Annotated in this window: 51 protein-coding genes and 2 tRNA genes (2 of these 53 running past the window's edge); 27 read left to right on the top strand and 26 right to left on the bottom strand. The window is 41.0% G+C overall.

Annotated features, from left to right (window positions below; translation table 11 throughout):
• Nucleotides 1-2,842 carry the 5' portion of a histidine kinase N-terminal 7TM domain-containing protein gene (locus MMU05_RS02260; RefSeq protein WP_241140029.1) on the bottom strand. The gene continues 332 nt to the left of window position 1, outside the view, so the window shows 2,842 of its 3,174 coding nt (coding positions 1-2,842); the start codon lies at nucleotides 2,840-2,842; the stop codon falls past the left edge of the window.
• Between the two features lie 666 nt (nucleotides 2,843-3,508).
• Between MMU05_RS02260 and clpB the strand changes: the two genes are divergently transcribed.
• From clpB to MMU05_RS02240, 4 genes are all read left to right on the top strand, one after another.
• On the top strand, nucleotides 3,509-6,124 hold the full coding sequence (gene clpB / locus MMU05_RS02255; RefSeq protein WP_241140028.1) for an ATP-dependent chaperone ClpB: 2,616 nt from the start codon (nucleotides 3,509-3,511) through the stop codon (nucleotides 6,122-6,124).
• Between the two features lie 129 nt (nucleotides 6,125-6,253).
• Nucleotides 6,254-6,826 (top strand): pyridoxamine 5'-phosphate oxidase family protein, encoded by a 573-nt coding sequence (locus MMU05_RS02250; protein WP_241140027.1) that lies wholly within the window; start codon nucleotides 6,254-6,256, stop codon nucleotides 6,824-6,826.
• A gap of 76 nt (nucleotides 6,827-6,902) precedes the next feature.
• On the top strand, nucleotides 6,903-7,478 hold the full coding sequence (locus MMU05_RS02245; RefSeq protein ID WP_241140026.1) for a Pycsar system effector family protein: 576 nt from the start codon (nucleotides 6,903-6,905) through the stop codon (nucleotides 7,476-7,478).
• Nucleotides 7,479-7,539: 61 nt separating this feature from the next.
• Entirely contained in the window at nucleotides 7,540-8,667 is a 1,128-nt protein-coding gene (locus MMU05_RS02240; protein WP_241140025.1) for a hypothetical protein, read from the top strand.
• A 78-nt stretch (nucleotides 8,668-8,745) separates the two neighbouring features.
• On the opposite strand, the gene MMU05_RS02235 is transcribed toward MMU05_RS02240, so the two are convergent.
• From MMU05_RS02235 to MMU05_RS02225, 3 genes are all read right to left on the bottom strand, one after another.
• A tRNA-Ala gene (locus MMU05_RS02235) sits at nucleotides 8,746-8,822 on the bottom strand.
• A 127-nt stretch (nucleotides 8,823-8,949) separates the two neighbouring features.
• A complete protein-coding gene (gene recR / locus MMU05_RS02230) occupies nucleotides 8,950-9,570 on the bottom strand; it encodes a recombination mediator RecR (RefSeq protein ID WP_241140024.1) in 621 nt (206 codons plus the stop codon).
• Nucleotides 9,571-9,583: 13 nt separating this feature from the next.
• Complete coding sequence (locus MMU05_RS02225; protein WP_113923905.1) at nucleotides 9,584-9,877, bottom strand: ATP-dependent Clp protease adaptor ClpS; 294 nt, start codon at nucleotides 9,875-9,877, stop codon at nucleotides 9,584-9,586.
• A gap of 53 nt (nucleotides 9,878-9,930) precedes the next feature.
• Between MMU05_RS02225 and MMU05_RS02220 the strand changes: the two genes are divergently transcribed.
• The gene (locus MMU05_RS02220; RefSeq protein ID WP_241140023.1) at nucleotides 9,931-11,373 is read left to right on the top strand and encodes a sodium:solute symporter; all 1,443 of its coding nucleotides are present in this window, start codon (nucleotides 9,931-9,933) and stop codon (nucleotides 11,371-11,373) included.
• Here MMU05_RS02220 and MMU05_RS02215 read toward each other — a convergent pair whose 3' ends face one another.
• From MMU05_RS02215 to MMU05_RS02205, 3 genes are all read right to left on the bottom strand, one after another.
• On the bottom strand, nucleotides 11,374-11,739 hold the full coding sequence (locus MMU05_RS02215) for a helix-turn-helix domain-containing protein (protein ID WP_241140022.1): 366 nt from the start codon (nucleotides 11,737-11,739) through the stop codon (nucleotides 11,374-11,376).
• Between the two features lie 111 nt (nucleotides 11,740-11,850).
• Nucleotides 11,851-12,192: an MGMT family protein gene (locus tag MMU05_RS02210; RefSeq protein WP_241140021.1), complete on the bottom strand. Its 342-nt coding sequence runs from the start codon at nucleotides 12,190-12,192 to the stop codon at nucleotides 11,851-11,853.
• Nucleotides 12,182-13,057: a mechanosensitive ion channel family protein gene (locus MMU05_RS02205; protein ID WP_241140020.1), complete on the bottom strand. Its 876-nt coding sequence runs from the start codon at nucleotides 13,055-13,057 to the stop codon at nucleotides 12,182-12,184. The genes MMU05_RS02210 and MMU05_RS02205 overlap by 11 nt, the downstream gene beginning before the upstream one ends.
• Before the next feature lie 61 nt (nucleotides 13,058-13,118).
• Here MMU05_RS02205 and MMU05_RS02200 point away from each other — a divergent pair, with 61 nt between their 5' ends.
• Genes MMU05_RS02200 through MMU05_RS02190 form a run of 3 tightly spaced genes read left to right on the top strand, consistent with a single transcriptional unit; the run spans nucleotide 13,119 to nucleotide 14,949 of the window.
• Nucleotides 13,119-13,796, top strand: a complete 678-nt coding sequence (locus MMU05_RS02200; RefSeq protein WP_241140019.1) for an SDR family NAD(P)-dependent oxidoreductase — start codon at nucleotides 13,119-13,121, stop codon at nucleotides 13,794-13,796.
• 14 nt (nucleotides 13,797-13,810) lie between these two features.
• Entirely contained in the window at nucleotides 13,811-14,497 is a 687-nt protein-coding gene (locus MMU05_RS02195) for a head GIN domain-containing protein (protein WP_241140018.1), read from the top strand.
• The gene (locus MMU05_RS02190) at nucleotides 14,494-14,949 is read left to right on the top strand and encodes a nuclear transport factor 2 family protein (protein WP_241140017.1); all 456 of its coding nucleotides are present in this window, start codon (nucleotides 14,494-14,496) and stop codon (nucleotides 14,947-14,949) included. The genes MMU05_RS02195 and MMU05_RS02190 overlap by 4 nt, the downstream gene beginning before the upstream one ends.
• Before the next feature lie 123 nt (nucleotides 14,950-15,072).
• Here the strand turns inward: MMU05_RS02190 and MMU05_RS02185 are convergent, their stop codons facing one another.
• The 4 genes from MMU05_RS02185 to MMU05_RS02170 all read right to left on the bottom strand — a co-directional run bounded on the left by MMU05_RS02185 (nucleotide 15,073) and on the right by MMU05_RS02170 (nucleotide 20,054).
• Nucleotides 15,073-16,998, bottom strand: a complete 1,926-nt coding sequence (locus MMU05_RS02185) for a CHU_0125 family OmpA-like outer membrane integrity protein (protein WP_241140016.1) — start codon at nucleotides 16,996-16,998, stop codon at nucleotides 15,073-15,075.
• A gap of 52 nt (nucleotides 16,999-17,050) precedes the next feature.
• Nucleotides 17,051-17,542, bottom strand: coding sequence for a hypothetical protein (locus tag MMU05_RS02180; RefSeq protein ID WP_241140015.1), 492 nt, complete (start codon nucleotides 17,540-17,542; stop codon nucleotides 17,051-17,053).
• 159 nt (nucleotides 17,543-17,701) lie between these two features.
• On the bottom strand, nucleotides 17,702-18,493 hold the full coding sequence (locus MMU05_RS02175; protein ID WP_241140014.1) for a (Fe-S)-binding protein: 792 nt from the start codon (nucleotides 18,491-18,493) through the stop codon (nucleotides 17,702-17,704).
• A 220-nt stretch (nucleotides 18,494-18,713) separates the two neighbouring features.
• Nucleotides 18,714-20,054: a 4Fe-4S dicluster domain-containing protein gene (locus MMU05_RS02170; RefSeq protein ID WP_241140013.1), complete on the bottom strand. Its 1,341-nt coding sequence runs from the start codon at nucleotides 20,052-20,054 to the stop codon at nucleotides 18,714-18,716.
• Nucleotides 20,055-20,159: 105 nt separating this feature from the next.
• Between MMU05_RS02170 and MMU05_RS02165 the strand changes: the two genes are divergently transcribed.
• The 6 genes from MMU05_RS02165 (at nucleotide 20,160) to MMU05_RS02140 (ending at nucleotide 23,402) form a co-directional block, all read left to right on the top strand.
• Nucleotides 20,160-20,232 (top strand) — tRNA-Phe (locus MMU05_RS02165).
• Nucleotides 20,233-20,439: 207 nt separating this feature from the next.
• Nucleotides 20,440-20,928 carry an RNA polymerase sigma factor gene (locus tag MMU05_RS02160; RefSeq protein ID WP_241140012.1) on the top strand — a complete coding sequence of 163 codons (489 nt, stop codon included), beginning with the start codon at nucleotides 20,440-20,442 and terminating at the stop codon, nucleotides 20,926-20,928.
• Nucleotides 20,918-21,349 carry a hypothetical protein gene (locus MMU05_RS02155; RefSeq protein ID WP_241140011.1) on the top strand — a complete coding sequence of 144 codons (432 nt, stop codon included), beginning with the start codon at nucleotides 20,918-20,920 and terminating at the stop codon, nucleotides 21,347-21,349. The genes MMU05_RS02160 and MMU05_RS02155 overlap by 11 nt, the downstream gene beginning before the upstream one ends.
• Complete coding sequence (locus MMU05_RS02150; protein ID WP_241140010.1) at nucleotides 21,346-21,882, top strand: DUF4252 domain-containing protein; 537 nt, start codon at nucleotides 21,346-21,348, stop codon at nucleotides 21,880-21,882. The genes MMU05_RS02155 and MMU05_RS02150 overlap by 4 nt, the downstream gene beginning before the upstream one ends.
• 15 nt (nucleotides 21,883-21,897) lie before the next feature.
• Complete coding sequence (locus MMU05_RS02145) at nucleotides 21,898-22,377, top strand: DUF4252 domain-containing protein (protein WP_241140009.1); 480 nt, start codon at nucleotides 21,898-21,900, stop codon at nucleotides 22,375-22,377.
• 431 nt (nucleotides 22,378-22,808) lie between these two features.
• Nucleotides 22,809-23,402 (top strand): hypothetical protein, encoded by a 594-nt coding sequence (locus MMU05_RS02140; RefSeq protein ID WP_241140008.1) that lies wholly within the window; start codon nucleotides 22,809-22,811, stop codon nucleotides 23,400-23,402.
• A 228-nt stretch (nucleotides 23,403-23,630) separates the two neighbouring features.
• Here the strand turns inward: MMU05_RS02140 and MMU05_RS23135 are convergent, their stop codons facing one another.
• The 7 genes from MMU05_RS23135 to accD form a co-directional block, all read right to left on the bottom strand.
• Nucleotides 23,631-25,622 carry a pseudouridine synthase gene (locus tag MMU05_RS23135; RefSeq protein WP_418884453.1) on the bottom strand — a complete coding sequence of 664 codons (1,992 nt, stop codon included), beginning with the start codon at nucleotides 25,620-25,622 and terminating at the stop codon, nucleotides 23,631-23,633.
• 103 nt (nucleotides 25,623-25,725) lie between these two features.
• The gene (gene murQ / locus MMU05_RS02130; RefSeq protein ID WP_241140007.1) at nucleotides 25,726-26,547 is read right to left on the bottom strand and encodes an N-acetylmuramic acid 6-phosphate etherase; all 822 of its coding nucleotides are present in this window, start codon (nucleotides 26,545-26,547) and stop codon (nucleotides 25,726-25,728) included.
• Complete coding sequence (locus MMU05_RS02125) at nucleotides 26,544-27,386, bottom strand: N-acetylglucosamine kinase (RefSeq protein ID WP_241140006.1); 843 nt, start codon at nucleotides 27,384-27,386, stop codon at nucleotides 26,544-26,546. Before MMU05_RS02125 ends, murQ begins: the two co-directional genes overlap by 4 nt.
• A gap of 1 nt (nucleotide 27,387) precedes the next feature.
• Nucleotides 27,388-27,618, bottom strand: a complete 231-nt coding sequence (locus MMU05_RS02120; RefSeq protein WP_113923925.1) for a cytochrome b5 domain-containing protein — start codon at nucleotides 27,616-27,618, stop codon at nucleotides 27,388-27,390.
• The gene (locus tag MMU05_RS02115; protein WP_241140005.1) at nucleotides 27,618-28,769 is read right to left on the bottom strand and encodes a formimidoylglutamase; all 1,152 of its coding nucleotides are present in this window, start codon (nucleotides 28,767-28,769) and stop codon (nucleotides 27,618-27,620) included. Before MMU05_RS02115 ends, MMU05_RS02120 begins: the two co-directional genes overlap by 1 nt.
• Before the next feature lie 89 nt (nucleotides 28,770-28,858).
• Nucleotides 28,859-30,163, bottom strand: coding sequence for an NADH:ubiquinone reductase (Na(+)-transporting) subunit F (nqrF, locus tag MMU05_RS02110; RefSeq protein WP_241140004.1), 1,305 nt, complete (start codon nucleotides 30,161-30,163; stop codon nucleotides 28,859-28,861).
• Nucleotides 30,164-30,300: 137 nt separating this feature from the next.
• On the bottom strand, nucleotides 30,301-31,143 hold the full coding sequence (accD, locus tag MMU05_RS02105; RefSeq protein ID WP_241140003.1) for an acetyl-CoA carboxylase, carboxyltransferase subunit beta: 843 nt from the start codon (nucleotides 31,141-31,143) through the stop codon (nucleotides 30,301-30,303).
• Nucleotides 31,144-31,371: 228 nt separating this feature from the next.
• Here accD and MMU05_RS02100 point away from each other — a divergent pair, with 228 nt between their 5' ends.
• Nucleotides 31,372-33,006, top strand: a complete 1,635-nt coding sequence (locus MMU05_RS02100; RefSeq protein WP_241140002.1) for a carbon starvation CstA family protein — start codon at nucleotides 31,372-31,374, stop codon at nucleotides 33,004-33,006.
• A gap of 61 nt (nucleotides 33,007-33,067) precedes the next feature.
• Here MMU05_RS02100 and MMU05_RS02095 read toward each other — a convergent pair whose 3' ends face one another.
• From MMU05_RS02095 to MMU05_RS02070, 6 genes are all read right to left on the bottom strand, one after another.
• Nucleotides 33,068-34,609, bottom strand: coding sequence for a vanadium-dependent haloperoxidase (locus MMU05_RS02095; protein ID WP_241140001.1), 1,542 nt, complete (start codon nucleotides 34,607-34,609; stop codon nucleotides 33,068-33,070).
• 12 nt (nucleotides 34,610-34,621) lie between these two features.
• Entirely contained in the window at nucleotides 34,622-35,542 is a 921-nt protein-coding gene (locus tag MMU05_RS02090) for a transporter (RefSeq protein WP_241140000.1), read from the bottom strand.
• Between the two features lie 198 nt (nucleotides 35,543-35,740).
• Nucleotides 35,741-36,184 carry a hypothetical protein gene (locus MMU05_RS02085; RefSeq protein ID WP_241139999.1) on the bottom strand — a complete coding sequence of 148 codons (444 nt, stop codon included), beginning with the start codon at nucleotides 36,182-36,184 and terminating at the stop codon, nucleotides 35,741-35,743.
• 459 nt (nucleotides 36,185-36,643) lie between these two features.
• Nucleotides 36,644-39,604, bottom strand: a complete 2,961-nt coding sequence (infB, locus tag MMU05_RS02080; protein WP_241139998.1) for a translation initiation factor IF-2 — start codon at nucleotides 39,602-39,604, stop codon at nucleotides 36,644-36,646.
• Nucleotides 39,605-39,669: 65 nt separating this feature from the next.
• Entirely contained in the window at nucleotides 39,670-40,914 is a 1,245-nt protein-coding gene (nusA, locus tag MMU05_RS02075; protein ID WP_241139997.1) for a transcription termination factor NusA, read from the bottom strand.
• Between the two features lie 5 nt (nucleotides 40,915-40,919).
• Complete coding sequence (locus MMU05_RS02070; protein ID WP_241139996.1) at nucleotides 40,920-41,390, bottom strand: ribosome maturation factor RimP; 471 nt, start codon at nucleotides 41,388-41,390, stop codon at nucleotides 40,920-40,922.
• 212 nt (nucleotides 41,391-41,602) lie between these two features.
• On the opposite strand from MMU05_RS02070, the gene MMU05_RS02065 reads away from it, so the two are divergent.
• Genes MMU05_RS02065 through rodA form a run of 5 tightly spaced genes read left to right on the top strand, consistent with a single transcriptional unit; the run spans nucleotide 41,603 to nucleotide 47,061 of the window.
• The gene (locus MMU05_RS02065) at nucleotides 41,603-42,631 is read left to right on the top strand and encodes a rod shape-determining protein (protein WP_241139995.1); all 1,029 of its coding nucleotides are present in this window, start codon (nucleotides 41,603-41,605) and stop codon (nucleotides 42,629-42,631) included.
• Between the two features lie 7 nt (nucleotides 42,632-42,638).
• Nucleotides 42,639-43,472, top strand: coding sequence for a rod shape-determining protein MreC (gene mreC, locus MMU05_RS02060; RefSeq protein ID WP_241139994.1), 834 nt, complete (start codon nucleotides 42,639-42,641; stop codon nucleotides 43,470-43,472).
• Nucleotides 43,465-43,986, top strand: coding sequence for a rod shape-determining protein MreD (locus MMU05_RS02055; RefSeq protein ID WP_241139993.1), 522 nt, complete (start codon nucleotides 43,465-43,467; stop codon nucleotides 43,984-43,986). Before mreC ends, MMU05_RS02055 begins: the two co-directional genes overlap by 8 nt.
• Nucleotides 43,986-45,785 carry a penicillin-binding protein 2 gene (gene mrdA, locus MMU05_RS02050; RefSeq protein ID WP_241139992.1) on the top strand — a complete coding sequence of 600 codons (1,800 nt, stop codon included), beginning with the start codon at nucleotides 43,986-43,988 and terminating at the stop codon, nucleotides 45,783-45,785. The genes MMU05_RS02055 and mrdA overlap by 1 nt, the downstream gene beginning before the upstream one ends.
• Before the next feature lies 1 nt (nucleotide 45,786).
• Nucleotides 45,787-47,061 carry a rod shape-determining protein RodA gene (gene rodA / locus MMU05_RS02045; protein WP_241139991.1) on the top strand — a complete coding sequence of 425 codons (1,275 nt, stop codon included), beginning with the start codon at nucleotides 45,787-45,789 and terminating at the stop codon, nucleotides 47,059-47,061.
• Here the strand turns inward: rodA and MMU05_RS02040 are convergent.
• Both MMU05_RS02040 and MMU05_RS02035 read right to left on the bottom strand, forming a co-directional pair.
• The gene (locus MMU05_RS02040; RefSeq protein ID WP_241139990.1) at nucleotides 47,058-47,642 is read right to left on the bottom strand and encodes an HD domain-containing protein; all 585 of its coding nucleotides are present in this window, start codon (nucleotides 47,640-47,642) and stop codon (nucleotides 47,058-47,060) included. The genes rodA and MMU05_RS02040 overlap by 4 nt on opposite strands.
• 231 nt (nucleotides 47,643-47,873) lie before the next feature.
• On the bottom strand, nucleotides 47,874-49,019 hold the full coding sequence (locus MMU05_RS02035) for a hypothetical protein (RefSeq protein ID WP_241139989.1): 1,146 nt from the start codon (nucleotides 49,017-49,019) through the stop codon (nucleotides 47,874-47,876).
• Between the two features lie 39 nt (nucleotides 49,020-49,058).
• Here MMU05_RS02035 and MMU05_RS02030 point away from each other — a divergent pair, with 39 nt between their 5' ends.
• From MMU05_RS02030 to MMU05_RS02000, 7 genes are all read left to right on the top strand, one after another.
• Complete coding sequence (locus MMU05_RS02030) at nucleotides 49,059-49,385, top strand: 2Fe-2S iron-sulfur cluster-binding protein (protein WP_241139988.1); 327 nt, start codon at nucleotides 49,059-49,061, stop codon at nucleotides 49,383-49,385.
• Between the two features lie 6 nt (nucleotides 49,386-49,391).
• Nucleotides 49,392-49,973 (top strand): thymidine kinase, encoded by a 582-nt coding sequence (locus MMU05_RS02025; protein ID WP_241139987.1) that lies wholly within the window; start codon nucleotides 49,392-49,394, stop codon nucleotides 49,971-49,973.
• Between the two features lie 103 nt (nucleotides 49,974-50,076).
• Entirely contained in the window at nucleotides 50,077-50,769 is a 693-nt protein-coding gene (gene recO / locus MMU05_RS02020; protein ID WP_241139986.1) for a DNA repair protein RecO, read from the top strand.
• Between the two features lie 193 nt (nucleotides 50,770-50,962).
• Nucleotides 50,963-52,819, top strand: coding sequence for a transcription termination factor Rho (gene rho, locus MMU05_RS02015; RefSeq protein WP_241139985.1), 1,857 nt, complete (start codon nucleotides 50,963-50,965; stop codon nucleotides 52,817-52,819).
• A 210-nt stretch (nucleotides 52,820-53,029) separates the two neighbouring features.
• Nucleotides 53,030-55,147 (top strand): T9SS type A sorting domain-containing protein, encoded by a 2,118-nt coding sequence (locus tag MMU05_RS02010; protein WP_241139984.1) that lies wholly within the window; start codon nucleotides 53,030-53,032, stop codon nucleotides 55,145-55,147.
• A gap of 94 nt (nucleotides 55,148-55,241) precedes the next feature.
• Nucleotides 55,242-56,873, top strand: coding sequence for an LVIVD repeat-containing protein (locus tag MMU05_RS02005; RefSeq protein ID WP_241139983.1), 1,632 nt, complete (start codon nucleotides 55,242-55,244; stop codon nucleotides 56,871-56,873).
• A gap of 533 nt (nucleotides 56,874-57,406) precedes the next feature.
• Nucleotides 57,407-57,671 carry the beginning of a T9SS type A sorting domain-containing protein gene (locus MMU05_RS02000; protein ID WP_241140067.1) on the top strand. The gene runs 1,910 nt beyond the window's last position, so 265 of the gene's 2,175 nt are visible here — the first part of the coding sequence; it begins with the start codon at nucleotides 57,407-57,409; its stop codon lies beyond the right edge, outside the window.

Genomic DNA, 57,671 nt, shown 5'->3' with positions numbered 1-57,671 from the left:
TGACTTGAGAAGTGTTTGTGGTGGAATCCAGGTGTTTTTCGATCATTCCTGAGATATCCGACACCAATACAGGTTTACTAAGGTAGTCATCCATTCCGGCCTCCAAGCATCTTTGATACTCTCCTTTTACGGTACCGGCAGTCAGCGCAACAATAGGTGTATGGACATCCGTTTCAATTTTCCTGATTTCCCTTGTAGCCTCATAGCCGCTCATCTCGGGCATTTGGATATCCATAAAAATCAAGTCGGGTTTTTCCTTTTTGTATTCCTCCAATGCTTCAAGACCATTGAATGCCTCAAAAACCACCGAGTTTGGCAAGAGTTTTTTCACAATGGCTTTGGCAAGAAGCATGTTGACCGGGTTGTCATCCACAAGCAAAATCTTGAAAACCGTGTTGGAACCTTTCTGCTTGTTTGAATGAGAAGGATGACTACTTCCATTCATTTTCTGTTCGGTTTTTTGAATCACCACTTCTTCAGATACGGGCAGGTCTAGTTTAAAGAAGAACTTGCTTCCTTTTCCCAAAGTAGTCTGAAGCTCAAGTTTGCTTTCCATCAGCTCCAATAATTTGCTGCATATGGTCAGGCCAAGTCCGGTTCCACCATATTTCCTGGTAGTGGAATTGTCTTCTTGGGCAAAAGCTTCGAAAATGGTTCGTTCCTTTTCTTTTGAAATCCCTATACCGGTATCTTCAACCGAAAATACCAATGGCATCAATCCATTTTGGGATACCGGCCCTTCCACTTTGACAGCCAAGTCAATATGGCCCTGATGGGTAAACTTCCCGGCATTGCTCAGCAGGTTAATCAGTATCTGCTTGATTCTGGTGGAGTCTACATAAACGGATTTTGGAAGTTTGTCATCCAGTTTGAGGTTGAGCTTGAGGTTTTTTTCATTGGTGGTAGGCTGAATAATCTTTAATGTATCAGTCAGTAGGTCATTGATATCGACCCACTCGGGACTCATTTCAAGTTTACCGGCTTCAATTTTTGAAAAATCCAGAATGTCATTGATCAAATCCAGAAGGAGGGTTCCCGACTGGAGGATGGATTGCAAAAACCCTTTTTGGTTTTCGTCTAGATTGGTTTTCATCAATAAATCCGAAAATCCAATGACGCCATTTAAAGGAGTACGGATCTCATGGCTCATATTGGCCAAGAATTCAGATTTGGCGATACTCGCCTCATTTGCGGCTTCCATGGATTTGACCAGGTTTTTCTCCATGTTTTTCCTTTCGATGGCATTGGAGATACTGTCTGCAAAGCTTATGAGCAAGGCAGTTTCCGCCTCACTCCATTTTCTTTCGTTGGTACAATCATCAAATCCCACAAATCCCCAAAAATAATCTTCAACATAAATAGGAATGAGAAGGATGGATTTGATGTCCTGACTCTGCAAAAGTTCTTTCAATTCGGGGTCATCTTCCATTTGATCCACGATCGACTGATAAAGGTTGTTTTGGGCCATTACCCTCGATCCTTCCCCAAAAAGCCCAATAGGCAAACCCTGTAGATTTGGGTTGTCGATTTCGGCCGGTACACCCAGCGCACTCCACTCAAATCTCTGTGAACTTAAAATATTCCCGTTTTCGTCCAGACTGTTTTCAAAAAGATAAGCCCTGTCCACGCCTGCACCGTCACCAAGCAGTGTGATGGCCTTCTGGGTAGCAGTAGCAAAATCATGGTTGGAAAGTAATTCTTTAGTAGCAAATGCGATCGAAGTCAGCATTTTCTCATTTCTGACCAAGTTGCTGTTGACATTTTGCAGCTTCAGTTCATTGGCCTTGATGAATTCCTCTGTGGATTTCTGTTCGGTGATATCGCGGAAAAACAGGTATTGAAAATTTGGTGTTTCAAGGTCAAGAGAATCTTTGTCTATATTTTTAAGAAAAATCTCAAAGATTTTTTTGTCTAAAGGATTAACCATTTCAATCCTCGTATTTGGAGAATTTGAAAGGAAGAGGGTTTCAAATTCCTGAGAAATTCCGATCAACTGGTCCTTTTTATAGATTTTCTGGGGACTCAACTTCGAGAAAAACTTTCTCGCGGTATAGTTCATCGCCACCACATCCCCCATCCTGTCGAGGATTAAGATTCCATCAGAAATGTTTTCAAAGATTGTTTTGAAGGCAATCGGATTGGCACGGAACAATTGGTATTGGAACAAGGCCCAAAACAAAGTAACACCACTTATAGCGAGGCAAAAAGGGACAGGGTCGAGGCCAAAAGGATAGAAACCAAAAACCACAAACAAATAAGCAATCCATGGAATCAACGTCCCAAATAGCATAATCAGTACCTGACCCCTGTATATCTCAGGAATCGAAAAAAGCATTCTGAAAAGCAATAGGTTGGAGAATATGATCAAAATCGAATTGTAACTCGCATACATCCAATGCAATATCCCCCGGTCGAGGGAAACAGCCATAAAATACGAATTATCAGAAGCCGAAATTTCTTTGTAAAAAAGGTGGTGGAAATCATTGGTAAATACCATCAAGAGAAAAAATGCTGAAATCCCAAAGATCAATACGAGCCAGTTTTTATTGATGAATTTGGCGCGGTCACTATACTTCAAAACAAAGAGAAACAAAAATGGAGTAACGAACGCACCCCCAATATATTCCAGAATATAGAACAGTTTGATTCCTTCAGGAGTGACAGAAAGCAACTCAATTCCATAGAAAAAAGTGTATAAAAAGCAGCTCAAAAGAAAGTAAGAAAAATACCGCTCTCCGTGCTGGTTGTTTTTGTTAAAGGAAAAAAATGCCAATACAACAAACAGCAAACTTGTCAGAAATATGGGAGTGGCAAAGGGATTAAATGAAAATTGAAGGTTCATAAAATGCTTAAGTTCAAAAGGGAGCGTTTATAGATTTATTGCGTTTCAATCAATTAAACATAGTAAAAATAATTCTTTTACCATCTTAAAAAAACGATATTCGGTGAAATTAAAATTTGTAAAATTATTGTGTTGTATAACTTAAAATTTGATTTTAAAATTCAAGTAAAAGGGGATTTGTAATAGTCTTAATTTTGAACTTGTTTTTTTAAATCCTTGGGGAATAGGGTAACATTTTATGCAGAGATACCGATTTCGATTTGATCGGCATTTCTTCTTCTCAAAATAGGATTTTTTTTCCTTAAAATCATCGATTTCATGACAAAAAGTCCTTATTTGACCAAATTGGGATAGGAATTTAAAGACATATTTTCCGATTTTTCACTCTTTTCTGCTTTGGATAAAGATTTGATTCATTACAAATGATTACAAATCAGGGAAATTAGAAAGAATAAATGTATGCACACAATTATGATAGTAGATTGGATATCCATTTAAATACTTGTCTTCGGACTGAAAGGCCCTGTACATCCCTGCCCGACGGCAGGCGGGGGTCTTCCGTCTTCGTCCCGATAGCGGGCCCTACTGAAGAAGAATATAAGGTTACTGTCAAAGAAGCGTAAATCCATAAAAGAAAAGAATAGAACCAACCTAACCAACTGTAAAATGGACTTTAAACAATACACCATAAAATCCCAGGAAGCTATCCAAAAGGCTGCCGAGCTTGCCATGGCCGAACAGCAGCAAGCCATCGAGCCTGCGCATATCCTGAAAGGGATATTTTCGGAAGACGAAAATGTCACTGACTTTTTGTTTAAAAAACTGAATGTCAACAAAGGATTAATCGCACAAAAAACAGATGACATTATCAGGTCATTTCCCAAAGTAAGCGGGCAACAGCCTTATCTTTCCAATGCTTCCAATCAGGTTTTGGCCAAAGCGAAAGATTTTCTCAAAAACTTCGGGGATGAGTTCGTGGCCATCGAACACTTGCTGTTGGCGATCTTGGCCGGATCAGATAAAACCTCCCAGCTGCTAAAAGACAATGGCTTATCAGAAAAACCGCTCATCGAATCAATCAAGGAACTTAGAAAAGGAAATAAAGTGACTGACCAAAACGCAGAATCTAAATATCGGGCTTTGGAGAAATACTCCAAAAACCTGAATGAACTTGCCAAAAAGGGAAAGATTGATCCGGTCATCGGCAGGGATGAAGAGATCAGAAGGGTCTTGCAGATTTTGGCAAGAAGGACAAAAAACAATCCGATTCTCCTCGGAGAACCCGGTGTGGGAAAAACTGCCATCGTGGAAGGTTTGGCACAAAGGATCGTCAGCGGAGACGTTCCGGAAAATCTCAAATCCAAGACATTGATCTCCCTAGACATGGGATTACTTGTGGCGGGAGCGAAGTACAAAGGTGAATTTGAGGAAAGACTGAAGGCAGTCATCAAAGAAGTCACAGACTCCGAAGGTGAAATCCTCCTTTTTATCGATGAGATTCATACCCTCATCGGAGCAGGTGGAGGCGGAGAAGGTGCGATGGACGCAGCTAACCTATTGAAACCGGCTTTGGCTAGAGGAGAATTGCATGCCATTGGCGCAACTACCTTGAAGGAATATCAAAAATACATAGAGAAAGACAAAGCTCTTGAAAGAAGATTCCAAGCTGTGATGGTGGACGAACCTGATGCTGCTGATGCGATTTCCATCCTGAGGGGTATCAAGGATAAATATGAACTTCACCACGGTGTCAGGATCAAAGACGATGCGGTAATCGCTGCAGTTGAGCTTTCCCAAAGGTATATTTCTGACAGGTTTCTTCCTGACAAAGCAATTGACTTGATGGATGAGGCTGCGGCAAAACTGAGAATGGAAATAGATTCCCTTCCACAGGAACTCGACGAACTCAATCGGAGAATCATGCAGCTTGAGATCGAAAGAGAAGCTATCCGAAGGGAGAATAACAAAGACAAAGAAACTGTTCTGAGCAAAGAAATAGCGGAGCTTTCGGAAAAAAGACAAAATGTCAAAGCCAAGTGGGAAAGTGAAAAGGCGGTGATCGTCGGTATCAGAAATGAAAAAGAGAACATTGACAAACTGAAACTCGAAGCTGAACAGGCGGAAAGAGCAGGGGATTTCGGAAAAGTCGCCGAAATCAGGTATGGGAAAATCGTTGAATCTGAAAAGAAACTGAATGGCTTTAAATTTCAGCTCGAGGAAATGCAACAAGGTTCCCCACTCTTGAAAGAAGAAGTCGACAATGAAGATATTGCTGCAGTGGTCTCCAAATGGACCGGGATTCCTTTGTCCAAAATGATCCAAAGTGAAAGAGAGAAATTGCTTCATTTAGAAGATGAGCTCGGAAAAAGAGTGGCAGGTCAAAAGGAAGCCATCGTTGCTTTGTCTGACGCGGTCAGAAGGAGTAGGGCAGGTTTGCAGGATCCTAGAAGGCCGATTGGTTCCTTTATCTTTATGGGGACTACAGGTGTCGGAAAAACCGAATTGGCGAAAGCCTTAGCAGAATACCTCTTCAATGATGACAATGCCATGGTCAGAATTGACATGTCTGAATACCAGGAAAGACACTCCGTCAGCCGCTTGGTGGGAGCACCTCCTGGATATGTTGGCTACGATGAAGGCGGTCAATTGACCGAAGCGGTAAGAAGAAAGCCCTATTCTGTGGTGCTTTTGGACGAAATCGAAAAAGCACACCCTGATGTTTTCAATATCCTTCTTCAGGTTTTGGATGATGGGCGATTGACTGACAACAAAGGAAGGATTGCCAACTTCAAGAATACGATTATCATCCTGACTACCAATATCGGTTCACACCTGATTCAGGAGCGTTTTGCCGAAATGGAAGAATGGAACAAGGAGGAGATCATGGAAAAAACCAAATCGGATGTGTATGATTTGCTCAAAAAATCTGTGAGACCCGAATTTCTCAATAGGATCGATGAGACGATCATGTTTGAACCACTAACCCGAAAAGTGATACGTAAAATCGTGGATATCCAATGGAGAGAAATCCAGAAACGCTTGGCTGAGTCCAATATTGAAATTGACGCCACCCAAGAAGTTTTGGATCATTTGGGAGAAGTTGGTTTTGATCCCAATTTTGGTGCAAGACCTCTGAAGAGAACAATTCAAAAACTGATCTTGAACGAACTCTCCAAACAGATTTTGTCAGGATATATCAAAAACGATTCTGCAGTTTTGGTGGATTTGGATGCTGAGCATCAGGTCTATTTCAAAAATGTAGAGCATGCCGAAATGGTGTAACATAGCTGATCATGAACGACTAACAATACTAAAACCTGCACGGAATCATATTCTGTGCAGGTTTTTTGTTTGGTCACCAAACCAATACCTTTGAGGGGTGTTAACTTGTAGATCCAATTTCTAAAACTCATGCTTTTCCGCCAAAACAATTCATTGGAAGAAATTTTTCAATCTGTCAAGCATGAACTCCACCGGGGAGCGTTGGACGCCAAACATCCTTTTCGGTTTGTCACACTTGCGACCAAATCTGAAAATGGAGTAGATGCCCGGTATGTGGTCCTGAGGTCCGTCGATGATGCACTGAATTTTTATTTGTTTACCGATGCCCGCACTTCCAAGGTTGGGCAGTTGATTTCCTTTCCTGAAGCGGTCTTGTTGTTTTACCATCCTGCCAAAAGGATTCAGGTAAAGGTTTTAGGTAAGGCTGAAATCAAAAGAAACGATGAGCTGACGGCTACATTTTGGTCCAAAATCCAGGGAGATGCACGAAAAGCATATAATCAGGTCCTTGCCCCAGGTGCTACCATTCAGGATCCCGGTGAGGCTTTTGTTTGGAATGAACCTTTGACGGATTCCAATTTTACCCTTATCCAAATCAGGCCGATAGAAATAGAAGCACTGCAGCTGAATGGGTTGGAGCATCTCCGTGTGATTATGAAATCAAAAGATTTGAGTTGGGATGTTTCCTGGATAGCGCCCTGAAAAAAGGAAATTGAAGCCAATGCTGGATTTGTTGAAAAATAATTTTGTAAATTCAGGATTGACAAAACAACAAGCAATGGAAGACATAATACCGGTAAAGAAAGTGAAGGATAAAACCGAAAGGGAAAGACAGACTTTTTATAGAGTAACTTTCAAAAACAACTGTAACCTGCTTCAAATCGCCGATAACAAGGCAAACATGATCATCAGCATCAACGCCCTCGTGATCTCCTCCATTATTGCCATCACAGGTTATGGGACCATTTCCAACCAGATGGATATGAAGGGACCTTTGACCCTCATCCCGATTTTGATGTTGCTTTCCACTTGCCTTTTTTCTACCGTATTAGCGGTGCGGGCTGCCAAGCCAAAAATCATAGGCAAAAATCAAAAAACACAGGAAAAAGGAAAATCAAGCATGCTGTTTTTTGGAGAAAGCGCCACATACAACCTTGAAGAATACCTAGTAGAAATCGACCGGATACTTCCTTCAAAGGAGGAAATAAACCAACAAATGTCCATTGCACTTTTTTATCAGGGCAAGGTATTGAATAGAAAATATAATCTCCTCGGGCATGCCTATAATGTTTTCATCATGGGATTGGGAATAGGTGTCCTGACGTTTTTGATTCATTTGATAGTGTCCGCCTGATTTGATAAAGAGTTGAAAGTGCTTTTTGATTTTCACCTTATTTTATAAAAATTAAAGACTTATGGAAAAATCATTTTCAGTACCCGCATTGTCACCTGCCAAAATTCCTGCCCACTTTTCGGGCAGAAAGGCTTCAAAAAGTCAGACGTATAGACCTTGGTATTTCCTTACTTTTTTGATTTTCGTATTCCATGTGCCCATTTTTGATTCCTTTTCACAGGAGGAGAAGAAAGAAGATGTTTCCAAGCTTTTCAGAGATGAAGCGCCCTTGGACCTCAAGTTGGGTTTTTCATTCAAAGACATCAAAAAGTCGGACAAAGAAACGGCAGTGTCCCAGGAGTGGTTACATTTTAAAGACGAATCCGGCAATTGGGATTCGCTGAAGGTTGACCTGTTTGCAAGGGGAAACTTCAGAAAAGACCATTGCTTCTTTACCCCACTAAAAATCAAGATAGACAAAAAGGAAAGGGAAGGGACTATTTTTAAAGGAAACAAAACCCTGAAACTGGTAATGCCTTGCCAAAACAACAAGACGGCAGACGACCTGACTATCAAAGAATACATGATTTACAAAATGTACGAAGAAGTCTCTCCCTATCATTTCCATACCAGATTGGTAAACCTCACCCTCACAGACAAAAGCGGAAAGCAGGAAAAAACTTTTGAGATCAAAGCTTTTCTCATCGAAGATGATTCCGAAATCGCAGATAGGTTTGAGGCCACCATGAAAAAAGACATTCAGTTGAATCCCTTCAGATTCAAGGATACGGTGTCGATCAGGCAGGATTTTTTTCAGTTTATGATCGGTAATACAGATTGGTCCACGGTCGTCCAACATAACATCGCCGTCATGCAGCTACCCGATAAATCCTACATCCCCTTATGCTATGATTTTGACATGTCGGGATTGGTCAATGCCCCCTATGCCGTAGTCAATCCCCTGATTCCGATCAATTCCGTCACCGAACGCTACTATTGGGGAGTATGCAGGGACGAAAGCTTGTTTGAAAATACAAGGGAATATTACCTCTCGATCGAAAACAATATTTGGGAGGCCTATGGCAAATTATCCCCAAGTCTGAGTCCCAATGAACAGGAAAACACCAAGAAATTCCTGACGGCCTACTTTGACATCCTCAAGGACGACAGGAAATTCAGGGACAATATTTTCTCTAATTGTAGGAAGTAGGGATTGAAGGGGGTTATTTGTGCCTTAATCTTTTTGGCTTCAAATTCAAAAAAAAAGACCCACATTTCTGTGAGTCTTTGGTGGAGGATAACGGATTCGAACCGATGACCCCTACACTGCCAGCGTAGTGCTCTAGCCAGCTGAGCTAATCCCCCTTTTATTTATTTCTAAAATCAAAATAATTTTTGTGCTCCAGCCATCCCGATAGCTATCGGGATAATCCCCCGTTTTTAATTGGTCTGCAAATATAGAAATGCTTTTGGATCAGACAAAAGAAAATCGCTATTCGGCAGAATAATTTACACGTGTCAGGATACTCCTTCCCAAGGTCACTTCATCGGTATATTCCAATTCTCCGCCGATGGGAATCCCTCGGGCGATGGTACTGACTTTGATGCCAAATTCCTTGAGCCTTCTGGTAATGAAAAATGAGGTGGTATCGCCTTCCATAGTGGCAGGCAAGGCAAGGATAACTTCCTTTACTTTTTCATTTTCCGGAGTATGGGCGATCCTTTGGATCAGGGATTCGATCTTCAGGTCATCCGGACCGATGCCCTGAATGGGGGAAATCACTCCCCCGAGGACATGGTAGAGACCGTTATATTGGGAGGTGTTTTCGATGGCAAGTACATCGGGAATGTCTTCTACCACACAGATGATACTCCTTTCCCTTCTTCTTCCCGCACAGATGCTGCATACATCTGCATCGGATATGTTGTGACAAAGGCTGCAATACTTGATGTCTTTTCTGAGGGAAAGCAAAGACCGCGTCAGCTCTTCGGTGACGTTTTCTTTTTGCTTGAGGAGGTGAAGTGCAAGTCTGAGCGCCGTCTTTTTGCCTATTCCCGGCAGACGGCTGATTTCATTGACTGCTTCTTCAATCAGTTTGGAGGGGAAATTCACTTTTCCGGATGGGTTAGACGATGGCAGCTTGGATACCTGCGTCCAAAATCGCCTCGCACATGGGTTTCAATTTGGTACGGCTGCCTTTTTTGACAGAACATTTTCCTTTGTAGTGAATGATCAGCGTGCACTGTTCGGCTTGTTCAGGGGTATGCTGACATACTTTGATGAGGATCTTGGCTACGTGTTCAAAAGTATTGATATCATCATTAAACACCACCAATTCGCATTCGTCTATGTCAATCAGTTCCTCCAAAAGGACCTCGACCTCTTCCAACATGGGATATGCCTGTGTATGGTAATTCATTTTGCAAATTTAATAATTATGGGCAATTTAGCGAATTCTACCCTTAAGCCACTATGGATCCAAAGTTAGTTCTAATCGTCATAACATCATATTTTGCGATCTTGTTTTTGATATCTTGGTTTACTTCAAGAAATGTTTCCACTGACACTTTTTTTACGGGAGACAGACAATCACCTTGGTTTTTGGTTGCTTTTGGGATGATCGGAGCATCTCTTTCGGGTGTGACTTTTATTTCAGTCCCCGGAGAAGTAGGCAATACGAGTTTTCATTATTTCCAGGTTGTTCTCGGCTATACTTTGGGATACTTTGTGATCGCCAAGGTTCTGCTGCCCCTTTACTATAGGCTGAATCTTGTTTCCATATATGCCTATCTGGAGGCACGGTTTGGCTTTTGGTCTTATAAGACGGGTGCATTTTTCTTTATTTTGTCCAGGACTTTAGGATCTTCTATCAGAGTCTTTCTTGTGGCAGGCGTACTTCAATTGGTCTTGTTTGACAATTGGGGTATTCCCTTTTGGGTCTCGGTATTGATCACAGTATCCTTGATATGGCTGTATACACACCGCGGTGGAATCAAAACGGTGGTCTGGACTGATACTTTGCAGACACTATTTATGCTACTTGCAGTGGTCATCAGTATTTACCTGATAGGAAAGGACCTGGGGATTTTGACTATCACGGAATTTGTGGGGACCATTGCGGATGATCCACGGTCCGAAATATTCAATTGGGACTGGAAGTCAGGTACCAATTTTTTCAAACAATTTGCATCGGGGGCTTTTATCACCATCGTGATGACTGGATTGGATCAGGACATGATGCAGAAAAACCTGACTTGCCGAAATATAGGAGACGCTCAGAAAAATATGTTCTGGTTTACCATTATCCTTGTGGTGGTCAATTTGCTCTTTTTGTCATTGGGAATCCTCCTGTACCTGTATGCGGAGACAAATGGGATTTCACTTCCTACCAAATCTGATGATTTATACCCTTTGCTTGCCACTACCTATTTCAGCTCTTTTGTTGGGATTGTTTTTATACTGGGCATTACTGCAGCGGCCTATTCTAGTGCTGATTCTACGCTTACTGCTTTGACGACTTCTTTTTGTTACGATTTTCTTGAAATAGAAAAAAAATATAAAAAAGAAGATCAGGTGAAAGTCAGAAAAAGGGTCCACATCGGTTTTACGGCCCTGATGTTTTTTGTGATTTTGATGTTCAGGTGGATCAATGACCAAAGCGTCATCAACTCAGTCTTCATCATAGCCGGATATACCTATGGTCCACTGCTCGGGTTATATGCATTTGGGTTGTTTACCAAATGGGAAGTCCGGGACAGGTTTGTGCCCTATCTTGCTGTGGCAGCGCCTCTGTTGGCATTTGCCATCAGCCAAAATTCACAGCAATTGTTGTGGGGCTACAAGTTTGGCTTTGAGGTTTTGATCCTCAATGGCCTGCTCATGTTTACCGGATTATATCTTGTTAGAAAAAAATAATCAAAGCTCCTGTTTTGCGATCAGGTCGTTGATTTTCTTCAATCTTTGGATGTTGCTTTCCAGTTTTCCTGAACTTCCGTCGAGGTCCACTAGGATGGAAACCAAACCGCTTTGTTTTTTATGGTTGTCTTGTACGTGGTTGACGGTTGGGATTTTTGAAATCAATTCCTGCACATCCACTTCATACAAATCAGCGAGCCTGATAGCATCTTCCATTTTGAGGTTAGACCTGCCTTGTTCATATCTGGAATAAGCCGTATAATCTTTTTTGCCTAAGTATTCGGCAATATATTCTTGGGTGTAGCCTCTCAGCACCCTGTGCTTGCGGAGATTTTCTGCGATGTGGCTTTTCAGTTCAGTTTCCATATTCTATTGCTTTAGAATAGATATTGCAAAAAGCATACACTTTTGTGCCAACTGGGTAAAAAATCTGTGAAAAAAACGAATAATACGCTCAAATGCCTTAAAAAAGAGCATTTAATCTTCTAATTTTATTTCATTGGGACTCCAGAAATGTTTTTCGAAATCCTGTATTTTATCATTCACAATCCTGATTCCTTCGGATTCCAAAAGCTGTTGCATTCTTTCGGGCGGAGAGAAATGGTGCTTTCCGGTCAGCAATCCATTTCTGTTGACGACCCGATGTGCGGGTACATCAGGTTGGGCATGACAGGCGTTCATGGCATAGCCGACCATCCTCGCGCCGCTTTTCAGCCCCAGGTAATTGGCAATGACCCCATAAGAAGTTACTCTTCCCTTTGGGATCAGACGGACAACCTGATAAACAAGGTCAAAATAATTTTCCTTCTCAGTTTTCATTCAAAAGATTTAAAAGCGACTGATGTAATTCGGACTTAATTTGATTCTCTTTGGTCAATGAGGATTCGAGCGAAACTTTGATGGTAAACACTTCCTTTTGAATGGCGATCAATTCCACTTTAATATTGGCCACCTCTTTTTTCTTGATCCTTTTTTCAAATCCTGCAATCAGATTTGATTCAATTTCCGCAAGGTTGAATTTAAGATGATGAGGCAATTCCATTTGAAAATCGACTTTTCTGTGGTCCAATCTGCTTAAATTGGTCACCTGAACGCCAAGAACAAGGTTGTTTGGGATAATGGTTTTGTATCCGTCGTCTTTTTTGATCACTACATTCAGAAGGGTGATGTCTTCAATGACACCTGTGTTTTCGCCGATTTTGATGGTATCGCCGAGAGAAAACTGATCAGTGAACATGATGATCAAACCATTGATGATGTTGTTGACATAATCTTTGGTAAGAATGGCAATCGCCGCTGCAACGATGGTTAAGCTTGTCAAAAATTCCAAGGGCTGGATATCAAAAGCTAGCATCAAAGCAATGACAAAAACCACTGAATTGAGTATATTCGAAATCCAGGTTATGCCAATCAGGAAATTTCCGTGAACCTTTTCATCCATGGTTTTCCTTAAGTAAATGCGGGCCGTGAATATTCTTCCGAGTGAAATTAGGATATTGCCGCCCAATAAAAATAGGATTGCCCTGTGGATACTGTTCAGGCCGGAAAATTTGGAAAGGTAAAATTGGACTTCAGGAATGAATTTTGCCCCTAGAAGGAATATCAGATAGATGACCAGCTTCAGGATAAAGACCCTTTTCTTTTTGGACTCAATAGTTTGGATCAGGGATTTTTGTATTTCCATAGAAAAGAAAAATATAGGCTAATTTTGGTAAAAGTAATAGAAACAAAAAAAAGTTTGATTCATGGAAAGGAATTTAATTATAACGGGCGCGGCAGGAAACTTAGGCAAGGCAGTCGTTGAAAAATTTAAGCGGGAAGGATATAAAGTGATTGCTACAGTTTTGCCCGGTACAGGAGAGACGGTAGAGGAAGCCGACGATGTCTATGAAGTAGATGTCACAGATGAACATGCGGTCAAAGACTTTGCAAATGATTATATCATGCAATATGGAGAGGTGGATGCGATCTGCTTATTGGTTGGAGGTTTTGCCATGGGAGACATTGAGCATACAGGCCTTGAGAATTTGGATAAAATGATCAAACTCAATTTTTATTCTGCTTTTAATATGGTAAAAAACTTTTTGCCTTTGATGAAAAAAGCTGACTTTGGCGATTTTTTATTTGTCGGAGCAAGGCCTGCCCTGCAACCTGAAGATGCAAAAAACGTTGTGGCTTATGCTTTGAGTAAGAGACTTGTGGTAGAACTTGCCAATTATGTGGCAGAGGATGTCAAAAGTACTAAGATCAGGGCGCATGTTTTTGTACCGAGTACCATTGATACGCCGGCTAATAGAGAATCAATGCCTGATGCGGACTTTACGAAGTGGGTAGGGACAGCCGAAATAGCCGAGGCAATGCACTATGCAGTCAATAACCCATCGCTTCGAAACATGACTTTCAAATTATATGGAGGAATCTAAACCTAACACTAAATATGAAAAAGAAGATTAAACTCATTCTAATTGCCCTGATTGCTTTTGTAGGATTTACAAATGCACAAACTCAAAGTGATTCCAGACCTTTGAGGGAATTCAATGTGGTAAAAGTTTCCAATTCTATCAAAGCAGAATTGGTCAAAGGAGATGAGAACAAAGTAGATATCACTGCAAGCGGGATAGACGTGGGAAAAGTGGAGACTTCAGTGGTGGGCGATGCACTCGAAGTGAGGCTTGCCAGGGGTAATTATAGAAACCATTCTGTAAAAGTGGTAGTGACTTATGTGGATATTCAGGGAATTGAAGCCACCTCGAGTGCACAGGTAGTTGCCAAAAGTAAAATTGAAGCCCAAGAGGCTTATTTGGCTTCTTCCAATAATGCTTATTTGGAAGCAATGGTAGATGCTGAAAAGCTAAACCTGGAAGCTGCCACAAATTCCCGGATCTTTATCAAAGGGAAAGTCGGCCAATTGGAAGCAAATGCCTATACTAATGCGCAGATCGATGGGATGAACCTTGTTGCAGAAAATGTGAATGTGCTCGGCAATACGACAGCAAGCATCAGTTTTACGGCGACATCTTCCATCAACGGTTCTTTGGCTACTGCCGCCAAAATTGTGTACGACGGCAATCCAACAGAGATTAATGTCAAAACAGGCACAGGAGGAAGCATCAAGAAAAAATGAAAAGGTTATTTATTGCCTCGCTGATTATATTTTCACTTTTTTCTCCATCCCTTTTTGCGCAGCAAAATGAGGAAGTCAGACAAGTGATAGCCTCGATGTTTGAGGGAATGAAGTCAAAAAATACTGATTTGATAAAAGCAGCTTTCCATCCCGATGCGACGATGCAGACCGTAAAATCAAGTGAAAATGGATCAGAATTGGGTTCTAATTCGGTTGCGGATTTTGTAAATAGGATTGGTTCTTCTCCGGCCACCACGATATTGGACGAAAGGATTCTTGACTATCAGATTAAAGTCGATGGGGACATGGCAGCGGCTTGGACACCTTATGAATTTTATGTCAATGACAATTTCAGCCACTGCGGGGTCAATTCATTCCAATTGATCAAAACCACGGAAGGTTGGAAAATCACCTATATCATCGACACCCGAAGGAAAGAAGGGTGTAAATGATTTCAAATTTTGATTAAGTATCTACCTGATTGGAAAGGTAATTAATCCTATACAAACGAAAAAAGGAGAGGTCATCCCTCTCCTTTTTTTTTTAGGTCAATGTAATTCTTATTGCAAAATATTTTATTCCTTGATTTCAATTACTTTGAATTCCGTTCTTCTATTGGTCTGATGTTCTTCTTCTGTTTGGGCATTTTCGATGATGAGTTGTCGCTTGCCATAGCCTTTAGCCACTAACCGGCTCGCATCTATTCCCTGTGAAACCAGGTAAGCTACTGCTGATTCAGCCCTTCTTTGGGTCAAGGCATCGTTGTATTCATCTGTGGCCCTTGCATCAGCATGCGAGCTCAATTCTATCCTGATGCTTGGATTGTCTTTTAAGATCTTGACCAGTTTGTCCAACTCCAATGCTGCATCGGCACGGATGTCCGCTTTGTCAAGGTCATAGTATATATTCTCTAGTACGATTGATCTTTCCAGAATCAAAGCATCCAATACCACTGTGGTGTCAAGTGTAATATTGGTTACCTCTTGGATCAGGTCCTCAGTTCTTGGGGTTTTGCCGACTGTGGAGTAAGTGATACTCTTGCTGAAATAACCGCTTTTGGAAGCAATAATGGAGAAGTTTGCATTAGGAGCAAGCGTAAATCTCAACCTTCCGTTTTGGTTGGAAAAGTCACCACCAACATTTTTATTAGCTCCGTCATACAATACTACCCTGGTCTGAGGCAAAATGACCTCAGTTCCGTCGTCTTTCTTCTCTTTGGTGGTCACGTTTAAGAAAACGTTGACGATTTTTGGTTTTGGTGTTTTGTCTTCAAAATAGTATATATCATCATCTCCCAAACCTCCTTCACGGTTAGATGAAAGAAATCCTTCTGTCGGATATTTTGAAAAAAAGATTCCAAAATCATCTGCCACTGAATTAATGTTTGAGCCTAGATTTTTCACTTCCCAACCCTTATCCGTCCTTTCTGCTACAAAGAGATCCAATTTCCCAAAACCGGCGTGACCATCAGAAGCGAAAAATATCTTCCCGTCTGAAGCGATGTAAGGAAACATTTCATTACCCGGAGTATTGATTTGGTTTCCCATATTCACTGCATTTCCAAAATCTCCGTTGGCAAGTTTAGTGGCTTTGTAGAGGTCTTGGCCACCTTTGCCGTCCGGTCTATTGGAAGCAAAATAAAGCTCATTTCCATCAGGACTGAATGCTGGTGTGGTATTATAATAAAACTCATCTTCATTGACAGGCATCCAAATCGGTTGGGTATATCCTCCGCCACGGAAATAGGAAACAAATAAATGAACGTCAGGAAGGTCTTTTGCGGAAGTTGAATTTGCCCTTGCGTAGATCAGGGTATTGCCATCAGGACTGACGGCCATAGAACCTTGATTCAGGTTTTCTTCATTGCGGAATTCGGGAAGCTGCTGCACATTTTGTACATCGACTTTGATTCCTTCAGCCCTTGTGCGGAACATCTTCATGAATGGCGTCCCTGTGGAAGCATATATGCCACTGCTTTGTCTGTTGCTGGTAAAATATAGGAATCCATCGTTCACAACCGGAGAATATTCAGCAAGCGGTGTATTCAATAACTTGTAATTTTCCACCTGCATAAACTCCCAATAATTCTGGATTTCACCGATCTTTTTGAGATTTGCCAGTTCAAGCTCTACAAGCTGAATGTTTTTATCATCAAGGGTCAGTCCCTTGGCTTTTTCAAATGCGGCTGTTGCCTGTTCGTATTCACCTTGGCTTTTTAGACTTTGTCCTAGCCTGAAAAATGTCTCGTAAGTTTCCTCTTCTGAAGCCAGTTTTTCATAATAAGCTTTGGATTCTTCTATCCTGTTGGATAGCCGATAGCTTTCTGCTACATAAAAATTAGCCTGCTTGTTTTCCGGTTCTTTTTCAAGAATCTTCGAAAAAGTGTTGATAGCAACTTGATATTCACCTGACTGAAACTGGTTTTGGCCTTTTTGGTACATGCTAGTGCAAGCGCCTAGCAATATGGGTATCAAAACAAGAAATAAAGCAATTCGCTTCATAGTTATTTTGGAATGTTTTCTTAATGTTTTAAATATAGGATTTTTATCAAAATTAATTCTCAAAGAATTTGTTAAGCCAGGATTCTTTTGCCTTGATTTTCCAATTATTCTCCAAATCGGCCTTGTTTTTCACCACAGGATTCAATACGATTGTTTCGGCCTGAAGGATTCCTTCTGTTACTTTTGATTTGATCCCGAGGATAGGATTTACTTCCAAGTCCCCTTCACTTTTGATAAATGAAACTTTCCCCTGATTGAGCAGGTCGATGTCCAATTCATTTTCGATGTCCCTCAAAACCCTGACTGAAGAGTCTATCGAGCAGCCACTTGCTCCTAACTGACTTTCATCAACTGCCAAAATGATAACTTGATCAAACCGGATTTCAAAGGAAGTGGGCATCAATGCACCATGCGTATTCCATAGCTCGCAAAAAGCAGACAGTCTCGAAGATAGAATCTCCAATTCGCTTTTGTCCAATCTTCTGTTTGAGGTATATGTCCAGATTCTGGCATTCGCAGGCATCTGATCAAATGGCTTGTACATAATTTGTGGCGGTTAGCATTTACAGCAAAGTATTTAGGACTGCTTTTATTTCTTTAACCTAACGGTAATTTTTGAGAAATTGGTTCTTTTAATCAAACAAAAGTCAAAAATAAACCCCAAATTTTAAATTTGGGGTTTTAAGGGAGATTTTTCGGATTATCAGATGCCCATGTCCTTGGCCAGCATTTCTGCCAGGTCATAGACTTTTACTTCATTTTCTTTCTCTTTATTCTTGACACCGTCGGACATCATCGTCAGGCAAAAAGGACAGCCAACGGCTATGGTGGTAGCTCCTGTTGCCAAAGCTTCTTCTGCCCTTTCTACATTGATATCTTTCCTTCCGGGCTCGGGTTCTTTAAACATTTGTGCACCGCCGGCTCCACAGCACAGTCCTTTGGTCTTGCAGCGCTTCATTTCTACAAGTTCTACATCCAGAGCCCTGATGACATCACGGGGTGCTTCATAGACATCATTTGCTCTCCCAAGATAACAGGAATCGTGAAAGGTTATTTTCTTGCCTTTGAACTCCCCGCCACCTTGAAGGATGATCTTCCCTTCATTGATCAGTTGTTGGAGAAATTGGGAATGGTGGATGACATCATAGTTTCCGCCAAGGGCAGGATATTCGTTTTTGATGGTATTGAAGCAATGGGGACAAGCCGTCACCACCTTTTTGACTTCATAGGCATTCATTACCTGAATATTGGAAACTGCCTGCATCTGGAACAGGAATTCATTTCCTGCCCTTCTCGCAGGGTCACCGGTGCACGCTTCTTCGGGTCCGAGTACTGCAAAACTCACCCCGACTTTATTCAAAATTTTGACAAATGCTTGGGTAACGGCTTTGTATCGTTCATCGAACGAACCTGCACAACCTACCCAAAAAAGTATTTCTGGGGTTTCCCCGGAAGAGGCCATTTCGGCCATAGTTGGTACTTTATATGTTGACATGATATAGATAAGAGACTTGAGATGTGAGATATGAGACCTTAGAAACAAGAAACGAGATCATAGAAACAAGACATTGAAATCAAGAATGAATTACTAGAACGTATTTCAATTAGAATTTTTGATTGATAAGTGGTGAAATGGGGCAATGGAAATTTGAACAAGTTGTTTGGGATTCAAGAATATTTAAACCTTAATGGCGTAAAATCTCAAATCTCTAGTCTCAAATCTCTTTAATTTCTTCATTTTTTACTTTTTCTGACCAATTGAACCTGTCAGAAGGAGGAAATTTCCATGGGGAAAAGGCTGTTTCCATATTCTGAAACATGGCATTCCACTGTGCAGGCGCTGCGGATTCTTCCATGGATACATACCTTCTCATCTGGAGAATGATAGACAGCGGATCTATATTGATCGGACAAGCTTCAACACACGCATTGCAGGAAGTACAGGCATTGATTTCTTCTTTGCTGATATAATCCCCAAGCAGGGATTTGCCGTCTGCCAATCCAGGGCCACTTGAGTCCATGCTTTTCCCCACTTCTTCTGCCCGGTCCCTCACATCCATCATGATTTTCCTAGGAGAAAGTTTTTTGCCGGTGATATTGGCAGGACACTCTGCTGTACAGCGACCGCACTCAGTGCAGCTGTAGGCATTCATGACATTGACCCAACTGAGGTCATTGATGTCTTTGGCGCCAAACCTTCCGATCTCGGCAGGGGGTTCTGCGCTTGTCTCAGTAGCTATTCCGAGCATCATGTTGACTTCATTCGTTACCTCAGGCATATTTTTCATTTCACCTTTGGGCTTGAGGTTGGAATACCAAGTGTTGGGGAATGCCAGGAAAATATGCAAATGCTTTGAATATGTCACATAAACAGCGAAAGCCAAAATCCCTACGATATGAAACCACCAAGCAAACCGCTCAATAAATACCAAAGTGCTGTCAGACATTCCTTGAAAAATTGGCTGAAGGAAACTGCTGAAAAACAATCCATTCAATAGCGTATAATGCGGAACTCCGCGGGAAGCCAGGATTTGATCTGTAGCATTCATGGTGAGAATGGCAAACATCAAAATGATTTCGATGACCAGAATGAGATTGGCATCCATGGCAGGCCAACCGTTCAATTCAGGTTTGGTGAAGCGCTCGACCTTCATGACATTTCTCCTGATCAAAAAGGCAACACAAGAAACCAACACGGCGACGGCCAGAAACTCAAAAATATTCATTGCCACTCCATAGGCTGATCCTAGGAAAGGAGCAAAAACCCTGTGCGTTCCGAATATCCCGTCAATTACAAATTCCAACACTTCTAGATTAATGATGACAAAAGCCACATATATCATCAAGTGCAAAATAGCCGGAGTAAACTTTTTGAACATTTTCTGTTGTCCAAATGCTACCAATAGCATGGTTTTCCATCGTTGATCCGGGAGGTCATTTCTAGTCTCTCTTTTTCCTAGGAAAATGTTTCTTCGGAGGAAGCTAATTCTTTTGAAAAGAATATAGCCTGCTACCGCAAAAACAAGGAGAAAAATTACTTGGGGTAAAATGCTCATATTGTTTGTATTAGCGTTTTTGGGTTGTGTTTAATCTAATTTTTTTAATCAAATGGTTTGGATCAATGTTTCAATTACCTACATTTGCATCACTTTAACGGAATCGGTGATATAGCTCAGTTGGTAGAGCATCGGACTGAAAATCCGTGAGTCGGTGGTTCGAGTCCACTTATCACCACAAGCCCTGAATATTTCAGGGCTTTTTTTATGCCCAATTGATGTTTTTTAAGGTCATGATTGGTTTTCATTTATTGAAACTTTGCATTGCAAAATAATAAATAGTAGGCATGCATACTATTTTTTGTCTAATTTAAATTTAATCTAAAGTTCAGTTTTTTTTCCAAATTGCTGTAACATTCCAATTTCCCGATCATCATCTACATGAATGAAGACTTTTTTTGAAGCACACATCTGGTCGCTAAAAAACAAATTATACCGAATGGCTTTCCTCTGGGTCAAAGACCGGGATGTGGCTCAGGACGTATTGCAGGCTGTTTTTGAAAAAGCATGGCTTCGTAAGGAAGATCTTCAAAAAATGGAAAATCCTACCGGATGGATGGTGAGAAGTCTGAAAAATGAAAGCCTTCAACACTTTCGGGTCTCAAAAAAGTTTGATTCCATAGTAGATTTTGATTTTGAATCAAATGAAGAAGAAAGTCACGATAGAAGTGAGGAGGTGAAGATGGTTTTCAGGTTTTTGGAATCACTTCCTGAAAAGCAACGGGAAATATTTCAGTTGAGGGAAGTAGAAGGATTGACTTATGAGGAAATCGGGGAGTACCTCGAAATTTCATTGGATCAGGTGAAAGTCAATTTACACAGGGCAAGAAAGACATTGAAGGATTATTTGATGCAGCAGAAAAATGGAAAATAGGTTAAGCTCATTGTTGGAAAAATATTGGGAAGGCGAAACTACCCTTGAAGAAGAAAGAGAAATCAAAAACCTTCTTCAAAACGCGAAAGGCTTTGAAGAGGAAAAGAAGTTCTTTTTGGGAATTGCCGGAGTTTCCACAATTCAGGCCAATGAATTTGAATTAAAAAACAAGATTAAAAAGCCAACATTTCATTGGCTTAAAATAGCAGCTTTGTTCATTATTTTTCTCACAGCGGGATCTGTCATATATAGGTACCAAGTGAAAAAAGCCGAAAGAGAGGCCTTTGAGCAAGTGATGCAGGCTTTCAACCTGATTCAAACCAATATGCAAAAAGGAACTGAAAGCCTCGGTGCCATGGAGGAAATGAGGCATTTGAATACGACCCAAGAAATTTTCAATATTAAAGAAGAAAGACAATGATAAAAAGAATAATTCCAATGATCATGATGACCCTCTTGGTATCAGGAGTGCAGGCTCAGGATGATGCTATCACCAAATTCTTTTCCAAATATATGGAGGATGAGAATTTTTCCAGGGTGTATATCAGTCCAAAAATGATGCAGATGGCCGGTGGATTTCTGAAATCCGCCAGCGAGGAATCAGATCAGGAGGCGGAGGATTTAGGGGAGTTGATATCCAAAGTGAGAGGAATCAGGATCTTATCTGCGGATACTCCCAACGGAAAAAATCTCTACCAGGAAGCCATGGCCACCCTTAATAAAAACAAGTATGAGGACTTGATGGACGTGGCGGACAAAGGTTCCAATGTCAAGTTTATGGTGAGGGAAGAAAATGGTTTGGTCAAAGAATTATTGATGATATCCGGTTCCGGCGAAAGTTTCACCCTGCTGAGTATGTTGGGAAATTTTACCTACCAAGACCTGAATATTCTCGCTGATAAGACCAATATGCCTGGCATGAAAGAATACAAAAGCGGAAATAAAAAGAAATAAACAAACCATAAACCAATGAAAAAACTACCCTTGATTATCTTCCTTGCCATGTTCGCACACATGGCCTATTCCCAAAGCAAAAGTGTGGATGCACTTTACCAAAAGTACAAAGCCAATGAGGATTTCTTTCACATGGACATAGGAGGCAACTTTATGAATTTCGCTGAAGGATTCAACGTGAAATTGGATGAAGCCAAAGTAGAAGGTATCGTCAAATCCCTTGAAAGGGTCAAACTATTCAAACTTCCTGAAAATAGTCCCACAGGTCAGGCGGAGTTCAAAACGTTATATAAAGCGTTGGAAAAAGAGAAATACGAATTGATGATGGAAACAAATGATAAGGGAAGTGGAATTTTGATTTTCACCAAAGGAGATAGGATGATCAGCGATGTCGTCGTACTTCTCAATGATAAAGGAGGGGACTTAATGGTCGTCGAATTGCTTGGAAATTTTGATTCTAAGTCCTTGGCTGAGGCCGGAAAGAGTATGAAATAAACCAAAAAAACCAGCCCAATAGGGATTGATTTTGAAAGAGCATGGAGCCAAATCCACGCTCTTTTTTTATTTTTTGGATAGTAATGAGTAGAATATTTAAATATTTTTAGATGTATATACAAAAAAATATTATTTGGTTAAATTAAGAAATGCAACATATCGGCACTAAATGACATCGATTCCGAAGAAATAAAACGCAATTATTGAATCATTAAAAATTATTTTATTCTATTATCAAATTCGTAATAAAAAATAATAAATGTTAAATTATTTGCAATGAATAAGCAATCTATCTAAGTTTGTATCGAAGTCAAATACAAAATGGCTTCATCCCACCCCCGAGTAACCGACCTCAGATTGTTTAAAAATGGAGAAATCCAACCGAGGTAAACTTCACAAAAAATCTCTTAAACCAACTAAATTTTATTACCATGAAAGCATTCATTGCAACAATGATTCTTGCAACAGGCGTTTCAGTAAACGCCATGGCAAACAGTACAGGTTCTGAAAAATCTGAGAAAGCATCGGTATCCCTTAGACAAGTGGATGAGAACAAGATTCAACTCGTATCTGCATTGAAAGAAGCAAGCACGTTGACAGTCAAAATTTTCGACGAGAACAAATTTCTGGTTCAAAAAGACCGAATCGTATCCGAGAAGTCGTTCTCGAAGAACTATGACTTTTCAAAATTGGAGTCGGGCATTTACTCTTTGGAAGTGTCAGAAAACAATGTGGTCATCGACCAAATGGTCTTGGACCTTACAGAGGTTGAAAAAGCCCCTGTAGTTTATTCAAGACTTGACAAAGTGGAAGACAACAAGTACAAGTTGCTTGTAAACGCTTTGCTTCCTTCTGATATGTCAGTGATGGTATTTGAAAATGACAAATTGGTCTACGAGGAAAAAATCGATGACACAATTGGTTTTCAAAAACTCTTCAAATTCCAGCATGTAAATCCTGGAGCAAGGGTAGAATTCTATGTCAAAAGTAGCGACGGTTTTGCGCAATCGCTAGCAGCAAAGTAATTTCGATAGCTAAACCAATTATAAAGAAAGGCCTTGGAGAGATCCAAGGCCTTATTTTTTTCAATGTATGTACTCAATTATGCCAGTAGATTAAATATCCATTTTAATTCTTGTCTGCGAACTGAAATGCCCGGTACATCTGTCTTCCGACTTCGGTCTTCCGTCCTGACTGAAGAAGAATAAAGGGTTACTGGCAAAGAAGCGTTTATCTATATTTTTTTCTATTGATTACAGAAAGTATTTCAACTGAATGACTTCTTTTTCGGAAAGGAACCTGTATTTTCCCCTAGGAAGGTCTTTTTTATCCAATCCCGCAAAAATAACCCTGTCCAAAGCTTCCACCTCGTAGTCAAAGTGCGCGAATATTCTCCTTACTATCCTGTTTCTTCCCAAGTGGATTTCCAATCCAATGATGGTCCTGTCCTTGGAAAGCACCTGCATGTCATCAACTTTAGCCGGGCCGTCTTCCAAAGTGATTCCTTCCAGAATTTCCTTTTCGTCGTTGGCAGTAAGTGGCCTGTTCAAAGTGACCTGATAGATTTTCTTCACATTGTTGGACGGATGCGAAAGTTTCGCTGCGAGTTCGCCGTCATTGGTAAACAACAACAAACCTGTCGTGTTCCTATCCAAACGTCCTACAGGGAAAACCCTTTCTTCACAGGCATTGGAAATAAGGTGCATGACCGTTTTCCTATCCATCGGATCTTCCGTAGTGGTGATAAAATCCTTTGGCTTGTTCAAAAGCAAATAGACAGGCTTCTCAGGATTGATGTTTTTGCCTCTATAAATCACTTTATCAGTCCTGTTGACTTTGTGTCCCAATTCCTTAATCACTTCACCGTTGACCTGGATTTCTCCATGTTGGATCAATACATCCGCTTCTCTTCTTGAACATATTCCTGAGTTGGCGATGAATTTATTCAACCTGAGTGAATCTGACTGTACTTTAGGATTATGGTTCTTTTCCAGTTTTTCAAAATTATAATTAGGCCTCTGTCCTGAAATATCATCAGTAAATGGTTTCCTTAACTTCTTTTGAAATCCTGTTTCTTTTGGAAGATCAGATTTAAGGATTTTTTCATAAATAGGTTTTTCATCCTTTCCTCTACCACGATAGACGCTTTTAAATTCTTCTTCTGCAGCAGGTTTTTTATTTAATCCGCTTTCAGCGTTTCTCTTTCCGAAGGCCGGTTTGTCTTCTTTGGAATACCTATCTGATTTTTTGTAATCTTCAGTTGAAGATTCAGTTGGGCTCTCTTTTTTCTTTTCAGGAAATTGTCCTTCATAGCTTGACTTTTTCGGTCCTTTCTTTTCAGAAAGATCCCTGATTCCCTCAAATTCCTCCTCGTCCTTATCTGGAGTTCGGCGTTCTAACTTTGGAAAATCATTTCTGCTTTCTGCCCTTCTTGCCGCTCTTTCCTCATCTAATCTTGGTTTTCTCGGGCCTTTTTTGTCTGAAGTTTCGTTGAAATCCTCAAACTCATCAAATTCATCAGATCTTTTGCTGCTCAAAGGCGAATCGCTTCTGCTTCCAAACCGTCTCTCAAGTCTTTCACCTTGGGATTTCGAAAAAGGCTTTTTGTCAGAATAATCTTTTTTGCCTTCGAATCTTCCCTTGTCTCCATAAGGACGGGGTGAACCTTCGCCTTTGGAATAACCCGGCTTTTTGTCAAATTTTCTTTCGCCGTCAGGCTTGGGCCCTCTGAATTCCTTTTTGTCGGAATAATCTTTTTTTCCTTCGAATCTTCCTTTGTCTCCGTAAGGACGTGATGAACCTTCACCTTTGGAATAACCCGGTTTCTTGTCAAAGTTTCTTTCTCCGTCAGGCTTGTAGCTTTTGAAATCTTTTTTGTCGGAATAGTCTTTTTTCCCTTCGAATCTTCCTTTGTCTCCATAAGGGCGGGATGAACCTTCACCTTTGGAATAACTCGGCTTCTTGTCAAAGTTTCTTTCTGCGTCAGGTTTTGGTCCTCTGAATTCTTTTTTGTCAGAATAGTCTTTTTTTCCTTCAAATTTACCTTTGTCTCCATAAGGGCGGGGTGAACCTTCGCCTTTTGAATAACCTGGTTTTTTGTCAAATTTTCTTTCTCCGGTTGGCTTAGAACCACCGAAATCTTTTTTGTCAGAATAGCTCTTTTTCCCTCCGGAGTTTCCTCCCTTGTAAGGCTTTGGGCTGCCATCGTTTCTTGAGCCCGAACTTCTGTTATTGTCTTTTTTCATTGTGTTGCAGCATCTCTGCTGTATTAAGATGTAATCTTTTTGATTCAGGTACTAAGTCGCTGAATTTAAAAGGGATGCAAAGATAAGAAAAGTTAGATTATAATCAGAGTCCGGTTCCACTCTTTTGGAAAAAGGCCTCTACTGCGGCACGTACGGATCCATATTTCAAAAGTAGATCCTTGGCTTCATTCTCGGGGCTGCCTGTTGATTCCATGATCATGCGGATTCCTCTGTTGACTAGCTTTTTGTTGGAAAGTTGCATATCCACCATTTTATTGCCTTTCACCCTTCCCAGTTTGATCATGGTCGTTGTGGAGATCATATTCAGAACCAGTTTTTGGGCTGTACCTGCTTTCATCCTCGTGCTTCCCGTCACAAATTCCGGCCCTGCTACCACCTGGATGGGGAATTGGACCTCTTTGGAAAGAGGGGAATCACTGTTGCAAGTAATACATCCTGTGAGCAATCCTGCTTTTCTGGCAGCCTTGACACCGCCGATTACGTAAGGTGTCGACCCTGAGGCGGCAATTCCTACGACTGTATCCTCTTTGTTGAACCCGAACTTTTGGATGTCAATCCATGCCTGGTCGGGATCATCCTCCGCATTTTCAACTGCTTTTCTGATGGCAGAATCCCCGCCTGCAATGATACCTACTACCCAATCATGGGGTACGCCATAAGTTGGCGGGCATTCTGACGCATCCAGAATCCCAAGTCTTCCACTTGTACCGGCCCCGATATAAAAAAGTCTGCCGCCTTTTTTCATTCTTGGAACGATCTGTTCCACTAAGGCTTCTATTTCTTTGATTTGTTTTTCGACAGCAAATGCGACTTTCTTATCTTCCTCATTTATTTTTTCCAATAAAGAAAGAATATCCATCTGCTCCAGATTGTCATGGAGCGAGTTGCTTTCGGTAGTATTCATAGTAATTCTTTGTGATAAAGGGTTAATCCGGCAATTGGTCCTTCCAAGATAAGGTTGACCTGAATATCTGCATCATAAGCGGCATTTCTCAGAATGTCACTGTTGTAAAAAGCTATAGAGCCTACAAAGCTTACCGGCTTTTTTTTGTAATCCTCATATTTCATCACGGTTTTTTTGAAAAAATCCTGAAATGAATTGTAATACAGCATATAGCAGTAGGGATCGGCAATATGGTCAGAGATAAACCTGCAAAAACTCGCCATATACCTTCCTGGAAAAGGTCTTTGATAGACGTTTTCAATGATGGTTTGATTTTCCAACTGAAATTTTTCAATCACTTTCTCCCGGAGTTTTTTTGGCATTTCTTCGTGGATAAAATCCTGGAGGAATTTCCTTCCTATATAAGCACCTCCTCCTTCATCGCCGAGGATATATCCCGGGGCGGGTCTTTTGTTGATGATAATTTCACCATCATAATCACAACTGTTAGATCCTGTTCCCAAAATACAGGCGATGCCGGGTTGGTTTCCGCAGGTCGCCCTAGCTGCTGCCATGAGGTCATGGTCAACATTGATGTCGGCATTTTTGAAAACACTCCGCAGCGCATTGGTCACTTGAAGTCTGTTTTTTTGTGAAGTGCATCCGGCGCCATAGAAATAGATGGTGTCGATATGGTCCCTCAGGTTCAACAAATAGTTGTCCTGAAGTTCATTGGCCATTTCTTCAGTTGTTTGGTAATTGGGATTAAAACCAATACCTCTATGTTGACTGATTTCGCCATTTTCGTTTATTACTCTCCAGTCAGTCTTGCTGGCACCACTATCCGCGATCAATATCATATCATTCTGTCAAAAGACCTATTGTTTTAAATTTTCTGAATACTTCTGCGGTATGTGGGGCATCCGGTAGTTCGTCAGTAAGATCCTGTCCCGCCCAATGCTCATAATGCTTCCCGTTTTTCCAAAGTCTAGATTCTGAAACATCATAAATCTCACCTTTGTAAGCTACCCATATTTCCGGTTTGTCCTGCCCATTTCTGAGGGCCAATTGTTGCTTGGTATACGTTTTCATCAAAGAAGCTTCAACTGGGCATTGATCCACCTTTCAGGTATTTCTCCTGACTGTGCCATTTGATAATCTTGGTAGCTGCAGGGGATGATGGTGTTTCTGTCAAATTTATCCTGATCTTGGTGGGGTATTTCCATCCACCATTTTTCACTCCTTTTGCTTTTGTAAAAGACCAAGGTGGAAGGCTTTAGGTCCAAAGATACGGTATATTTGATATAGTCATTTCCCTTGAAAGACAGGGTGTCTTTTCTGTCATAAAATCCCTCTATGAAATACCAAATCATCGTTGCGATGACAGAAGCGGTCTTGTTTCTGTTGTCGTCATAGTAAGGTTGGTATCCAAAAATCCCAAATGAGGAAAGTTTTTCATTCATCCCCGCAAACTTACTGATCTGACAAGCCTCTTCACCTGAAAGTCCAAATGGCTGTGCATCGGCGGCCCCGGGGGCATCTGAAGATTGGATGGCGCAGACGTCAAAACTCAGCAAATCTGCGTTCCGGATAATTGGCTCAATTTCTTTAAAATTACTTCTTACGTGCCCGAGGCGGATATGGTCAAAGTAGAGTTTTTCCATCACCCCCGTGAGGTCCTTATCTACCAGAAAACTCTGGTAGCCTACATGGCTGTAATTGAATAAAAAGTTTGGTTGGTGCAATATGATTTCCTGGGAATGGTTATCAGAAGGCATCCCTTCTTCTTCCATGTCTACCTTGGCATCCACCGTGACCATGGAAACAAGTTTTTCCAGGTTTTGGTAAGAAAGGTATTGTCCCAAGTCTAAGTCGTGGGTCCCGCCAATAAAGACAGGTAGTATCTGTTTTTTGATCAAGTACTCACCGACGGTAGCCATTGCCTGAAGAGATTCTTCTCTTGTACTTCCTCTCTTCAAATCACCCAAGTCAGCTATTTTGTAAAGTCCATGGCCTTTTTTTAAATGGAAAAGTTTATCGCGGATTTCCGAAGCACCTCTTTCTATACTTTCACTTTTTACCATTCCGCGATTTTCGCTGAGGCCAATAATGGCTATTTGTAATCCTTTCAAATCAGGAAATGTTTCTCCATGAAAATGTATGAAATTGAAAAATGAATTGGAGCTATAAGTTTGGGTGGTGATGAATTCAGGAATCGGATCAAAGTATTGTCGAATATTCATGGACATGTTTTAAAGGCTATCCAAAAATAATTAAAAAATCCAGAGGGAAATAAAAAAGTCCCGCTATTGCGGGACTCTAAATTTTGGGATCAACCTCCAAAGTCATCAAATCTGATATTCTCTTTTGGAATTCCCATGTCGTCAAGGAGTTTCAGAACCGCAGCGTTCATCAATGGTGGGCCGCAGAGGTAATACTCAATCTCGTCTGGTTCTGCGTGGTTTTTAAGATAATTATCGTAAAGTACCTTGTGAATAAATCCTACATATCCATCAGCTTCACTGTCATCAATGTCAGTTTTGATCTTCCAGTTATCTTCAGGAAGTGGTTCGGACAAACCTATGAAAAACTTGAAGTTTGGAAAATCTTTTTCAATGGCACGGAATTGAGGTGTATAGAATAATTCCTTCTTGGACCTTCCTCCATACCAATAAGATACTTTTCTGTCTGTCTTTTCTGTATGGAACAGGTGGAAGATATGTGACCTCAGTGGTGCCATTCCGGCGCCACCACCAATGTAGATCATTTCTCTTTGGGTAGGGTTGATGTGGAATTCACCATAAGGACCTGAAATGGTTACCTTATCGCCCGGTTTTCTTGCGAATACATAGGAAGAACAAACTCCGGGGTTGACGTCCATCCACTTGTTATTTGCTCTATCCCAAGGCGGTGTTGCTATACGGATAGTCAGCATGACAATGTTTCCTTCAGCAGGGTGATTGGCCATTGAGTATGCTCTGAAAAGCTCCTCATCATTTTTCATCACCAAATCCCACAAACCGAATTTGTCCCAATCACTCTTGTAAACATCGGCAGGGTGACCTAAATCCGGATGTGGAGTGATATCCATCTCTTTGAATTTGACAGTTGTCACCGGAACATCGATCTGGATGTATCCACCTGATTCGAAGTGTAGCGTTTCGCCTTCAGGAAGTTTTACTTTGAATTCCTTTATGAATGTAGATACGTTGTAGTTAGAAATAACTTCACATTCCCACTTCTTGATTCCGAAGATTTCTTCAGGAATCCTGATTTTCATGTCTTGCTTCACCTTCACCTGACAGGAAAGTCTCACATTACCTTGCTTTTCAGCGCGGCTAAGGTGGCCTTCTTCAGTGGGGAGTACTTCGCCTCCACCTTCTTCTATGACGCATTTACACATGGCGCAGGTACCACCTCCACCACAAGCAGATGGCAAGAAGATTTTTTTGCCGCCAAGAGTACTTAACAGGGTGGATCCGGCTGATGCTACAATTGGGTTGCTTTCGTCCCCGTTCACAATGATTTTTACATCACCTGAAGCAACCAGCTTAGATTGTGCAAACAACAGGATAAAAACGAGTAGCAAAATGATAAGTGTAAATGCTACTATTGAGGTAATAATTACTGAACCCATTTAATGATTATTTTACTTTTTAATTTCAGTATTAAGCCCGATTTGGGAACACAAATATATTTATTAATCAATATAATCGACCAAAAAGACCCTGATTTTTGAGTTTTGTCTTTTTTTCAATTTGAATGGATAACTTCTTAATTCCTCAGAAGGTTTAGAAGAGTCGTCAATCTGTTTTTCAACTGCCTTCTGTCGATGATGAAATCCAAGAAGCCGTGTTCCAACACAAATTCAGAGCTCTGAAATCCTTTTGGCAAATCTTTCCCGATTGTCTCCCTGATTACCCTAGGCCCGGCAAATCCAATCAAAGCTTCCGGCTCTGCAATATTAAAATCACCCAACATTGCGTAGGATGCTGTAACACCTCCTGTGGTAGGATCGGTCAAAAGTGAGATATAAGGGATAGCGGCTTTTTCCAATAAGGCTAATTTTGCGGAAGTCTTAGCCATCTGCATCAAGCTGAATCCGGCTTCCATCATCCTTGCTCCACCTGATTTGGAAATCATTAAAAACGGAATTTTATTTTTCAGGGAATAATCAATTGCCCTTGCGATTTTTTCACCAACCACAGAACCCATTGAACCGCCGATGAAGTTGAAGTCCATACAAGCGATAACCAGGTCCAAGTCGTTCATCTTTCCGACGGCTGTCCTGACTGCATCATTCAATTCTGTTTTTTGGATAGTGGCGGCGATTCGTCCTTTATATGGTTTGGTATCAACAAAATTTAACGGATCGCCGGACTTCATTTCGGCGTCAAGTTCTTTAAACTTGTTTCCATCAAAAAGAATTTCAAAGTATTCTTTGGATCCGATTTTGACATGGAAGTCATCGTCAGGACATACATATGAATTGTTTTTGAGTTCTCTTGTATGGATGATATTGCCTTGGGGTGTTTTGAACCACAAACCGTCTGGGGTATCTTTTTTTTCCTCGGTGGAGGTTTTTATTCCTTTATCTGTCCTTTTGAACCAAGCCATATTATATTTTCATTTAGACCAAAAGCTGTGTTTCGGGGAGTACAAATTTATAGCTATTATCCATTAAATAAAATTTGGGAAGGAACTTCATTTTTTCCGTCTGGTCTATGCAAGTGGTTGAAAGGGGGAAATTCAGTACTTATTATACTCTCGGGCTTAAATCCTTAGAATAATATTTGTTATTTGATTGAATTGAAGGAAATTCAAGGTTTATTAACCCAATTAAAAATGACCTTACCTGTTTTATTGATCATATCGGGAGTTATCCTTGTGGTAGCTTATTTTACTTACGGGAAATTTGCTTATAAAAAATTCGGTCTTGATGACAAAAGGAAGGCGCCTTCTCACCTGTATGAAGACGGGATTGATTATGTTCCGAGCAAGCCTGTAGTAGTTTTGGGTCACCATTTTGCTTCTATTGCCGGGGCGGGCCCGATCGTGGGTCCAATCATTGCTGTGACTTTTGGATGGATCCCTGCGGTAATTTGGATTTTGGTAGGGGGGATTTTCTTTGGGGCCGTACATGATTTGGGAAGCATGGCAGCGTCTTTGAGAAATCAGGGCAAATCAATCGGTGTGATTATCCAGAATAATATCGGAAAAAATGGCAAGCAGCTTTTTGTCGTTTTCAGCTTTTCCACTTTGATTCTAGTAATCGGAGTTTTTTCTGATATCATTGCCAAGACCTTTGTCAGCAATCCTGGAGTGGCTTCTGCTTCTATTTTGTTTATGCTGCTCGCGATTGTGTTTGGCTATTTCAACAAGTTTTTTGGGAGTAACAAAACAGCATTTGTCATCAATACCACCATCGGGGTTATCTTGATGTATTATTTTGTCTACCTGGGAATGCAACTTCCGTTTGACCTGGATTACCAGCTTTGGATTTATTTACTTTTGGGATATGCTTTTTTGGCTTCGGTTACTCCAGTTACATTATTGCTGCAGCCAAGGGATTATTTGAATAGTTTTTTATTGTATGGGTTGATGATTTCTGCGGTAATCGGCGTTTTTATTTCCAATCCTGAAATCAAAATGGACAACCAAGTCCATATCAATGCAGACAATCTGGGTTATTTGTTTCCTGTATTGTTTGTAACCATTGCCTGTGGAGCCATTTCAGGATTTCATTCCTTGGTTGCTTCAGGTACTACCTCCAAGCAGTTGGATAAAGAAAGCGACGCCAAAATAGTGGGCTATGGAGGGATGTTAATTGAGTCTTTTTTAGCAATCATTTCTGTCGGGGCAGTAGTAGTCCTGAGTAGGGGAGAGTATTTGGACCGTTTGAGCTCAGAAGGGCCGGTAAGCTTATTTTCGACAGGATTGGGGAGTATGATTTCTACCCTTGGAATTTCTGAGCAGTTTGCCGTGGGTTTTGTGGCTTTGACGGTTTCTGCCTTTGCCTTGACCACCTTGGATACCTGTACAAGGTTGGCAAGATTTACCTTGCAGGAATATTTCGAAGATGTAAAACATCCTGTTGGAGCAAAGATTTCCCAAAACAGGTACGTTTCCACTACCGTGGTAGTCATTTTGTCCATCTTATTGTTGGCCTCCGGCAGTTTTACCACCCTCTGGCCGATCTTTGGGTCAGCCAATCAATTGCTAGCCGCTTTGGCTCTGCTGACTATTGCTGTCTGGCTTATCAGGCAAAAGGTCAATGCCACTTTTGTGACCATCCCCATGTTTTTTATGTTCACTGTGACATTAACTTCCTTGGGTTTATTTGCTTGGAAAAATTTCCAAAATGATGTTTATATCTTGGCCATCATTGCTTCTCTTCTATTTATCCTCTCGATTGCCTTGATCATATTGGCTTCAAAGAGCCTTAGGAAAGAAATGGAGCAACCCGTCAAAGTAGGTTAAAAAACAGCCCCGGCCCATTATTGATGCCGGGGATGTATATCAATCAAACCCTTTCCATTATTTATTGAGCACCATCATTTTTTGCCCTGTTGACCGCATAAGCCCCAACATTTTTTCCTTGTGCAATTCCGACTTCGGCGTCAAAACGATAATGGATTCCTCCATAAAGCCTGGAAACTGCAGCTTCTTCGGCCCAAGCTCTGAATTGAGCGGCATCGGATGGAAAGAAATGAGCGAGAACTTCTGCCCCTGCCGCAGAGAAAGTGCTGTGTCCCGAAGTATAGGCAGGAAAGTTCGGAGTGCCCAGGATGGTTTTGAATCCTGCAATCGTCTCTATAGGTCTCGGGTAATGGTAATAATATTTTGTATCCCAACATGCCACGCCTGCGTCCATAATGGCGGTGTTCATGTAAGCAAAAATTCTTGCTGATCTTAAAGGATTTAATTTTGCTTTCACAATGGCTTCTTTGGCAAACTTGTTCCAGTGTCCGGGAGGAGTATATGAACCAAGGCCATCTTCCCACCAATTGGCGATTCTGCGTTGACTGATAGTCATATGTGAAGCAAACTTCCTCAGTTCTGCAGCATCTTTTTCAAATTCCACTGAACCTGGAACAGGTGGAGGTCCAGGTCTTACCTCTTCTACGGTGGGAACATTCCACATTTTAACTTTTCCAAAAAGAGGAGTCAATCCAACAGGTCTTTGTGGCGTTTCCATATTCTGCCATTTCCAACCGAACCTTTCAAAAGCGGCATTTGCGATTGAATCAGAAACTGGCTTTGGAGTTTGGGCTTTGGCCATTCCATCAGTGGAAGCCCGTTGTTTGGCTAATTTGACTACTTCTGTTCCAATGATATTACCCGCGGTGATGTCACTTGGGACGTTGATCCCAGCATGGACCAGACTGGCAAGATGCTCTTGGTACTTTTTTTCCAGATAAATGGCCTCAAGCGGAAACATGACAGTTAAAATTTCCTTCGACACAGTTGCAATGGCGGCCCCATCAGAGGGGTAGGAAGGAAGGTGGCTTGGAGAATAGGCAGGCTTTATGGAATTGTCAACCAGGTAAGGGGAGGGGCGGTTAAACTGGTATTTGTAGTGCCAAGCGACCACCAAAGCATCAAATTGGGCTACACTCAAATAGGCCAACATCCTGCTGGTGTAGGGGGGATGGGCAAATGGAAATGACGGCGGACCTACAGGATTGGCAGGATTTGGGAGTGTGTAAGTTCCGTCTGCATTTGGACCCGGGATTAGGTTGTATTTAGCAGCAAGTTCCAAGGCGATTTCATTCCATCTTAAAACTGGATTGTTGGTCCAATAATTTACGGCCTCGGTTTGGGAGGGTGTCAATCCTGACATTTGTTGCTTCACTGCATTCAGTTCTCCTTGGTAGGCTGCTGAACTTGTTGCCTCTGGCTGTGGGATATTGATTTGGGTAGGAGTGCTGACCAAGATTGTTTTCCATGTCCCACCGTTTTCATCCAATGTTTCGAATCCATAACCCTCGAATTCATAATAATTAGGGGTCTCTTCAATACAAGAACTAACTGTGAAGGTGAGTAAAAACAGATATTTATAGAATATTTTGAGCTTTTTCATAAAATGCTTTGATTAATAGACTTTTAACTGATAAGTAAGACCCAAACCAATGGTGGTGGCTTTTCCCACATTTCGGCCATTGATTGTTTGGTTGAAATAGGCCAAAGCACCTAATCCTTGATCAGATTTGATAAAGTATTGGACCCAGGCTCCCACTTGGCTGACTTCCATTTTATTGGTCGGTTGAGGCCGGTTATAGGAGCGGATGTCATCACCGGTCAGGCAGTTGAGGCTCATAAAAGTCGCCTCCATTCTAAGCCTGTTGTCAAACGCCCAATATCCAATGGCCCCATGAAAATTCAGGGCGTTAGGAACATTCATAAAAGAAGAATAGACACTTCCGTTCTCGTAATAGTAATCCCTCTCCACCTCGGTTTGTCCTCGCCAGAGGTAAGCAAATGAAGCGCGAAAGACGAGCCCATTGTCCATTTTGTAGCCTCCGATTCCTCTAAATCCAAGTTCAGGAGCTCCTGTCCCAAGACTAAAAGGCATATAATCTGAGAGATAATTGCCTACGGGTGTGCTGAAATGGGCATTGGTAAGGAATAACAATTTTCCATTTCCCAATTGTCTTTGAAGCCAATCTACTTTTACAGAAAGACTAAGGTCTTGAAAACCTGATTGACCGGCCTGTGTTCCGCCGGAAGCTTTTGTGTTGATATAGGGAACACTTGCAATGAGGTTTATTTTTTTGGTTAAACCCATTGCGATCATCGGCATTGCAGTTTGGCGTGTAAATGTGCCGATGTTGGCGTTTTCGCGGAGATAGGAGCCTTCCCAATATTGGTCCCAAGAGGAATGCTCGTATATCAATGCAGCACAGATTTCGCCCCTGCCCATCATGACCTCATCCCAAGGAGTTTGTGCATAGGATGTGAAGGATAAGCCAAAGCATACTGCCAGAATAGCAGTAAAGCGCATAATTTTTTTCATTTCATTGTGTTAGGTTGAATGATACATTTTTTAATCCCGATTGTGAAAAAGGGGGATCTTGGACCATTTTAACTCAAATCAAAATGGAAGCATCTAAATCATACATATTGCCAAACTCTCCTGAAAAGGAGTGCAAAGCGGCATAGCAATTAAGAATGTCCTTTTGGAATAAGAAAAGAGGTCCGAAAAAGAATGAATTCAGGCTAACTCTGGAGGTGGGGAATTGAGATGGTAATAATTGTTTTGGTAGGATGAAAAAATGAAACCCATGAAATTATTTTCCAATTCGGCAGCAACCGCAGAATAATCAAAATCATTCAATGGCTGGGTGTAATCTTTAATAAATAACTTGACCAATAATGAATTGCTTCCGGAATCAGGCAATTCATCCTGGACCAAAGAACTTACCCACTGCTTGATGGTATTGTCCAATATACGTTTGGCAGTATCAGGGACATAAACAATCTGAAGGGTGTCGTTTACGTATCTTTGTTTGATTGCTCTGAAGGTTTGTCCATCTTTTTCAAACGAGGTATTTGTCACCCTAAATTCTTCCTCTTCGGCCATATAGGGAACAGATAGAGGGATTTCCAATAACTTTTCTTCAAAACCTTCCTGGTTTTCACTGTAGATTTTTTCCATCCAATCGCTTTCGATTTGAAACCGAAATGAAAAATACGCCACATAGTATCCGAAATGATACAATGCAAAGCAGCACAAAAGGAATATGGAAATCGTTTTTCTCAAGTGAATTGATTATCGGATTTTAAATTTAGAATTTTTTTTTAAAAAACATGAGGGTTGTCAGGTTTTTGTGATTTGTCAGGGAATTTTATCTGAGACCTATAAAAAATTTCATGACTACCCAAAGAACCAAAAGGCCTAATGTACATGATCCATAAATCTTAATGACAAGAAGCCTATTGAATCTATCCAAAAACCATAAAACCAAAACAGGCCGAATCAGTCCTACGATCAGGCAAAAAAAGGAAAGGAAAACCAAGATTTGGATAAATAAGAGTAGGGCATTTAGCATAGCACCAAAATAAAAAAAAGGAACAGTTTTGGCCGTCCCTTTTTTCTTGAATTATTTCAAAGATTTTATTTTTTCTTTTTGATTTCCTGCATCATGTAACCTTCCATGGTATCATCGATTTCGATGTCATTGAAATTTTTGATCGAAATACCACATTCATAACCTGATTTCACTTCAGATACATCGTCTTTGAATCTCTTCAATTGGTCGATCTCTCCGTCATGGATGACAATACCCTGTCTGATGATTCTGATTTTGTTTTTCCTGGTGATGAATCCATCCGTCACATAAGAACCTGCAATGGTTCCTATTTTAGAAATCTTGAAGACTTCTCTTACAAGGACATTACCTGTAATGATCTCCTCAAACTCAGGTTCGAGCATTCCCTCGATGGCATCTTTGATTTGGTTGATCGCATCGTAGATGATGGAGTAATGTCTGATTTCGATTTCTTCCTGCTCTGCGAGTTTTTTAGCATTGGTGGAAGGTCTTACATTGAATCCCAATATAATGGCATCTGAAGCAGAGGCCAAGAGTACATCAGATTCAGAAATCTGACCCACACCTTTGTGGATGATGCTCACAGATACTTCCTCTTTGGAAAGCTTCAGCAATGAATCAGAAAGTGCTTCCACAGAACCGTCCACGTCACCTTTAATGATAATGTTGAGTTCTTTGAAACTTCCGATAGCGAGTCGTCTTCCGATTTCATCCAAGGTAATGTGTTTCTTGGTTCGCATACTTTGCTCTCGCATGATCTGCTCTCTGGAATTGGCGATTTCTCTAGCTTCTCTTTCAGATTCGTACACTTTGAAAGTATCCCCTGCCTGCGGTGCGCCTGCCAATCCCAATACCTGTACCGGTGTGGAAGGTCCTGCCTTGGTTAGCTTCTTTCCTTTATGATCGGTCATCGCTTTGACACGGCCGTAGTGAGGGCCTGCAAGGATAATATCACCGATATTCAACGTGCCTGCCTGAACCATGACTGTAGTCACGTAACCTCGGCCCTTGTCCAAAGATGCTTCAATGACAGTTCCTACAGCTTTTTTGTTGTAGTTGGCTTTCAATTCCAGAATCTCTGCTTCCAATAACACCTTTTCAAGAAGGTCATCTACGCCTAATCCGGTCTTGGCAGAAATATCCTGGGACTGGTATTTACCACCCCACTCTTCCACCAAAAGATTCATATTGGCCAATTCTTCCTTGATTTTATTAGGGTTGGCATTTGGTTTATCAATTTTGTTGATGGCAAAAATCATCGGAACCCCTGCTACCTGTGCATGGTTGATGGCTTCTTTGGTTTGTGGCATGATGCTGTCGTCAGCTGCAATCACGATGATGGCAACGTCAGTGATTTTTGCACCCCTGGCTCTCATAGCAGTAAATGCTTCGTGACCCGGCGTATCCAAAAACGCAATTTTGTGTCCATCAGCAGTCGTTACATCATATGCACCGATATGTTGGGTTATTCCCCCGGCTTCATCAGCGGTTACTTTTGATCTTCTGATAAAATCAAGCAACGAGGTCTTTCCATGATCCACGTGACCCATAATGGTCACAATTGGAGCTCTATCCTGTAAATCTTCGGCGGTATCAGCGATTTCTTCTACCTCAAACTCTTCATCAGGCTTGGTAAATTCGACTTCAAATCCAAACTCATCAGCGATGATGGTGATGGCTTCTGCATCCAATCTTTGATTGATCGAAACAAACATGCCTAATGAAAGGCAAGCTGAGATGACCTCGTTGACAGATGCGTCCATAAGAGAGGCCAAATCGTTTGCAGAAATGAATTCTGTTACTCGGAGAATTTTAGAATCTTCGATTCCCTCTTGTTCTTCTCTATATCGGTCAGCCTTTTTGTCCCTTCTTTTTGATTTCCCGCTACCAGCCTTTCCGCCTCCCTGCAATCTTGCAAGGGTTTGTTTAATCTGATCTTGGATTTCTTTTTGGGTTGGTTCGGCCTTTTGGATTCGGCCAACGTTTTGTTGCGGCTGTCCGGGTCTTTGTGGACGCTGATGCTGTTGTTGTGCCGGTTTCCTATCCCTTTGACCTTGCGGAGTATTTTGTCCACCTTGGCTTGGGCCTTGACCTGCGGGTCTCGGTTTGGTAGCATCTGGGCCTGGACCTTTGGTTGCTGGACCGTCTTTTTTATCTATTCTCTTACGAATTCTTTTTTTCTTGTCTTTTCCTTTTTCATCGGAAGAAGCTACAGGTTTCCCTTTTTTCTTCGATTTATCATCAGGAAGTTCAATTTTACCCAATACTGTAAGCCCTTTCAAAGCGTCTGCTTTTGCCGCAATCACTTTTTCTTCCGGCTTTGGCTCAACCTTTTCAATTGGCGGCTGTATTTTTTCAACCTTTTCAGCTACAGGCTTTGGTTGGGGTGCTGTTTTTGGTCTTTCTTGGAATGGTGCTTTTTCAGGCCTTGCTGATTCCTGAATTTTCTTAGTGTTGTCTTCAGTCTGAGGCTTCACAGCCTGAGGTTTAGGTTCCACTTTTTCATGAACCGGTGTTTCTTGTTTGGTCACAGGAGGGCTAGGAGGTGTAACCGGAACAGCCGCAGGCTGTGGTTTTAACTCTTCCTTTTTTGGAGCTTGCTTCTGAGCATCCAAATCAATTTTACCTAAAACTGTTATTCCTTGTAATTTTGGAGCCTCTACGGCTATTTTTTCTTGCAGCGGTTCTTCAGCCTTGGGAGTTTCGACGATAGGCTTTGCCTGTTCAGGTTTTTTGACTTCCGCTACAGGTTCTACTTTCTTATCCTCCTTAACTTCAGATTCTGCTTCGATGGTAAAGGTTTCATGATGCCTCTTTCCTATCGAAAGGTGAGATGCCTCTTCCTTTTCCTGCGCAGAGGATTTAAACTCCTTGGCCAGCATATCAAATTGCTCTTGGCTGATTTTGGAGTTGGGGTTGTTCTCGACATCGAAGCCCTTCTTAGCCATAGACTCCACAATTGTAGAAATTCCTACATTGAGTTTTCTGGCTATCTGGCCTAGTCGCATCGTTTTTTCTTCTGACATACACTAAAGCACTTTCTTAATTTGATGGCAAATATAGGTCAATTATTGGGTAAATCTGACCTAAATTACTGTTCAAATTCTTGTTTTAATATTCTGAATATTTCGTCAATTGTTTCTTCCTCAAGCTCTGTTCTTCTCAAAAGATCTTCTTTTGTCAAAGAAAGAACGCTCTTGGCTGTATCCAATCCGGTTTTCTTCAACTCGTCAATTACCCAATTGTCGATTTCGTCTCCGAATTCCTCAAGATCAACATCTTCTTCTTCGTAGTCATTGAGTTCTCTGAACACATCTATTTCAAATCCAACCAACCTGGAGGCCAATCTGATATTGAATCCGCCTTTTCCGATGGCCATAGAAACCTGGTCAGGCTTCAAGTACACCGAAATCCTTTTATTCTCTTTGTCAACAGTCAATGAAGACACCTTCGCAGGGCTCAAAGCTCTGGAGACATAAAGATCTAGGTTGTCTGTATAGTTGATGACATCGATATTTTCATTCTGGAGTTCCCTGACGATGGCATGGATCCTGCTGCCTTTCATTCCTACGCAGGCTCCCACCGGATCAATCCTGTCATCGTAAGATTCCACTGCTACTTTTGCTCTTTCTCCCGGTTCTCTTACGATTTTCCTGATGGTAATCAGTCCGTCAAATACTTCAGGAACTTCGTTTTCAAACAATCTTTCCAAGAAAATCGGAGATGTTCTGGAAAGAATGATACGTGGATTGCCATTCACCATTTCCACTTTGTGCACAATGGCTCTGACGCTGTCTCCTTTTCTGAAACGGTCTTTTGTAATTTGCTCTCCTTTAGGGAGAATCAATTCATTGCCTTCACCGTCGATCAGCAGGGTTTCTCTACCCAAGATTTGGTAGACCTCGGCTGATATGATTTCCCCGACCAATTCTTCGTACTGGTTGAAGAGTAGGTCTTTTTCAAGGTCTTTGATTTTTTGGATCAAAGTCTGCCTTGCCATCATCACGGCCCTTCTCCCGAATTCTTCTAGTTCAATTTTTTCGTAGACATCTTCACCCACCTCAAAATCAGGTTCGATTTTTCTGGCATCAGTCAAGCTTATTTTGTCAAAATCCCAAATGTCCTCAGAATTGTCATCAACAATTTCTCTGATCCTTAGGATTTCAAGGTCACCTTTGTCAGCATTGATGGTTACATCAAAATTTTCATCAGTTTCGAATTTTTTGCGAATCATCGCTCTAAATACGTCTTCTAGTATGCGGATCATGGTGGGACGGTCCACATTTTTAGACTTTGCAAATTCTGCAAATGATTCTATGAGTACTTTAGCATCCATTTTGTTTATTTGAAAGAGACTAACACAATTGATTTTTTTATCTCGTCGAGGGGGATGGTGATTTCCCGGTCCTCAGCTTTTTTTCCTTTTTCTTTGATTTTGCAAAGTATTTTTACCTCAGCACTTCCAACTTCCATCAGTTGACCCTCCAGCTCTTTTCCATCATTTAGGGTCAGTTTTAATTTTCTTCCGACATTTTTGGTATATTGTCTTTTGGAAGAAAGTGGAAAATCCAGCCCCGGCGAGGAGACTTCCAAAATGTATGCATCGGACAACAACTCTTTTGCTTCAATTTCTTCAGCGATCTGTCTACTAACCTTTGCACACGCTTCAATACTTACTCCTTGGTCGCCGTCGATAAGGATCGTCAATTGGGATTTGGGTCCTTTTTCCACCAGTTGTATGTCTACCAAATAGTATGATTCATCGGGTAGATGTTTGGAAACAATTTCCTCAAGGGTACTTTTTAAGCTCATTTGTTCAGGTATAGTAAATAAAAGAGGGGACTCGTGTCCCCCCTCAATTCTGGTAATACAGTGCAAATGTAATAAATTTATTCCCACAAAAAAAAATTGGATTATTGTAATAAATTGGGAATTAGATAATAATTTTGCCGACCCACGTTAGAAGTTACGCGCTTCCTTGCTAAATTTAAAAGATTATCTATCATCTACTCAATAAAAATATAATGGGATTATTCGATTTTTTTTCAAGTGATATTGCGATTGACTTAGGTACTGCCAATACCCTAATTATACATAAGGATAAAATAGTGGTTGATGAACCTTCCATTATTGCAATTGACAGGACCAACAACAGGGTCCTTGCTGTGGGAAAGGATGCTATGAACATGCACGAGAAGACGCATGAAAACATCAGGACTATCAGACCACTCAAAGACGGGGTTATTGCGGACTTTTATGCGGCAGAGCAAATGATCCGGGGATTGATCAAAATGATACCGGGACACAAGAAAGGGATATTTCCAAAATCCCACAGAATGGTGATTTGTATTCCTTCAGGAATCACAGAGGTTGAAAAAAGGGCTGTCAGGGATTCTGCAGAACACGCCGGCGCAAAAGAGGTTTACATGATTTATGAACCGATTGCAGCGGCGATCGGGATCGGGATAGATATAGAGAAGCCGATGGGATCTATGATAGTCGATATCGGAGGTGGTACCACCGAAATTGCACTCATAGCACTGTCCGGTATTGTGGCAGACCAATCCATCAGGGTTGCAGGAGATACATTCACCAAAGACATCCTCGATTACATGAGGAGGCAACATAACCTTTTGATCGGTGAGCGATCTGCAGAAAAAGTTAAAATAGCCATCGGTTCTGCTTTGACTGAACTTGACGATGCGCCGGAGGATTATGAAATCAGAGGTCGTGACTTGATGACAGGGATTCCAAAGGTTATAAAAGTTTCCTATTCTGAGATCGCTTTTGCTTTGGACAAATCAGTTTCCAAAATTGAGGAAGCAGTTTTGAAGGCATTGGAAATTGCTCCGCCGGAGCTTTCCGCCGATATTTATGATAATGGTATCCATCTTACCGGTGGTGGTGCATTACTGAAAGGTCTTGACAAAAGACTTCACCAAAAAACCAAATTGCCTATTCACATTGCCGAAGATCCCCTAAGGGCGGTCGTGAGGGGAACTGGTACAGCGCTGAAGAATATCAATAATTTCAGGTCAGTTTTGATGACTTAATAGTTGGATGCAACGGATATTCCTCTTTTTATATCGGATAAGGGCATTTTTGTTGTTTGTATTGTTGGAGGCAGTTGCGATATCGTTGATTGTTTCTAATAATTCTCAGCAAGGCTCTGCGTTTTTTAATAGTTCAAATGAATTGAGTGGTTCTGTCTTTCAGACTCAGAGTAATGTTGTAGAGTATTTTTCGCTATCATCAGTCAATAAAAACCTGATGGAAAAAAACGCCCAACTTCTCACTGAATTAGAAGCACTTCGGAAGCCGGCCGATTCTATTTTTATTCCGCTGGACAGTGCAATGCTGGCTACCATGCAGTTTAGAGGAGCAAAAGTCATCAACAATTCCCTGAGGCTTGCGCAAAATCACCTGACTATCAACAAAGGGGCTAACCATGGTGTCAAATCCGGAATGGGAGTCATCAACGAACAGGGAGTAGTGGGAAGGGTAAAAAGTGTCAGCCGCAATTTTTCAACGATCATTTCATTGCTTCACACAGACCTATTGGTATCCTCAAAGATCAAGTCAAATGATGTATTTGGGTCAACCAAATGGGATGGATTAAATCCAGAGCAGGCAAAACTGATGTATGTACCCAGGCATGTTGTTGTCGCCATTGGCGATCAGGTGGTGACATCGGGATATAATTCTATCTTTCCGGAAGGAATTTCCATAGGTACAGTTATTGAGGTGAAGCCAGGCGCAGACACCAACTACCTTGACATTACATTGAAACTGGATACCGATTTTTCAAAAATATCATATGTCTATCTGGTGGAAAGTTTCCAACAGCCGGAACTTGATTCCTTATACCAATCAACCGGAATAAGCAATGAATAGTATAAGGGTAATTTCCATTTTGGTTACCGGATTCCTTTATCTGGTGTTTCAGGTATTGGTGCTCAAAAATCTGGTGCTTTTTGGTTCAGCTTTTTGTTTTTTGTATGTCACTTACATCGTTCTCCTACCTATTGATCTAAAGACAATTCCCACTTTGCTGATCAGTTTTTTTCTCGGAATGGGTGTCGATTTGTTTTATGATACCTTAGGAATCCATACGGCTGCCTTACTTGTCATAGGCTTTATCAGGCACCGTTGGCTTTTGGTATTGGTGCCTCCTGGAGGGTATGATGATGATCTTCAGCCTAGTCTTCTTAATATGGGATTTGGCTGGTTTCTTTCCTATAGCATCCCGCTTGTATTGATTCACCACACCTTGTTTTTCTATATTGAAAGTTTAGGAACAGATTTATTCTTCACATCTCTTCAAAAAATAATTGCTAGTGTTATTTTTGTGCTAGTAATGAGTATTATTGTTCAACTGTTGTTGTACAGGAGAAGGAGAGGGATTTAATGAACGAGCAAAGGCCGATTACAATTATTATAGTCATCATCATTATTGGGGTTGTGCTCCTGACCAAATTATTTTTGATCCAGGTTGTCGATGACAGTTTTTTAAAGAAGGCGGAAAGTAATGCAATTCAAAGGGTGGTCGATCACCCTTACCGTGGACTTGTCTACGACAGGACAGGAAAGATATTGGTGTACAATTACCCCATTTTTGACCTCATGGTTATTCCAAGAGAATTTCAGGTTGGCGATACCACAAGGTTTTGTGAGATTTTCAAAATCAGTAAAGAATACCTAGTGGAGACTTATACAGCTGCAAGGAAATATTCTTCAGTCAAACCTTCCCCTTTGATCAAACAGATTTCTACAACTGATTTTGCCAGGATCCAGGATTTTCTCATCGATTATCCCGGATTGTTTGTCATGACAAGATCGGTTAGATCCTATCCCCAAGCAAGTGCTTCCAATGCGTTGGGTTATATTGGGGAGATAAGTTCTAAACAGCTTGAGAGAGATTCCTCTAAATATTACAGGCAAGGAGATTATGTTGGACTAAGTGGCATTGAAGGATTCTATGAAAACGACCTTCGTGGAGTAAAAGGGGTGAAGTACAAACTCGTCAATGTAAGAGGTGTTGACAAGGGGTCTTTTAAAGACGGTGAATTTGACACTGCCTCTGTAGCAGGAAAAAATCTTATCTCGACCATAGACCTGGAGTTGCAGGAATACGGTGAAAAATTGATGGCAGGTAAAAGAGGCTCTGTAGTAGCCATTGAACCAAAGACAGGTGAGGTTCTTGCCATGATTTCTGCCCCTACCTATGATCCGAATTTATTGACAGGAGCTCTTTTTGGGAACAATTACATGGATCTGAATAGGGACGAAAGCAAACCGTTGTTCAACAGGCCGATCATGGCGATGTATCCTCCGGGATCTATATTTAAGATTGTCCAATCTTTGGTCGGTTTACAGATGGGTGTTTTGACACCGAATACGACTTACAGTTGTAACCGATCTTTGGTTGCATGCCATAACCACCCCAGTCCCGTCAATCTATTTGGGGCAATACGTAATTCCTGCAACCCGTATTACCATCAGGCCTACCGTGCTATGATCAACAGGGAAGTTTCATCCAATACCTTCAAAGACACTGAATTGGGACTAAATGCCTGGAGAGAATCTGTTTTGAAATTTGGATTGGGCTCATCTTTGGGTATAGATTTAAAAAATGAAAAAGGAGGCTCGATTCCATCTTCGGTTTTATACGACAGGATTTATGGCGAAGGAAGATGGAAGTATTCCACCATCTATTCACTCTCCATCGGACAGGGAGAAATGCTCGTCACACCTTTGCAGATGGCAAACCTAGCCGCCATATTTGCAAACAAAGGATATTATTATCCTCCGCACATGATCAAGGCCATTGATGGGGATCCAAATAAAATCCCGGAGGAATTCCGAACTAGAAAAGATGTAGGCGTAGATGCCCATCATTTTGATCTGATCCAAGATGCCATGGCAGAGGCTATCTACGGGACAGCAGCAAGAGCGGCTATTCCGGACATCACCATTGCAGGGAAAACAGGAACCGCCCAAAACCCGCAAGGTGAAGACCATTCTGTATTTATCGCTTTTGCGCCAAAAGAAAATCCGCAGATAGCCATTGCTGTCTATGTCGAAAACGCAGGTTGGGGTGGTAGGGCAGCAGCAAGTACCGCAAGTCTAATGATCGAAATGTATATCAGAAGAGAAGTGAAAAGGCTTGCTTTGGAGGAATATGTCTTGGTAGGGAAATTTATGTAATGTGAGACAAGACGACCTATACATCAACAAAATAGACTGGATTTCCATAGCTATTTATTCCGTTTTGGTAATAATAGGGTGGATCAATATCTATGCGGCTGTCTATGACGATCAATCCGTAAAAAGCATCTTTGACTTTTCTATCAATTCGGGAAAACAACTTGTTTGGATAGGAACTGCAATCCTTTTGATCACAGTCATCATGGTGGCAGATTACAGGCTTTTCGAAAACCTGGCTTTGCCCCTTTATATTTTGTTTCTGGGTTTTTTGTTGATTACCCCTTTTTTTGGCAAGGAAATCAATGGCCAAAGGGCTTGGTTTGAAATCGGATCTTTCAGGCTCCAGCCTGCGGAATTTGCCAAGTTTGCTACCGCCCTTGCCCTAGCAAAATTTATGGAAAGGCCCATGTTTGACCTTTCGCAGATAAAATACCAAGTTCAGGCCCTTGTCATCATATTGCTCCCTGTGGCTTTTATCATGTTGCAGCCTGATACAGGGACAGCGATGGTGTATTCAGCTTTTTTTGTAATGCTATATAGGGAAGGAATGCCACAGTGGTATTATGTTTTTGGCTTGTCGTTTGTTGCCGTTACATTATTGTCATTGGGAATAGACAACAATTTATACCTCGCTATTGCAGTAGGAGTGATCATCTTGTTCCTGATTTTGATTGGGAAAAAGAAAATTCCAAGGATAATAGGATTGGTAGGAATCGGTATATTGATTGTAGGGTATTCTTATAGTATAGACTATGTGGTATCAAAACTTCCCGAACATCAGCAGAACAGGGTAATGGTTTTGTTCAATCCAAATATTGATCCTCTCGGGGTTGGATGGAATGTAACTCAATCAAAAATTGCAATTGGCTCAGGAGGATTTTTTGGGAAAGGATATTTGGAAGGGACTCAGACGAAGTTTGATTTTGTGCCGGAACAACATACGGATTTTATTTTTTGCACGCTCGGCGAAGAATTCGGATGGATGGGTAGTCTTGTGGTGATTGTGCTATTTAGTGGCTTGCTGATCCGGTTGGTAATGTTGGCAGAGCGTCAAAAAAATAGGTTTTCGCGGATATATGGATACTGTGTAATTTCCATTCTCCTTTTCCACTTTATGATCAATATTGCGATGACTATCGGATTGTTTCCGGTTGTGGGGATCCCTTTGCCTTTCTTCAGCTATGGAGGTTCATCGCTTTGGTCTTTCACAATCCTGCTGTTTATATTTATCAAGCTTGATTCCCACAGGATTCAGTTATTGAGCAGGATTGGTTAATAATTCTCGTTTTTAATTATGTTTTGAAGCCAAATCTGTTTTTTGGGTTCCCTGTTTTTCCGGGCAAAATCAGTATGGAAGGAATGGCTTTTCAAAAATTTGATCTGTAATTCCACCCAATCTTCCCGTGTCTTGATGACCTGTGTGAATTTTAATTCCTGATACAGTTTGCTACTGATTTCCACATAATCTTTACGTCCGAGATAATCCAGGTCTGAATCACATATTATCTTCTGCAATTCAGTTTTGGGGTTTTGTGGGATTTTGGTGGCCATTATCAAGCCCCGGACAATTTCAATATGCTTGGGATCCATTTTTAGAGATTCCATGATTTTTTGGGCCATTTCCGCTCCGACCTCTTCGTGGTTTTGGGTAGTGGTTAAAAATCCCATGTCATGGACCAATGCCCCGATTCTGAGTAGGTAGGCATCAGTTCCTTTGATTTTTTTCCTTTTGATATATTGGTTGCATACGTCCAAAACGTCCAACACATGACTAACATCGTGATAGGTTAGGTTTTTGGGGAGGCCATTTTTCAATTCCTCTAATACTATGCGCTTTAGTTTAAAATAACCAGTCATTTTACTATTTAAATTGCTCTAAAAAAGTCAATTTTTTGTCCATTTAAATTGAATATTAATAAATATAAATATCAAAACTACATTTTGAGATTAAAATTTTATTAACCAATAAATTATGCGGGCAAAAAAACCCCTTGTTCTGATTTTAAACCTGATCTAAAGGATGAATTATTGGGTTTGATTTGCAGTTATTTTTATGGATTCAGAATTTTATGACTTCGGAAATGTTTTTCACCCGCGGACGTCAAATTTCCTAAATATCAGTTGAAGAAATTCGTCCACGGCTGCAGATTCTTTGTCCCAACCTAATTCTCCCACATACCTTTCATTTAAAAGATGAACTGCTTCCACAAAACTGCTGCATTCATCTATAGATTTTAAGGCATGTTTCAGGAGATCAGGATTTCCATCAAAAAGGTCTTTTGTGAACATAAACCGTTGGTTAAGTCCGACACTTTCTGAGAGTTCCTTGATACTGCCTTTCATGATCGAATATTCCTCTGATTCAAATCTTGCCCAAACTTTGGCTGGATCGATTCCCTGATCAGGACGGATGGTTTTGAACAGTTTTTGAACAGGTATATTTTCAAGCACATGTTCTTCTTCTTGCCAACTGCCGTCCTCAATTTCAGGATTGACTATGCTTTCAAATTCTGAGGATTTGGCATCCTCCAAAGTATCAAAGAAAGAACTTTCGTTTATTTTTTCCAGAGGAATGGGTTCAGATTTTGGGGCAACCTTGACAGGCACATGGTCTATCTCTGAAATCTGGTCAAAGTCCAGGAAAACAACCTGTCCCATGCTGTTAAGCAGGATTTTGTAGGACTCTATTTTTTCTTTTTGATTCCAAAAGTTGGTTTTCAATGCCTCTTCGTAGGCATCATGTGTATAAGATAGCCCTGCTTTATCGATCAGGTTGGTAATCAGATTGACATGCCACTTGATATATTTTTTATTCTCTTTGAGGTATTGGTTGATTTCATTTCCTTTTACTTTCCCAAATTCTTCTTTGTAAAAATCCAAAGGGCTTACTGCCAGGAAAATTGAATCTTTCACTGCCTTGACGAGTAACGGTTCGAAATGGACCCGCTCTATTTTGATGGTGCGTGAAAGGACATTCATAAATTCCCTGAGCGATTCATATACTGCCTTGTCCCTGTAATCAAAAAAAGGATTGCTCTTGAGTTTTTCCAATTCCTCCTGCCAAGCTTCGAAGAGGGTTTTGATAATGAAAAAATTGACTTGGATACTTGGTGTTAGCGTGATGATTTCCTGCCCCGTCATATACTTTTTAGTGGGAAAGTATCCTTCACAAACTTTTTTACTGAATTCCTTGGCGTAGTTTTCTACGTAATTGCTGTTTAACTTAGCAGACATATAGATTTATCGGATTTTTTTATGAATTAAGCACAAACCATGCTGAAAATTATAATTCAGAATTTATTCCACAAAGAGATAAAATCCCCTTTTGGAGACCGCAAAGTTATTGATTTAATCCATGAAAACCGCATTGACTGGATGCATGCCTGCGGAAAAAAAGGAAGATGTACCACCTGCAAAATCATAGTCTTGGAAGGGATGACAAACCTCTCCCCGCTCACCGAGAGAGAAGAATTTTTCAAAGGAATAGGCAGGTTGGCAAGCCATGAAAGGTTATCTTGCCAGGCAATATTGATGGAAGGAGAAATCCACGTCCGTGTAGCAGATGAAAACAAGTTTCCCCATATGGACTACAGTGAATAGCGCCCCATGTTTATAGAAAGTACCATAGGCAAATCCAGAAACCCCGAAAGGAAAGGACACATTGAGGTCATTTGTGGTTCTATGTTTTCCGGAAAAACCGAAGAACTGATCAGAAGGCTTAACAGAGCATACATCGCAAAACAAAAAGTAGAGATATTCAAACCCTCTATTGACAAGCGATATCATGAAACGGACGTTGTATCCCATAATGACAACGCCATCAGGTCCACGCCGGTAAATTTTGCAGATGATATCATCCTGCTTGCAGGGGATTGTGATGTAGTGGGCATTGACGAGGTGCAGTTTTTTGACAGCAGGATCGTCCATGTCGCAAATGTTTTAGCCAATGCGGGCAAGCGGGTAATTCTTGCCGGACTAGATATGGATTTTGAAGGCAATCCCTTTGAACCCATGCCACAGTTGTTGGCCATCGCCGAATACGTGACCAAAGTCCATGCTATCTGCATGAAATGCGGGGATTTGGCATCTTATTCATACAGACTCGTTGAGACCAAAGAGAAGGTTGTCCTTGGTGAAAAAGAAGCTTACGAAGCCAGGTGTAGAAAATGCTTTCTTGAGAAAATGTGATGATGAAAGCGGAAACAATCAATAAACTTACTTTTAGTATTTATTCGGGGTTTTTATTGGAGAATCTGAAACGGGAGCATGTGGACAGTAATTTTGTTGACTCGTGAGACTGAAGAAAACAAAAGGAATTGTTTTGTCCTATATCAAGTATAGCGAGACATCCATCATTGTCCGCATTTTTACGAGGGAGTTTGGATTGAAATCCTATATCATCAATGGTGCAAGGTCAAAATCTGCCAAAAGCAAAATGGCCTTTTATCAGCCTTTGACGTTGTTGGACTTGGTGATTTACGATAAAGAAGGCGGTAACCTCAACAGGATTTCTGAAGCAAAACTGATTATGCCTTTCCAACTTGTCCCATTCGATTTTCTCAGGTCAGGGATCGCCATGTTTATGGCTGAAGTCATGGGCAAATCTGTTTTTGAAGGATACCAAAATGAGGAGTTTTTTGATTTTTTGGATTCCGCCATCAGGTTATTGGATGAAAAAGAAACTGTTTTGGTACATTTTCCTTTGGTCTTTTTGTGGGAAAGCTCAAAATATTTAGGCTTTGCTCCTGAGGATTCCGAATCATTCTTTACCGAATTGAAGCAATATCCCCAAGGGCCAGACGTAATGGAAGAAGAAAAGGACTATCTTAAATCCGTAATCGCCCAATCTTTTCTTTGTACCGATACTTCCCCTTCCAAAATCAGAAGGAATATGTTGGACCATTTCTTGCTTTTCTATGGAAATCACCTTGATTTGGCCTATGATTGGAAATCAGTAAAGGTCCTTCGCCAAATGATGTCTTAAAATAAATTGCCATCTCTTATGAAATATTTGTTATTTAATTATTGAAACCTTAATATTGCAAGGTCATAGTATCGCAAAGTCCTCCCCCCCTTGGATTTTACCTATTCTGAATCCCTTTTTCATTCAGTTCAGAAATACTCAAATTACATCATCACACATTCACACATCTTATTTATAATTCCATAAGCTTTTTATGTATAACATAGAAGAATTAAAAATCAGGCTACTTTCTGAATTGAAGGAAATTGCTGAAGAAATGGGCGTAAAAAACTTTAAAACGCTTAAGAAAGACGAACTTGTCTATGCCATCCTGGATCAGCAAGCCATCATCGACGAAAAAGCATTACCCAAAAAAAGGCCTACAGTAGTTGAAACTGAAGCAGTCGAGGTAAAACCCAAACCTGAATCAAAAGAATTTCCTGAATCACCCCAACCGATCGCCCAGGAAAATAAGTCCAAATTCAGAAGAGAGAATGTCACTGCCATACCAAAGGAAGAAATCCCGGTGGAAGTAGAGGCAAAGCCCATCAAAAGAAATGAGCATAAGCCTAATCCAAGAAATGAGGATAGACCTGCCAAAAAAACTGAAGAGAGGCCTATTAAAAGGCAGGAAGAGAAGCCTTTCAAAAAACCTGAGCCGGTAGTAAAGCACGAAAAAGCGGTAGTTATTGAGCAGGAAAAGCCCAAGGAAAAGTTGCCACTTCCTATTTTCAATCCTGAGGAAGAGAAGCCAAAGTTTATCAGACCAAGAAGAAAAGTAGTCGACGATCCTGAGCCGGTCACTTTTAATTCGGCTTCAGAGAAATCTTCTGCACCTTTCGATGCTGAGGCAGAAATTCCAAAAAGAAAGAATTTCAGAGATATTGAGGAAGTCCACATTCCTTCAGCTGAGGTATTCCAGACAAAAAGAAAACCTTATGTAAGTGTCAAGGAATTTGAAGGAATCATTGAAAATGAAGGTGTTTTGGAAATCATGCCCGAAAGCTATGGTTTCCTCCGCTCATTGGACTATAACTACTTGGCTTCCCCTGATGATATTTACGTATCCCCCTCTCAAATCAAGCTTTTTGGTCTTAAAACCGGTGATCATATCAAAGGATCTATCAGACCTCCAAAAGAAGGAGAAAAATATTTTGCGCTTCTAAAAGTCATTACCGTCAACGGAAAAACCTCTGAAGAAATCCGTGACAGGGTTCCTTTCGAATACCTCACACCACTTTTTCCCGAAGAAAGACTCAGACTTACCACCAAACATGACAATTACTCTACCAGAGTTTTGGATTTGTTTGCACCGATAGGTAAAGGGCAAAGGGGTATGATCGTTGCCCAGCCAAAAACGGGTAAGACCATGCTTTTGCAACAAATTGCAAATGCGATCTCCGAAAATCATCCTGAAGTTCACTTGATGATTCTTTTGATAGACGAAAGACCTGAAGAAGTGACAGACATGGCCAGGTCTGTAAAAGCCGAAGTCATCTCTTCTACTTTTGACGAGCAAGCAGAAAGACACGTAAAAGTGGCTTCCATTGTGTTGGAAAAAGCAAAAAGAATGGTAGAGTGCGGTCATGACGTAGTTATCCTCTTGGATTCTATCACCAGACTTGCAAGGGCGTACAATACTGTCGTGCCAAGTTCAGGTAAAATTCTATCGGGTGGTGTGGATGCCAACGCGCTACACAAGCCGAAGAGATTCTTTGGTGCCGCCAGAAATGTTGAAAACGGGGGATCTTTGACCATTATCGCTACTGCTTTGGTGGAGACAGGTTCAAAAATGGATGAAGTAATCTTTGAGGAATTCAAAGGAACAGGCAACATGGAATTGGCTTTGGATAGAAAACTTTCCAATAGAAGGATTTATCCTGCCATCGACGTGACCGGTTCAGGTACGAGAAGAGAGGAACTTCTGATGGACAAAGAAGAAATGCAGCGTGTATGGATTTTGAGAAAATTAATGTCTGACATGACCTCCCAGGAAGCTATGGAATTCCTTCTCCAAAGAATGAAGGGAACCAGAGATAATATAGAGTTTCTGATCAGTATGAACAGTTAAGCTTCAACAAGCATATATTGGGGAATACCCTTATTCTTAATGGATAAGGGTATTTTTTTTGCTCAAAAAATGGATTTTACAGCAGAATTTTTGTTTTGTAAACTAACAATTTTTTTAATTAATCAGGTTTGATTTATTTCAATACGTTTTTTAGAGGGCATTGCCGTAAGTTTTGCCTTTCTGCCACCCAACTACTTAGAATAACTCAGAATGAAATTGATTTTTATAGATAATTGGACTTTCTGTTTTTTGAAATCAATTGGTTTCAATAGGACATGGATTGTTTTGGCTTTTCTCTTCATTTCCAACTTATCCTTCGGAGAAGGATCCGGGAATTGGGGAACAGAAAGCAACAGACAAAGTTTTCTCTGGTATCCTAGTAATACCGGTTCGGGGGGATTCGGCAATAGAGGATATATGCTTTTGCCTTCCAATGTGTCCGGATACAATAGTGGCCACAGGCTGTATGTCTATGTCAAAGCTGGTGAAACAGTATTTTGGGGATTTAGAAGGGTAGGAACCACCGGAAACATAAGGGTAAGATGGTTTTATGACGCCAATTCCACAGGGTTTTTTCCTACAGGAACCTCAGGCACCGCAAGGACGATGATTTCAAGCCGAGACTATAATCCGAGCAGCAGTGGAGAGACACAAGGAAGACCCGGTTCAGCTTCAAGTGCATTGAATGGACCTTCCCAAATTACCGGTTCAGGGTACTCGGCTTTTTCATTTGAAAACAATACCGGTGCCGCAAGGGCCTTTTGGGTGGAGATTTCAAATACTTCAAACGGCCATATCACAGATGGATTTAATATCAATTTTTGGGATATTTCGGTAGCGTCAGGATCTTCGGGGGCCTTTACAGAGCGTACAGGCCGTGTTTATTCAAGATTCTGGAGTATAGCCAATTCACGGCCAGATCCGAGTACGACCGCTCTGATGCTTACCAAATCTTCCGCCGATAATTTTTCCTTCCATAATAATTTCGGGTTTTATGTTCCTGTAGACAATACTTTTACGGCCTCAGGGGATGATTATTTTGTCAAATACATCAATTTTGGTGGATCCAGTGGGGGTTGGACAAACTTTTTTGCCAACAAAGATGGACCGAGAAATGACCTCACTTTTGAGGAAAACAGGAAATCCAGGTCCGGGACTTCCTCTAATTTTCAATATCCATTATTTGTCAGTGAGCCTGATATTTCAATCTGGAAATCAACAGCACCTCCTTCTGCAAGTCTCATTATCGACTATGAACCAAAATTGCCACCGGACATAGGAGGAGAGGCGACAGTCAACCTGACAATTAGCTTGCCTGCCGTGGTGGACGTATTGATAGATCTCAATGGAAACATGACCTATGATGCAGGGACTGACCTGCTCATTTCCGAAAAATACGACGCTCCGGGAACTTATCAGATTTACTGGAATGGGGAAGATGCTGATGGAAACGTGGTCCCTGCTGACAGCGATGTGGAGGTAGTGGCCACAGTAATCTTTTTCCCTGTCCATTTTCCGATTTTTGATTTGGAGCAAAGTCTAGGTATGAGGGTCAGCAATGTCAGACCCGGGACACCGGGAAATAACAGCATCTTTTGGGATGACTCTTTGATCTCTAGGACGGGATTGACTCCTAGCGATAGTCCACAGTCACTGATGGTCAATACCATAGGGGTCTTAGGTCCGGATCACAAATGGTGGGCCACAGGTGATAATGGATTTAGTAATAACATTACGATCAATACTTGGGCAGGATCTTACAATACAGAAGTCCAAGGGTCCTTTAGGATTTTACCGGTTCAATGGCTCTATTTTAGAGGAAAGTCAATTGAGGAAAGAATAAGGCTAGAATGGGGGACCGCCCAGGAAAAAGATAATGAGAAGTTTATCATACAGCGCTCCAAGGACGGTAGATCATGGACTGAGATATCACAAGTGAAGGGTGAAGGGAACAGCGAAAAACCTGTTTATTACCTGGGTTGGGATAACAGTCCAATGGTCGGGCCAAATTACTACAGGCTGAGGCAGCTTGATTTTGATGGCAAGGAGGAATACACAAGTGTCATCAAAGTGGATTTTATTCCTGATTGGGAAATTCATCTGTATCCCAATCCTGTCGCAGACCAGTTGTTTATCCAAACCAAAAAAGTGGATAAACTGGAAGTTGTTCTGGTTGACAGCCAAGGGACTAAGATTCCTCTCCAACCTAAATTGATCAATGCAGATAAATTGGAATTTGATGTAAAGGACCTTAGCGCAGGTTTGTACCTCGTCTATATTTATAATGAAGAAAAAATCCTGGTCAAAAAACTTATCAAAAGAGATTGATGCCCATGTTTCCTTTTGCATCCAAATTGGTTTTGCAAAACCCCAAAAACTGAATGCTAAAATATTATCCAACAATTTTCTCATCCATCAGCATATGCGTAAAATACTTCTATTTTCATTTTTAATTGTTGGCATTATTTCTTGCCAACCGGGCGGAGATGATCCCGTTGCAGATCCTACGGTTTTGATCAATAGAGATGCTGAATCTCTGAGCACGAGATTGTCTCTGGAAGGTACAGGGGTAGTCGGCATTATTTCCTCAGATGTCATCAACGGCAGGCTGAAGGAAGATGAAGAACCTGCCGGAAAAGTTCCTTTGATCATGGTGTCCCAAGTAAATCCACCTATATATGAGGGAAAAATACTCAAGGCAACCCATGTGGACATTGCTGATGGCTTTGCTTATGTCAGTTACAATACTGAAGGGGCGGAGTTTTTGGGAGCAATCGAAATTTTTGATGTCACTGATCCTCTTTTTCCGAAAATCACCAGTCAGGCAATCTTTATGAATGCCGATATCAACTCCCTTACTTACAAAGAAGGGAAATTATATGCCGCCGCCGCTTTTGATATAGACAGGGAAGAGGGAATCAAAACCCCGGCACAGCTGGTCATGGTCAGTGTAGTTGACGGTAATTTTACGTCGGATTTTTTCAAATTTGATATTGAAGGATTTGCAGGCGTGGATGTGTCAGCTACCGAGAATAATATTGCGGTGGCAAGTGGCAGCAATGGCTTGGTTGGATTGTTTGATACCAAAGGGGAGATGAAAGCTGAATTCCCGATGGCTGACCTGAGATCCGTCAAGTATGGCAATGGTGTTTTGGGAGCGCTTAGCGGTACTAATGGCATCACAATCTTGGACCCGGCCAGTCTAAATGTCGTCTCTACCATCAATCTTGATAGAGACATAGCCGAATCCAAAAGAACTTTGGACATGGGACCTGGATTTTTACTTGCTTCAGAAGGGAGAAAAGGTGTTGGCGTTTATTCCATCGAATCGGGCATGCTGATGCAAAGATTGGAAATCCCGTTAAATCCGGAAGGCGTAGCCGAAGGAGACATCGTGACCAATGCTGTTTCTTTTGATGATGGTAAAGTGTATATGGCCAATGGAGGAGCGGGTATCTCTGTTTCCCAATTGGTAGAAAATGATGTTTTGGAAGAAATCGGAATTTTGGGAATCTATGGGTCTTCCAATTTTATCAAGTCTCACAGAGGATACATTTTCGTAGCCTCAGGAAGTCAGGGACTTCAAATTTTGAGTTTGACGGATAAAGAAGAACTTGCCTTGGATCCCGGAATAGTTTGTGGCATTTATCCGGCTTATGAAGGAAATGCAAATCTGAATGTGAACTCAAATGAAGTGATAGAATACTCAGGTGCAGCGTCCCTCAAAAATGTAAATATCGGTGGACAACTTACTTTCTGCGGTTCTTTGGCAATTGAAAACAGCCTGAATCTAAACAGCGGGGGAATATTTATGATGAATGGCTCTTTTGTTTTTGGACAATACAACAGAAACAATACCCTTTCCATCAATAGCGGAGCAGTATTAAAAGTTTCAGGTTCGGTGGTAATGTATGGCGATTTGAATCTAAATTCCGGCGCCACCATCGAGTTTGTCGGTGAAGCCAATAGCCTGACGATTTTTGGCAGGGTTCAAAAAGGTCAGGATGTGGTGATCAAAGGAGATTTCATCGATACCGAGAATAAACTGAAATAGAAAATATAAAAATTGAATACATGATAATTACCCGGTGGAATTTCGAAGGAAATTCTGCCGGGTTTTTTTATTTTTAAATACTTCAAAACACTTATGTCTTAAAATCAAATTGGACAAATATTTAAATAGAGGGTTAAAATATTTGAGTTTGTAAAGGGAAAAAGCTTGTTTTTTGTCATTATAATCTAAATCAGCATTTGATAAAAGTCAATTAAAATGTTCATAAATTTTTTTTAATGTTCCAGAAAGTAAATAATCTGTAATTTTGGGTAATCATCCCCAGAATTCCTCTTCACCCAACTTAAAAAATTTAATCCTCCTTTCTATTTCAATTTTTTATATGAAAATAGAGATAATTAATATTAAAATAAATGAGTATCTACAATTTAAATATTGGTTTCATTTTAATTTTCGTATTGATATTTATTTCCCCAATAAATTTTCTTTTTGGTCAAACTTACACCACTTCAGGTCTTAGTACTAATTGGGATGATCCTCTTACTTGGATTAAAACCAATCCAAATGGATGTGCAGTGCAAAACCCATCAAATATTCCACCTCTTGGACCTGTTTATACTCCTGCCTGTGAGATTCGGATTGTAATTAATCACCCAATAACTAGAACAGGGGCAACTGCGAATTTTGGGGGTGGATTGATGACATCGCTTACGGTCAATTCGGGAGGGGATGTAAATTTTTCTGGGAATGTTTCTGTTAATAATGTTGGCGCACCCGCTTTTTTATTCCAAATAAATGATGGTGGGAGATTTTCCGCTGACGGAACTTTATCCTTGCAGG

Source organism: Cognataquiflexum rubidum (genome assembly GCF_022538115.1).
Taxonomy (GTDB): Bacteria; Bacteroidota; Bacteroidia; order Cytophagales; family Cyclobacteriaceae; genus Cognataquiflexum; species Cognataquiflexum rubidum.
The sequence above is the reverse complement of the archived record's forward strand: the minus strand, read 5'-3'. Positions and strand labels throughout refer to the sequence as shown.

What these genes read in the sequence shown, in the direction of transcription:
- MMU05_RS02120 (WP_113923925.1), bottom strand. Translation starts at nt 27,618, where the DNA reads ATGAAAACGTATACCAAGCAACAATTGGCCCTCAGAAATGGGCAGGAC.
- MMU05_RS02100 (WP_241140002.1), top strand. Translation starts at nt 31,372, where the DNA reads ATGACCTTACCTGTTTTATTGATCATATCGGGAGTTATCCTTGTGGTA.
- MMU05_RS02085 (WP_241139999.1), bottom strand. Translation starts at nt 36,184, where the DNA reads ATGGAAAAAATCTACAGTGAAAACCAGGAAGGTTTTGAAGAAAAGTTA.
- MMU05_RS02170 (WP_241140013.1), bottom strand. Translation starts at nt 20,054, where the DNA reads ATGAGCATTTTACCCCAAGTAATTTTTCTCCTTGTTTTTGCGGTAGCA.
- MMU05_RS23135 (WP_418884453.1), bottom strand. Translation starts at nt 25,622, where the DNA reads ATGAAAAAAGACAATAACAGAAGTTCGGGCTCAAGAAACGATGGCAGC.
- MMU05_RS02225 (WP_113923905.1), bottom strand. Translation starts at nt 9,877, where the DNA reads ATGAATTACCATACACAGGCATATCCCATGTTGGAAGAGGTCGAGGTC.
- MMU05_RS02090 (WP_241140000.1), bottom strand. Translation starts at nt 35,542, where the DNA reads ATGAAAAAAATTATGCGCTTTACTGCTATTCTGGCAGTATGCTTTGGC.
- MMU05_RS02250 (WP_241140027.1), top strand. Translation starts at nt 6,254, where the DNA reads ATGCTTTTCCGCCAAAACAATTCATTGGAAGAAATTTTTCAATCTGTC.
- MMU05_RS02180 (WP_241140015.1), bottom strand. Translation starts at nt 17,542, where the DNA reads ATGTACAAGCCATTTGATCAGATGCCTGCGAATGCCAGAATCTGGACA.
- murQ (WP_241140007.1), bottom strand. Translation starts at nt 26,547, where the DNA reads ATGAATACTACCGAAAGCAACTCGCTCCATGACAATCTGGAGCAGATG.
- MMU05_RS02160 (WP_241140012.1), top strand. Translation starts at nt 20,440, where the DNA reads ATGAAGACTTTTTTTGAAGCACACATCTGGTCGCTAAAAAACAAATTA.
- MMU05_RS02095 (WP_241140001.1), bottom strand. Translation starts at nt 34,609, where the DNA reads ATGAAAAAGCTCAAAATATTCTATAAATATCTGTTTTTACTCACCTTC.
- accD (WP_241140003.1), bottom strand. Translation starts at nt 31,143, where the DNA reads ATGGCTTGGTTCAAAAGGACAGATAAAGGAATAAAAACCTCCACCGAG.
- MMU05_RS02210 (WP_241140021.1), bottom strand. Translation starts at nt 12,192, where the DNA reads ATGAAAACTGAGAAGGAAAATTATTTTGACCTTGTTTATCAGGTTGTC.
- MMU05_RS02175 (WP_241140014.1), bottom strand. Translation starts at nt 18,493, where the DNA reads ATGTCAACATATAAAGTACCAACTATGGCCGAAATGGCCTCTTCCGGG.
- MMU05_RS02145 (WP_241140009.1), top strand. Translation starts at nt 21,898, where the DNA reads ATGAAAAAACTACCCTTGATTATCTTCCTTGCCATGTTCGCACACATG.
- nqrF (WP_241140004.1), bottom strand. Translation starts at nt 30,163, where the DNA reads ATGGGTTCAGTAATTATTACCTCAATAGTAGCATTTACACTTATCATT.
- MMU05_RS02025 (WP_241139987.1), top strand. Translation starts at nt 49,392, where the DNA reads ATGTTTATAGAAAGTACCATAGGCAAATCCAGAAACCCCGAAAGGAAA.
- mreC (WP_241139994.1), top strand. Translation starts at nt 42,639, where the DNA reads ATGCAACGGATATTCCTCTTTTTATATCGGATAAGGGCATTTTTGTTG.
- MMU05_RS02030 (WP_241139988.1), top strand. Translation starts at nt 49,059, where the DNA reads ATGCTGAAAATTATAATTCAGAATTTATTCCACAAAGAGATAAAATCC.
- MMU05_RS02205 (WP_241140020.1), bottom strand. Translation starts at nt 13,057, where the DNA reads ATGGAAATACAAAAATCCCTGATCCAAACTATTGAGTCCAAAAAGAAA.
- nusA (WP_241139997.1), bottom strand. Translation starts at nt 40,914, where the DNA reads ATGGATGCTAAAGTACTCATAGAATCATTTGCAGAATTTGCAAAGTCT.
- MMU05_RS02035 (WP_241139989.1), bottom strand. Translation starts at nt 49,019, where the DNA reads ATGTCTGCTAAGTTAAACAGCAATTACGTAGAAAACTACGCCAAGGAA.
- MMU05_RS02125 (WP_241140006.1), bottom strand. Translation starts at nt 27,386, where the DNA reads ATGATATTGATCGCGGATAGTGGTGCCAGCAAGACTGACTGGAGAGTA.
- MMU05_RS02065 (WP_241139995.1), top strand. Translation starts at nt 41,603, where the DNA reads ATGGGATTATTCGATTTTTTTTCAAGTGATATTGCGATTGACTTAGGT.
- MMU05_RS02220 (WP_241140023.1), top strand. Translation starts at nt 9,931, where the DNA reads ATGGATCCAAAGTTAGTTCTAATCGTCATAACATCATATTTTGCGATC.
- MMU05_RS02155 (WP_241140011.1), top strand. Translation starts at nt 20,918, where the DNA reads ATGGAAAATAGGTTAAGCTCATTGTTGGAAAAATATTGGGAAGGCGAA.
- MMU05_RS02200 (WP_241140019.1), top strand. Translation starts at nt 13,119, where the DNA reads ATGGAAAGGAATTTAATTATAACGGGCGCGGCAGGAAACTTAGGCAAG.
- MMU05_RS02010 (WP_241139984.1), top strand. Translation starts at nt 53,030, where the DNA reads ATGAAATTGATTTTTATAGATAATTGGACTTTCTGTTTTTTGAAATCA.
- mrdA (WP_241139992.1), top strand. Translation starts at nt 43,986, where the DNA reads ATGAACGAGCAAAGGCCGATTACAATTATTATAGTCATCATCATTATT.
- MMU05_RS02040 (WP_241139990.1), bottom strand. Translation starts at nt 47,642, where the DNA reads ATGACTGGTTATTTTAAACTAAAGCGCATAGTATTAGAGGAATTGAAA.
- MMU05_RS02215 (WP_241140022.1), bottom strand. Translation starts at nt 11,739, where the DNA reads ATGGAAACTGAACTGAAAAGCCACATCGCAGAAAATCTCCGCAAGCAC.
- MMU05_RS02070 (WP_241139996.1), bottom strand. Translation starts at nt 41,390, where the DNA reads ATGAGCTTAAAAAGTACCCTTGAGGAAATTGTTTCCAAACATCTACCC.
- MMU05_RS02195 (WP_241140018.1), top strand. Translation starts at nt 13,811, where the DNA reads ATGAAAAAGAAGATTAAACTCATTCTAATTGCCCTGATTGCTTTTGTA.
- MMU05_RS02190 (WP_241140017.1), top strand. Translation starts at nt 14,494, where the DNA reads ATGAAAAGGTTATTTATTGCCTCGCTGATTATATTTTCACTTTTTTCT.
- MMU05_RS02245 (WP_241140026.1), top strand. Translation starts at nt 6,903, where the DNA reads ATGGAAGACATAATACCGGTAAAGAAAGTGAAGGATAAAACCGAAAGG.
- MMU05_RS02055 (WP_241139993.1), top strand. Translation starts at nt 43,465, where the DNA reads ATGAATAGTATAAGGGTAATTTCCATTTTGGTTACCGGATTCCTTTAT.
- clpB (WP_241140028.1), top strand. Translation starts at nt 3,509, where the DNA reads ATGGACTTTAAACAATACACCATAAAATCCCAGGAAGCTATCCAAAAG.
- MMU05_RS02150 (WP_241140010.1), top strand. Translation starts at nt 21,346, where the DNA reads ATGATAAAAAGAATAATTCCAATGATCATGATGACCCTCTTGGTATCA.
- MMU05_RS02185 (WP_241140016.1), bottom strand. Translation starts at nt 16,998, where the DNA reads ATGAAGCGAATTGCTTTATTTCTTGTTTTGATACCCATATTGCTAGGC.
- infB (WP_241139998.1), bottom strand. Translation starts at nt 39,604, where the DNA reads ATGTCAGAAGAAAAAACGATGCGACTAGGCCAGATAGCCAGAAAACTC.
- MMU05_RS02140 (WP_241140008.1), top strand. Translation starts at nt 22,809, where the DNA reads ATGAAAGCATTCATTGCAACAATGATTCTTGCAACAGGCGTTTCAGTA.
- rho (WP_241139985.1), top strand. Translation starts at nt 50,963, where the DNA reads ATGTATAACATAGAAGAATTAAAAATCAGGCTACTTTCTGAATTGAAG.
- MMU05_RS02240 (WP_241140025.1), top strand. Translation starts at nt 7,540, where the DNA reads ATGGAAAAATCATTTTCAGTACCCGCATTGTCACCTGCCAAAATTCCT.
- MMU05_RS02005 (WP_241139983.1), top strand. Translation starts at nt 55,242, where the DNA reads ATGCGTAAAATACTTCTATTTTCATTTTTAATTGTTGGCATTATTTCT.
- MMU05_RS02115 (WP_241140005.1), bottom strand. Translation starts at nt 28,769, where the DNA reads ATGAATATTCGACAATACTTTGATCCGATTCCTGAATTCATCACCACC.